Origin of the sequence: Lacrimispora amygdalina (assembly GCF_900205965.1) — a bacterium.
GTDB classification, from domain to species: domain Bacteria; phylum Bacillota; class Clostridia; order Lachnospirales; family Lachnospiraceae; genus Lacrimispora; species Lacrimispora amygdalina_A.
In genome coordinates, this window is sequence record NZ_OAOF01000005.1 from 115,343 (window position 1) to 170,753 (window position 55,411).

Annotated in this window: 74 protein-coding genes and 2 pseudogenes (1 of these 76 only partly in view); 67 read left to right on the forward strand and 9 right to left on the reverse strand. The window is 40.3% G+C overall.

Annotated elements, in window-relative coordinates; translation table 11 throughout:
- Window positions 1–14 carry the beginning of a DUF3298 and DUF4163 domain-containing protein gene (locus CRO04_RS08920; protein WP_097003896.1) on the reverse strand. It extends 649 nt beyond the left edge of the window, so 14 of the gene's 663 nt are visible here — the first part of the coding sequence; it begins with the start codon at window positions 12–14; the stop codon falls past the left edge of the window.
- A gap of 132 nt (window positions 15–146) precedes the next feature.
- Between CRO04_RS08920 and CRO04_RS26160 the strand changes: the two genes are divergently transcribed.
- Both CRO04_RS26160 and CRO04_RS27280 read left to right on the forward strand, forming a co-directional pair.
- A complete protein-coding gene (locus CRO04_RS26160) occupies window positions 147–308 on the forward strand; it encodes a hypothetical protein (protein ID WP_166432510.1) in 162 nt (53 codons plus the stop codon).
- 60 nt (window positions 309–368) lie between these two features.
- A pseudogene (locus tag CRO04_RS27280) lies at window positions 369–485 on the forward strand (manganese catalase family protein); the annotation flags it as partial.
- Window positions 486–509: 24 nt separating this feature from the next.
- Here CRO04_RS27280 and CRO04_RS08930 read toward each other — a convergent pair.
- The 3 genes from CRO04_RS08930 to CRO04_RS08940 all read right to left on the reverse strand — a co-directional run bounded on the left by CRO04_RS08930 (window position 510) and on the right by CRO04_RS08940 (window position 4,210).
- Window positions 510–2,102 carry a recombinase family protein gene (locus tag CRO04_RS08930; protein ID WP_097003897.1) on the reverse strand — a complete coding sequence of 531 codons (1,593 nt, stop codon included), beginning with the start codon at window positions 2,100–2,102 and terminating at the stop codon, window positions 510–512.
- A gap of 175 nt (window positions 2,103–2,277) precedes the next feature.
- Window positions 2,278–3,663 carry a DUF4041 domain-containing protein gene (locus CRO04_RS08935; protein ID WP_097003898.1) on the reverse strand — a complete coding sequence of 462 codons (1,386 nt, stop codon included), beginning with the start codon at window positions 3,661–3,663 and terminating at the stop codon, window positions 2,278–2,280.
- 70 nt (window positions 3,664–3,733) lie between these two features.
- The gene (locus CRO04_RS08940; RefSeq protein ID WP_097003899.1) at window positions 3,734–4,210 is read right to left on the reverse strand and encodes a helix-turn-helix domain-containing protein; all 477 of its coding nucleotides are present in this window, start codon (window positions 4,208–4,210) and stop codon (window positions 3,734–3,736) included.
- A 170-nt stretch (window positions 4,211–4,380) separates the two neighbouring features.
- Here CRO04_RS08940 and CRO04_RS08945 point away from each other — a divergent pair, with 170 nt between their 5' ends.
- The 18 genes from CRO04_RS08945 to CRO04_RS09015 all read left to right on the forward strand — a co-directional run bounded on the left by CRO04_RS08945 (window position 4,381) and on the right by CRO04_RS09015 (window position 15,000).
- On the forward strand, window positions 4,381–4,587 hold the full coding sequence (locus CRO04_RS08945) for a hypothetical protein (RefSeq protein WP_097003900.1): 207 nt from the start codon (window positions 4,381–4,383) through the stop codon (window positions 4,585–4,587).
- Between the two features lie 199 nt (window positions 4,588–4,786).
- Window positions 4,787–4,945: a hypothetical protein gene (locus tag CRO04_RS26165; RefSeq protein WP_166432511.1), complete on the forward strand. Its 159-nt coding sequence runs from the start codon at window positions 4,787–4,789 to the stop codon at window positions 4,943–4,945.
- A 209-nt stretch (window positions 4,946–5,154) separates the two neighbouring features.
- A complete protein-coding gene (locus CRO04_RS26170; RefSeq protein ID WP_166432512.1) occupies window positions 5,155–5,325 on the forward strand; it encodes a hypothetical protein in 171 nt (56 codons plus the stop codon).
- Window positions 5,326–5,377: 52 nt separating this feature from the next.
- Window positions 5,378–5,521 carry a hypothetical protein gene (locus CRO04_RS26175; protein WP_166432503.1) on the forward strand — a complete coding sequence of 48 codons (144 nt, stop codon included), beginning with the start codon at window positions 5,378–5,380 and terminating at the stop codon, window positions 5,519–5,521.
- Window positions 5,511–6,164 (forward strand): YqaJ viral recombinase family protein, encoded by a 654-nt coding sequence (locus tag CRO04_RS08950; RefSeq protein ID WP_097003901.1) that lies wholly within the window; start codon window positions 5,511–5,513, stop codon window positions 6,162–6,164. The genes CRO04_RS26175 and CRO04_RS08950 overlap by 11 nt, the downstream gene beginning before the upstream one ends.
- Window positions 6,165–6,174: 10 nt before the next feature.
- The gene (locus CRO04_RS08955; RefSeq protein ID WP_097003902.1) at window positions 6,175–7,080 is read left to right on the forward strand and encodes a DUF1351 domain-containing protein; all 906 of its coding nucleotides are present in this window, start codon (window positions 6,175–6,177) and stop codon (window positions 7,078–7,080) included.
- Between the two features lie 5 nt (window positions 7,081–7,085).
- Window positions 7,086–8,045, forward strand: coding sequence for a recombinase RecT (locus CRO04_RS08960; RefSeq protein ID WP_097003903.1), 960 nt, complete (start codon window positions 7,086–7,088; stop codon window positions 8,043–8,045).
- A gap of 26 nt (window positions 8,046–8,071) precedes the next feature.
- Window positions 8,072–8,503: a hypothetical protein gene (locus CRO04_RS08965; protein WP_097003904.1), complete on the forward strand. Its 432-nt coding sequence runs from the start codon at window positions 8,072–8,074 to the stop codon at window positions 8,501–8,503.
- A 17-nt stretch (window positions 8,504–8,520) separates the two neighbouring features.
- A complete protein-coding gene (locus CRO04_RS08970; protein ID WP_097003905.1) occupies window positions 8,521–9,264 on the forward strand; it encodes a hypothetical protein in 744 nt (247 codons plus the stop codon).
- A gap of 135 nt (window positions 9,265–9,399) precedes the next feature.
- A complete protein-coding gene (locus tag CRO04_RS08975; RefSeq protein WP_097003906.1) occupies window positions 9,400–10,146 on the forward strand; it encodes a hypothetical protein in 747 nt (248 codons plus the stop codon).
- Between the two features lie 13 nt (window positions 10,147–10,159).
- The gene (locus CRO04_RS26790) at window positions 10,160–12,187 is read left to right on the forward strand and encodes a hypothetical protein (RefSeq protein WP_242974404.1); all 2,028 of its coding nucleotides are present in this window, start codon (window positions 10,160–10,162) and stop codon (window positions 12,185–12,187) included.
- A 1-nt stretch (window position 12,188) separates the two neighbouring features.
- The gene (locus CRO04_RS08985) at window positions 12,189–12,464 is read left to right on the forward strand and encodes a hypothetical protein (protein WP_097003907.1); all 276 of its coding nucleotides are present in this window, start codon (window positions 12,189–12,191) and stop codon (window positions 12,462–12,464) included.
- A gap of 12 nt (window positions 12,465–12,476) precedes the next feature.
- On the forward strand, window positions 12,477–12,659 hold the full coding sequence (locus CRO04_RS08990) for a hypothetical protein (protein ID WP_097003908.1): 183 nt from the start codon (window positions 12,477–12,479) through the stop codon (window positions 12,657–12,659).
- 109 nt (window positions 12,660–12,768) lie between these two features.
- Window positions 12,769–13,452 carry a TRADD-N-associated membrane domain-containing protein gene (locus tag CRO04_RS08995; protein WP_097003909.1) on the forward strand — a complete coding sequence of 228 codons (684 nt, stop codon included), beginning with the start codon at window positions 12,769–12,771 and terminating at the stop codon, window positions 13,450–13,452.
- A 65-nt stretch (window positions 13,453–13,517) separates the two neighbouring features.
- A complete protein-coding gene (locus CRO04_RS09000; RefSeq protein ID WP_097003910.1) occupies window positions 13,518–13,718 on the forward strand; it encodes a hypothetical protein in 201 nt (66 codons plus the stop codon).
- A gap of 52 nt (window positions 13,719–13,770) precedes the next feature.
- A complete protein-coding gene (locus CRO04_RS27030; protein ID WP_278321361.1) occupies window positions 13,771–13,905 on the forward strand; it encodes a hypothetical protein in 135 nt (44 codons plus the stop codon).
- A gap of 128 nt (window positions 13,906–14,033) precedes the next feature.
- On the forward strand, window positions 14,034–14,498 hold the full coding sequence (locus CRO04_RS09010; RefSeq protein ID WP_097003912.1) for a hypothetical protein: 465 nt from the start codon (window positions 14,034–14,036) through the stop codon (window positions 14,496–14,498).
- A gap of 4 nt (window positions 14,499–14,502) precedes the next feature.
- The gene (locus CRO04_RS09015) at window positions 14,503–15,000 is read left to right on the forward strand and encodes a hypothetical protein (RefSeq protein ID WP_097003913.1); all 498 of its coding nucleotides are present in this window, start codon (window positions 14,503–14,505) and stop codon (window positions 14,998–15,000) included.
- Window positions 15,001–15,208: 208 nt separating this feature from the next.
- On the opposite strand, the gene CRO04_RS09020 is transcribed toward CRO04_RS09015, so the two are convergent.
- A complete protein-coding gene (locus CRO04_RS09020; protein WP_097003914.1) occupies window positions 15,209–15,424 on the reverse strand; it encodes a hypothetical protein in 216 nt (71 codons plus the stop codon).
- Window positions 15,425–15,428: 4 nt separating this feature from the next.
- Window positions 15,429–15,983 carry a hypothetical protein gene (locus CRO04_RS09025; RefSeq protein ID WP_097003915.1) on the reverse strand — a complete coding sequence of 185 codons (555 nt, stop codon included), beginning with the start codon at window positions 15,981–15,983 and terminating at the stop codon, window positions 15,429–15,431.
- A gap of 197 nt (window positions 15,984–16,180) precedes the next feature.
- Here CRO04_RS09025 and CRO04_RS09030 point away from each other — a divergent pair, with 197 nt between their 5' ends.
- The 45 genes and pseudogenes from CRO04_RS09030 to CRO04_RS09250 all read left to right on the forward strand — a co-directional run bounded on the left by CRO04_RS09030 (window position 16,181) and on the right by CRO04_RS09250 (window position 53,171).
- Window positions 16,181–16,477, forward strand: coding sequence for a hypothetical protein (locus tag CRO04_RS09030; RefSeq protein ID WP_097003916.1), 297 nt, complete (start codon window positions 16,181–16,183; stop codon window positions 16,475–16,477).
- A 67-nt stretch (window positions 16,478–16,544) separates the two neighbouring features.
- Window positions 16,545–16,943, forward strand: a complete 399-nt coding sequence (locus CRO04_RS09035; protein WP_097003917.1) for a YjcQ family protein — start codon at window positions 16,545–16,547, stop codon at window positions 16,941–16,943.
- 101 nt (window positions 16,944–17,044) lie between these two features.
- On the forward strand, window positions 17,045–17,572 hold the full coding sequence (locus tag CRO04_RS09040) for a terminase small subunit (RefSeq protein ID WP_097003918.1): 528 nt from the start codon (window positions 17,045–17,047) through the stop codon (window positions 17,570–17,572).
- On the forward strand, window positions 17,572–18,966 hold the full coding sequence (locus CRO04_RS09045) for a terminase (RefSeq protein WP_097003919.1): 1,395 nt from the start codon (window positions 17,572–17,574) through the stop codon (window positions 18,964–18,966). Before CRO04_RS09040 ends, CRO04_RS09045 begins: the two co-directional genes overlap by 1 nt.
- Window positions 18,967–20,523, forward strand: a complete 1,557-nt coding sequence (locus CRO04_RS09050; RefSeq protein WP_141400964.1) for a phage portal protein — start codon at window positions 18,967–18,969, stop codon at window positions 20,521–20,523.
- Window positions 20,513–20,668, forward strand: coding sequence for a hypothetical protein (locus CRO04_RS09055; RefSeq protein WP_242974405.1), 156 nt, complete (start codon window positions 20,513–20,515; stop codon window positions 20,666–20,668). The genes CRO04_RS09050 and CRO04_RS09055 overlap by 11 nt, the downstream gene beginning before the upstream one ends.
- A 4-nt stretch (window positions 20,669–20,672) precedes the next feature.
- Window positions 20,673–22,574, forward strand: coding sequence for a phage minor capsid protein (locus CRO04_RS09060; protein ID WP_097003921.1), 1,902 nt, complete (start codon window positions 20,673–20,675; stop codon window positions 22,572–22,574).
- Complete coding sequence (locus tag CRO04_RS09065) at window positions 22,574–22,780, forward strand: hypothetical protein (RefSeq protein ID WP_097003922.1); 207 nt, start codon at window positions 22,574–22,576, stop codon at window positions 22,778–22,780. Before CRO04_RS09060 ends, CRO04_RS09065 begins: the two co-directional genes overlap by 1 nt.
- 175 nt (window positions 22,781–22,955) lie before the next feature.
- On the forward strand, window positions 22,956–23,561 hold the full coding sequence (locus CRO04_RS09070) for a phage scaffolding protein (RefSeq protein WP_097003923.1): 606 nt from the start codon (window positions 22,956–22,958) through the stop codon (window positions 23,559–23,561).
- Window positions 23,562–23,581: 20 nt separating this feature from the next.
- Window positions 23,582–24,541 (forward strand): major capsid protein, encoded by a 960-nt coding sequence (locus tag CRO04_RS09075; protein ID WP_097003924.1) that lies wholly within the window; start codon window positions 23,582–23,584, stop codon window positions 24,539–24,541.
- A gap of 12 nt (window positions 24,542–24,553) precedes the next feature.
- Window positions 24,554–24,826, forward strand: a complete 273-nt coding sequence (locus CRO04_RS09080; protein WP_097003925.1) for a hypothetical protein — start codon at window positions 24,554–24,556, stop codon at window positions 24,824–24,826.
- A gap of 1 nt (window position 24,827) precedes the next feature.
- Window positions 24,828–25,214: a hypothetical protein gene (locus CRO04_RS09085; protein WP_097003926.1), complete on the forward strand. Its 387-nt coding sequence runs from the start codon at window positions 24,828–24,830 to the stop codon at window positions 25,212–25,214.
- A gap of 4 nt (window positions 25,215–25,218) precedes the next feature.
- Entirely contained in the window at window positions 25,219–25,557 is a 339-nt protein-coding gene (locus tag CRO04_RS09090; protein WP_097003927.1) for a hypothetical protein, read from the forward strand.
- Window positions 25,557–25,937, forward strand: a complete 381-nt coding sequence (locus tag CRO04_RS09095) for a hypothetical protein (protein ID WP_097003928.1) — start codon at window positions 25,557–25,559, stop codon at window positions 25,935–25,937. Before CRO04_RS09090 ends, CRO04_RS09095 begins: the two co-directional genes overlap by 1 nt.
- Window positions 25,937–26,344, forward strand: a complete 408-nt coding sequence (locus tag CRO04_RS09100) for a phage tail terminator protein (protein ID WP_097003929.1) — start codon at window positions 25,937–25,939, stop codon at window positions 26,342–26,344. Before CRO04_RS09095 ends, CRO04_RS09100 begins: the two co-directional genes overlap by 1 nt.
- A gap of 5 nt (window positions 26,345–26,349) precedes the next feature.
- Window positions 26,350–26,841 carry a phage tail tube protein gene (locus CRO04_RS09105; protein WP_097003930.1) on the forward strand — a complete coding sequence of 164 codons (492 nt, stop codon included), beginning with the start codon at window positions 26,350–26,352 and terminating at the stop codon, window positions 26,839–26,841.
- A 14-nt stretch (window positions 26,842–26,855) separates the two neighbouring features.
- On the forward strand, window positions 26,856–27,155 hold the full coding sequence (locus CRO04_RS09110; protein ID WP_097003931.1) for a hypothetical protein: 300 nt from the start codon (window positions 26,856–26,858) through the stop codon (window positions 27,153–27,155).
- Between the two features lie 31 nt (window positions 27,156–27,186).
- Entirely contained in the window at window positions 27,187–27,483 is a 297-nt protein-coding gene (locus tag CRO04_RS09115) for a Gp15 family bacteriophage protein (protein ID WP_242974406.1), read from the forward strand.
- A 12-nt stretch (window positions 27,484–27,495) separates the two neighbouring features.
- Window positions 27,496–30,696 carry a phage tail protein gene (locus CRO04_RS09120; protein WP_097003933.1) on the forward strand — a complete coding sequence of 1,067 codons (3,201 nt, stop codon included), beginning with the start codon at window positions 27,496–27,498 and terminating at the stop codon, window positions 30,694–30,696.
- Between the two features lie 15 nt (window positions 30,697–30,711).
- Window positions 30,712–31,089, forward strand: coding sequence for a hypothetical protein (locus CRO04_RS09125; RefSeq protein WP_097003934.1), 378 nt, complete (start codon window positions 30,712–30,714; stop codon window positions 31,087–31,089).
- Window positions 31,089–33,335, forward strand: coding sequence for a hypothetical protein (locus CRO04_RS09130; protein ID WP_097003935.1), 2,247 nt, complete (start codon window positions 31,089–31,091; stop codon window positions 33,333–33,335). Before CRO04_RS09125 ends, CRO04_RS09130 begins: the two co-directional genes overlap by 1 nt.
- The gene (locus CRO04_RS09135) at window positions 33,313–33,711 is read left to right on the forward strand and encodes a hypothetical protein (protein WP_097003936.1); all 399 of its coding nucleotides are present in this window, start codon (window positions 33,313–33,315) and stop codon (window positions 33,709–33,711) included. The genes CRO04_RS09130 and CRO04_RS09135 overlap by 23 nt, the downstream gene beginning before the upstream one ends.
- Window positions 33,711–34,154, forward strand: a complete 444-nt coding sequence (locus CRO04_RS09140) for a hypothetical protein (protein ID WP_097003937.1) — start codon at window positions 33,711–33,713, stop codon at window positions 34,152–34,154. Before CRO04_RS09135 ends, CRO04_RS09140 begins: the two co-directional genes overlap by 1 nt.
- A gap of 3 nt (window positions 34,155–34,157) precedes the next feature.
- Window positions 34,158–35,024, forward strand: coding sequence for a hypothetical protein (locus CRO04_RS09145; RefSeq protein WP_097003938.1), 867 nt, complete (start codon window positions 34,158–34,160; stop codon window positions 35,022–35,024).
- A gap of 48 nt (window positions 35,025–35,072) precedes the next feature.
- The gene (locus CRO04_RS09150) at window positions 35,073–35,477 is read left to right on the forward strand and encodes a hypothetical protein (protein ID WP_097003939.1); all 405 of its coding nucleotides are present in this window, start codon (window positions 35,073–35,075) and stop codon (window positions 35,475–35,477) included.
- 216 nt (window positions 35,478–35,693) lie between these two features.
- Entirely contained in the window at window positions 35,694–36,767 is a 1,074-nt protein-coding gene (locus CRO04_RS09155; RefSeq protein WP_097003940.1) for an acyltransferase family protein, read from the forward strand.
- A gap of 130 nt (window positions 36,768–36,897) precedes the next feature.
- Window positions 36,898–37,038, forward strand: coding sequence for an XkdX family protein (locus tag CRO04_RS09160; protein ID WP_097003941.1), 141 nt, complete (start codon window positions 36,898–36,900; stop codon window positions 37,036–37,038).
- 11 nt (window positions 37,039–37,049) lie between these two features.
- Window positions 37,050–37,469 carry a phage holin family protein gene (locus CRO04_RS09165; RefSeq protein ID WP_097004063.1) on the forward strand — a complete coding sequence of 140 codons (420 nt, stop codon included), beginning with the start codon at window positions 37,050–37,052 and terminating at the stop codon, window positions 37,467–37,469.
- A gap of 90 nt (window positions 37,470–37,559) precedes the next feature.
- Window positions 37,560–38,345: a M15 family metallopeptidase gene (locus CRO04_RS09170; protein WP_097003942.1), complete on the forward strand. Its 786-nt coding sequence runs from the start codon at window positions 37,560–37,562 to the stop codon at window positions 38,343–38,345.
- A 237-nt stretch (window positions 38,346–38,582) separates the two neighbouring features.
- On the forward strand, window positions 38,583–39,590 hold the full coding sequence (locus tag CRO04_RS09175; protein WP_097003943.1) for a LamG domain-containing protein: 1,008 nt from the start codon (window positions 38,583–38,585) through the stop codon (window positions 39,588–39,590).
- Between the two features lie 322 nt (window positions 39,591–39,912).
- The gene (locus CRO04_RS09180; RefSeq protein ID WP_097003944.1) at window positions 39,913–40,692 is read left to right on the forward strand and encodes a hypothetical protein; all 780 of its coding nucleotides are present in this window, start codon (window positions 39,913–39,915) and stop codon (window positions 40,690–40,692) included.
- Window positions 40,689–41,501, forward strand: a complete 813-nt coding sequence (locus tag CRO04_RS09185; protein WP_097003945.1) for a phosphoribosyltransferase — start codon at window positions 40,689–40,691, stop codon at window positions 41,499–41,501. Before CRO04_RS09180 ends, CRO04_RS09185 begins: the two co-directional genes overlap by 4 nt.
- A gap of 26 nt (window positions 41,502–41,527) precedes the next feature.
- Window positions 41,528–41,959, forward strand: a pseudogene (locus CRO04_RS09190) (manganese catalase family protein); the annotation flags it as partial.
- Window positions 41,960–42,108: 149 nt separating this feature from the next.
- Window positions 42,109–42,318 (forward strand): helix-turn-helix transcriptional regulator, encoded by a 210-nt coding sequence (locus CRO04_RS09195; protein ID WP_097003946.1) that lies wholly within the window; start codon window positions 42,109–42,111, stop codon window positions 42,316–42,318.
- Complete coding sequence (locus CRO04_RS09200; RefSeq protein WP_097003947.1) at window positions 42,311–42,802, forward strand: DUF6773 family protein; 492 nt, start codon at window positions 42,311–42,313, stop codon at window positions 42,800–42,802. The genes CRO04_RS09195 and CRO04_RS09200 overlap by 8 nt, the downstream gene beginning before the upstream one ends.
- A 224-nt stretch (window positions 42,803–43,026) precedes the next feature.
- Window positions 43,027–43,557 (forward strand): GNAT family N-acetyltransferase, encoded by a 531-nt coding sequence (locus CRO04_RS09205; RefSeq protein ID WP_097003948.1) that lies wholly within the window; start codon window positions 43,027–43,029, stop codon window positions 43,555–43,557.
- Between the two features lie 166 nt (window positions 43,558–43,723).
- On the forward strand, window positions 43,724–45,745 hold the full coding sequence (locus CRO04_RS09210; protein ID WP_097003949.1) for a cell division protein FtsA: 2,022 nt from the start codon (window positions 43,724–43,726) through the stop codon (window positions 45,743–45,745).
- A 16-nt stretch (window positions 45,746–45,761) separates the two neighbouring features.
- On the forward strand, window positions 45,762–47,831 hold the full coding sequence (locus CRO04_RS09215) for a ribonucleoside triphosphate reductase (RefSeq protein WP_097004064.1): 2,070 nt from the start codon (window positions 45,762–45,764) through the stop codon (window positions 47,829–47,831).
- A gap of 80 nt (window positions 47,832–47,911) precedes the next feature.
- Window positions 47,912–48,193, forward strand: coding sequence for a hypothetical protein (locus tag CRO04_RS09220; protein ID WP_097003950.1), 282 nt, complete (start codon window positions 47,912–47,914; stop codon window positions 48,191–48,193).
- A 257-nt stretch (window positions 48,194–48,450) separates the two neighbouring features.
- Entirely contained in the window at window positions 48,451–49,257 is an 807-nt protein-coding gene (locus CRO04_RS09225; protein WP_097003951.1) for a gluconate 5-dehydrogenase, read from the forward strand.
- A gap of 117 nt (window positions 49,258–49,374) precedes the next feature.
- Entirely contained in the window at window positions 49,375–50,079 is a 705-nt protein-coding gene (locus tag CRO04_RS09230) for a GntR family transcriptional regulator (protein WP_097004065.1), read from the forward strand.
- Window positions 50,079–50,873 carry a DUF7402 domain-containing protein gene (locus CRO04_RS09235; protein ID WP_097003952.1) on the forward strand — a complete coding sequence of 265 codons (795 nt, stop codon included), beginning with the start codon at window positions 50,079–50,081 and terminating at the stop codon, window positions 50,871–50,873. The genes CRO04_RS09230 and CRO04_RS09235 overlap by 1 nt, the downstream gene beginning before the upstream one ends.
- Before the next feature lie 83 nt (window positions 50,874–50,956).
- On the forward strand, window positions 50,957–51,892 hold the full coding sequence (locus CRO04_RS09240; RefSeq protein ID WP_097003953.1) for a type I phosphomannose isomerase catalytic subunit: 936 nt from the start codon (window positions 50,957–50,959) through the stop codon (window positions 51,890–51,892).
- 16 nt (window positions 51,893–51,908) lie between these two features.
- Entirely contained in the window at window positions 51,909–52,793 is an 885-nt protein-coding gene (locus CRO04_RS09245) for an ROK family protein (protein ID WP_097003954.1), read from the forward strand.
- A gap of 99 nt (window positions 52,794–52,892) precedes the next feature.
- Window positions 52,893–53,171: a hypothetical protein gene (locus CRO04_RS09250; protein WP_097003955.1), complete on the forward strand. Its 279-nt coding sequence runs from the start codon at window positions 52,893–52,895 to the stop codon at window positions 53,169–53,171.
- Window positions 53,172–53,284: 113 nt separating this feature from the next.
- On the opposite strand, the gene CRO04_RS26180 is transcribed toward CRO04_RS09250, so the two are convergent.
- A complete protein-coding gene (locus CRO04_RS26180) occupies window positions 53,285–53,431 on the reverse strand; it encodes a hypothetical protein (RefSeq protein WP_166432513.1) in 147 nt (48 codons plus the stop codon).
- Window positions 53,432–53,539: 108 nt separating this feature from the next.
- Between CRO04_RS26180 and CRO04_RS26185 the strand changes: the two genes are divergently transcribed.
- Together CRO04_RS26185 and CRO04_RS25985 are read left to right on the forward strand one after the other, a co-directional pair.
- The gene (locus CRO04_RS26185) at window positions 53,540–53,677 is read left to right on the forward strand and encodes a hypothetical protein (RefSeq protein WP_166432514.1); all 138 of its coding nucleotides are present in this window, start codon (window positions 53,540–53,542) and stop codon (window positions 53,675–53,677) included.
- Between the two features lie 329 nt (window positions 53,678–54,006).
- Window positions 54,007–54,225: a hypothetical protein gene (locus CRO04_RS25985; protein ID WP_141400965.1), complete on the forward strand. Its 219-nt coding sequence runs from the start codon at window positions 54,007–54,009 to the stop codon at window positions 54,223–54,225.
- 182 nt (window positions 54,226–54,407) lie between these two features.
- Here CRO04_RS25985 and CRO04_RS09255 read toward each other — a convergent pair whose 3' ends face one another.
- Together CRO04_RS09255 and CRO04_RS09260 are read right to left on the reverse strand one after the other, a co-directional pair.
- Window positions 54,408–54,608, reverse strand: a complete 201-nt coding sequence (locus CRO04_RS09255) for a cold-shock protein (protein WP_097003956.1) — start codon at window positions 54,606–54,608, stop codon at window positions 54,408–54,410.
- Window positions 54,609–54,782: 174 nt separating this feature from the next.
- Window positions 54,783–55,391: a TetR/AcrR family transcriptional regulator gene (locus CRO04_RS09260; RefSeq protein ID WP_097003957.1), complete on the reverse strand. Its 609-nt coding sequence runs from the start codon at window positions 55,389–55,391 to the stop codon at window positions 54,783–54,785.
- Window positions 55,392–55,411: the final 20 nt, after the last annotated feature.

A 55,411-nucleotide genomic window follows, 5' to 3' on the forward strand; every position in this document is an offset into this window, starting at 1 on the left:
GAAATTGTCTGCATGAGTGCCTCTGGATAGAAAGTTTTTTATATTATATGAATGCTCAGATAGTTTATTGCGCAAAAAAGCGGATTCAGAAATAAAAGGTGTATAATTGGCGTAGATTTCACCATACTATCTTTGAGGTGAACCAAATGAAAAATAGTGAAAAAAAGAATCAGAACTCCAGTCCAAAGGAAGAAAACAAAAAGCCCGAAACATTTCAAAATCACTGGGAAACAGGAAAATTCTTAGGTCCCAATACGTTGAGGCACGAAGAAAGCATTAAGGTGTACGAAGATAAGGAAGAGGAGTGATAACACGCTTCTCTTCCTTATTTTGTGATTGATGGTAAATTCTATTATCTGTTTTTGCACTTTGGCGGACCTGATGGAGAAATGGGTGCTTCCATGCGCTATTTATCCCAGAGGTATGCAATGCCTTATAAAGAAGGGAAGGCGGTTTTGACTGATATTGGTACGGAAGAACTGGCGCTTAATAGGTATCGGTAATTGGCGTTATAAGTCGCGAAACGGGAGTTTTAGGTATACGTCGAGGGTGAAGGAGTCAACTCCCTGCCCAAGGCGTGTGCCTTTTTTTGTTTTGGTGTAGTATACGTGATCCACTATTTGTTTTAACAGGGCGTTTTTGCGTAATGGGTCTTCTGTTTTTGAGTAGGATTTTAAGACGTTCTCAAAATAGGGGATGAACTGTTCTTTTCTGATGATGCGTTCTTTTATTTCTTCTAGTTCACGTTCTATGGTCTTTATGAGATTTTCGTTGTCTTCCAGTTTTTTGTTTAAGTCTCCGGATCGTTTGCGGAAAAGGTCCAGGGAGTAGACTTGCTGTTCAAAGTAATCGTATACGGATTCAAGCTGCTTGTTTAGGATGTCAGCTTCATTTTTGTATTCTGTTAGAACGGATTTTTTACGCTCAAGGACTTCGGTCCAGTCACCGGTGTTTTCGCCCTGGATCCGGATTTTGTATTCTTTTAATGTTTTTTCCAGGAACTGAATCAGGCGTTCTTCTACCAGATAGTAGAAGGAGCCAACGGTAGGGCAGCCGTGTGTTTTGCATAGTACGGTATCATTGGGGTTCCTTTTGCCTGCAGGGCGGCGGTACATGGCTTTCTGGCACTCGCTGCAGTATAAAAGTCCGGCAAGAGTGGATTTAATTGTGGAAAAATTGGTGGGACGAAAGTTTGCTTCCAGCTTTTTTCTGGCGGCGTAGAAAACGTGTTCGTCAATGATCGGAGGGTGAATAGCATCGAAGATCTCCGGGTTATTGTTAATGGGGCGGGAACGTTTAACTGTGCCGTTTTCTATGACTTTTAACTGCTTGCGCTTGCCAACCTCCAGTTTTCCGATATAGGCGTAATTTTTTAGAATTCCTTTTATGACTCCGGTTTCCCAGTGATCGGATCTGCGCGGGGATACTTTCATGTCGTCGAGCAGGTGGGCGATCTGAGTGGTGCCCAGGGGGAGTCCATCAGATTCCGGAGTTCCTTCGGTGAATAGCTGGAAGATGAACTGAACGATCTTTGCTTCTTCAGGAAGAGGAGAGAGGGTGTATCCTTTTTCGTGGGGAAGTTTCTCTCGTTCATATCCGTAAGGGGCAACGTTGGAGATCCATTTTCCTTCCTTGGTGGAAGCGCGCCGTCCGTTCTGTAAACGGCGGTTAATGATTTTGTATTCCCGTCTGCTCATGAATAGCCCGAATTCAGCGTATTCTTCGTCAAATTCATCGTTGGGGTCATAGGTCTTCATGGGGGTGATGATTTTTGTGTTTCCATATTTAAAGGTTTCCATGATTAGGCCCTGATCTCTGGTATCTCCACGGGCGAGACGCTCCAGCTCTACAACTAATACACCATCAGGCTGCTCGTTTTCGATGTCGGAAAGCATACTCATCATTTCTGGGCGGGCGGCGATGGTTTCTCCGGATACTACTTCACGGTAGATGTGGGAGACGGTGATCTTTAATTGATCGGCCAGCTCGTTAAGGCGCTTTTCGTGTCTGGCCAGAGTCTCACCTTCGCCATGGGCTTCGGCTTCCCGGTCCTCTCTGGATTTGCGTAAGTACATGTAATAGATTCCTGATGGGTCAAGCATTATATCATCTCCTTGTATAGTTTACTTAATTTTGGGTACAAAAATAACAGCTATTGCAAGCTGTTTCCGAAAATGATATAATTCCATTGATGAGATGGATATATCTTTCCGGGAATCCGGCAAGAGAATCTATGTTTTATGCTCTGGGAGTTCGCAGCTCCTGGGGCTTTTTGTTTTATGCTGTTTCTGACTCTAAAATTGATAGTGTCTGGCGATATTCTGTTGCAGTAGGTATTCTTATGAATTCTACAGTATTGTTATAGTTTTCTTTCACTACCTTTTCAATTTCATCAAGTGATACATGGAAAAATTCTTTACGAAGATTAATTCTATTTACACTTTTTTGCTCAAAATATTTATGAAGTGTATTCTCTAGTTCAGGGGCATTTTCTGAAAAAATCATGGCATGTACATCAAATTCGAAAGGTACTGATGCACTGCTCAGTTCTTTAACACGATCCATTGGTTCAAGACGACGTGTCATACCAATTTTGTATATGTCTTCCCCAAAAGAACCTATGTTTGATATTATATACACATAACCGGCCCTGGCATTTGCTTCTCTTTCAAGCACAGTTTCTTTCTCTTTTTCCAGTTCATTAAGTTTCGATTCTAATTCTTTTATCTTATCTATATATAACTGTTTTTCTATGTCATTTTGAGTTTTTTGCATATAGGCCATGAGCTTTGTAATTTCATTGGTGAATTGCATTTGATCCTTTTCTATTTTGGCTTTTTCCTTTTCTATTTCTCTACGAACTTTTTCTTCTTCAATCATCTGTTCCTTTATTGCCTTTTGTTGTTCACGCTCTTGTTCCTTTTTTAATTCATAAGTATAAATTAGGTTTAATTCTTCTAATTTATATTCCAAAATACGTTTTGACAATTGGATACCATCTACGGCGAAGATTTTATTTAAGGACTCAAAGCATTTAGATATTTTATTTCTCATGGAATCTATATTCTTAGTTGAGATGTTCATGAATATATTGTCACATTCTGCATTCAGACATCGTATGATCTGCTTAATATTATTATTAATTTCTTGCTTTGAGCCATAGGAAGTAACTATTACATATTCCTCCGATTTTAACATATCCTGTTCGTCAGACTTTAAAAGGGCTAATTTATTTTTACATTCTTCAGATGTTATTCCGTCATAATCGGAAATTTTATAGTGTTCTTCAATTAATGATTCATGCAGTGAAAAAAGTTCTTCTTTTAGAGCATCAAGTTCATTATTAATTGCTGTCTTTTGTCTGCTTATCTTTTCAGAATAATCATTAAAGTTATCTTGCATGGTCTTTTTCTTATTATCGTATTCTTCATTAATGTCACGACAAGCGATGTCATGCAATATTTCTTTTTGATGAAAATTTGAGTCTAAATCTTTTATTTTATTCTCTAATTGATCAATTGCCCCATAGTGCTTGTTTATTTTGTTATTTTCAATTATCTGTAGGATTAATAAAACCAAACCTATAATACCTGGAACAATAAAAACCCATAAAGCAAATAATAAGCAGATTAACCAAGTTTGCAAATACCATTTTTGTTTCATACTCATTCCCTCTTCCATTGTATTTTTATTAAAAAGCCATAGGCTATTTTAATCCTTATTTGTCTGTGCTTTATTCATCAAAGAAAGCATCATCATATTTTTTCATATCTTCGGTCACTTTGATATCTGTACGTTCGTGAGCAGCATTTGGCATAAGATGTGACTTATCTCCTTCTGACTTTTTCTTTATCAGTTTCGATATATTTGAAGTTTTACAGCGATTGTATTCCATTTCTAGGACCGTATCTACAGTATGTCTACCTTTATCATCTATGAAAATATATTTATCTAAAAGACTCTGCTCTGCTTCGGTAATAAACGATTGATTTTGAGGATCCTCTTTTTCATTCGTACCTAGTAGTTCGTCAGCGCTTACATTTAATACTTTCGCAATTTTTTTTATTATTGCAACTCCGGGTTCTCTATTACCACTTTCATATAAAGAATAAGTGGATTTAGCAACACCTATTTTTTCTGCAACATCCTTTTGAGTCATTTTTCTAGACGTGCGAGCTTCTTTTAAATTTCCGTGAAAATTATTTTCCATTAAGATACCTCCGTTAAATTGATTATAAAATTCCCAAAGATGTTTGTCAATAGAAAAGTTTGCATTATGAAAACATTTTAGGGGATAAGGGGTTGACAAGTTTGCTTAATGCAATTATAGTATAATTAAAGTTTGCAATTAGCAAACAATAACGGAAAAGAGGTGATTTAATGTTTAGAAACTTAGAGGCTGAACAGGCTAGGAACGCTTTTACAAATCAGGAAGTTGCAACTCATTTAGGAATTTCTAGAACATCTTATGAAAATAAGAAAAAAACTGGGAAATTTACTACATTTGAAATAAAGCTATTATGCAGACTCTTTGATAGTAAGTTCGATTATCTTTTTGAGAGTGAGCTGGATAAAAAAACAGGTTAATAACTGAGGATATAAGGGGAAGAGGAAGGAATGGTGAAATATATGGAAATTACATTATCGTGCAAGTCCTGTAGGCATCGTAGCCGTTGCCCGGATCGAAGTCGACGGTATCCCTGCAAAGATTATGAGAGAAGAGTTTTAAGTACGCAACAAGTACAACCAATATCGCATAGGCTTAAGAGAAAGAGAGGTGTTACATATGCAGATCATGGAAATGAAAATCGGTAATACACTTATTCGTGCTCACGATGATTGTTTTGTGAAAACAGAGGAAGAAAAGCAGGAGATCCTTGATAATGTTGGACGGATTGCGTCCAGTATTTACAGGGATAAAGAGAAGAAAGATGAAACCGGCTGATGCCGGTCGGAACAGACAAGCAGTAAGGGAAGGAGGTTTTTCATGCAGATGTATTTCACAAACTTGGAGGATTATAAAGGCGTAAGCAAACACCCTCTAAGGGATAAGATAGTTTGTTATGTACGCATGACACTGATTTTTGTTGTAAGTATATCTTTGATGCTTGCGGTATGTGGAGCACTGGAAGTGTTGTAAGAGGAGGTGAGGAAATGAACTCATTAAATTGGACACAGGAAGAGATCGAGAGCCTGACCATAAACACTTTGGAAAGAGCGATCGATGCAGGGAATTTGGATCCCCTGATAATAAACGATGGTCATATTATTGGCTGTGAAAATGCAGAAACCCCAGGAGCGGCAACTCCCAGGGATTCAATGTAACTCGTAATTATTTTACACCCTTATTATAAGGGATTTATAGGAGGAATGCAAGATGGCTTATTGCAATAAATGTCCTTACTGCGGTGCTAATCTGGACCCGGGAGAACATTGTAACTGTAAAGAAGAAGCCGCGGAGGAGCAATCTTCTGTAGTGAAGATTGAGTATCAGTTCCAGGAGAAACAGAATGTCGGTTGATAAGTTGGTGCTCGGTAGCCGGGAAGAATGGCTTCAGGCAAGAAAAAATCATATTGGTGGTTCTGATGCCAGTGCCTGTGTGGGAGTAAATTCTTATAAGTCTAATGTAGAACTTTGGGAAGAGAAGACTGGATTGCGTCAGCCGGAGGATATTTCTGGAAAGGATTATGTGATTTATGGAACTAAGGCAGAGGAATATCTGAGAGAATTGTTTATCTTGGATTTTCCGGAGTATCAGGTTTTCTATGATGATAATAATATGTTTCTTAATTCTGTTTATCCGTGGATGCACGCTTCTCTTGATGGAGAGCTTGTGGATCAGGGCGGGCGGAAAGGAATATTAGAAATTAAGACAACCAACATCCTGCAATCTATGCAGAAAGAAAAATGGCAGGATCGGATCCCGGACAACTATTTTTGTCAGGTGCTTCATTATCTGGCTGTAACCGGTTATGAATTTGCAGTATTAAAGGCCCAGCTAAAAAGCGAATGGGGCGGAGAACTGAGAATTACAACTAAACATTATTTTATTGAAAGAAAGGACGTAGAGGAAGATATCAAGTATCTGATTGATGCCGAAAAGCGGTTCTGGAGTTATGTGCAATCGGGCAAACGACCGGATCTGATACTTCCTGCCATATAAGGAGGTAGTTATGGAGTTAAAAATCTATAAACCGCAGGACAACGGCTTCCTGCAGAAGATTGATTGGAATTTTGAGGATTTAAAAACAGAGATCACCGCATCTGCCTTGGAATATGAAACATCGGTCTATACAGATGACACGATCAAGGCCGCCAAAGCAGACAGGGCGAAACTGAATAAGTTTGTTGATGCTCTAAACGGGAAACGGACAGAGATACGCAAGGTTCTCCTAAAACCAGATGAACAGTTTGGGAAGGAAATCAAAGAACTGACAGGGATTGTCCAGAAAGCAATTGATAACATTGATACCCAGGTGAAAGGGTATGAGCAACGCCAGAGGGATGAGAAAACAGCAAAGGTCCGGGAGTTTTACGAAGAGAATATCCATGATCTTTCTTCTATTCTTCCATTTGACCGTGTTTTTAAGTCAGAGTATGCCAATGCTTCTACCACGATGAAATCTATTAAAGAGGATATACTGGCTCTGATTCAGAAGGTCGATGAAGGTCTGGCTATTATCAATGAGGTTGATAGTAAGTTCGCGGGAGATATGAAGGAAGTGTTTCTTCGTACTTATGACATAGGATCAGCAATGGCAGAGAGAAACCGCCTGGAAGCTGCAGAAGAAAAGCGCAAAGCTTATGAGGAAGAACAGGCTCGTAAAAAGGCAGAACGGGAAGCTGCTATTCAGGCACAGACAAGCAGGGTAATTAATGCAGGGAAGGCGCCGGTAACTTCTACGCCTCCAACACAGACTCAGCATGTAGCTCAGACTACTCCTGTTGTGGAAACTGTAGAGGATCCTGTACATATTCTGGATTTCCGTGTCCATGCAACGAAAGGACAGTTGGACAAGTTAAAGGAGTTCTTAAAAGCAAATAGTATCCGGTTTGAGCCGGTACCGAAAGGAGTGTAACGATCATGGGAGTAAATAACAGCCTTGCTAAGAGGCCAAATAAGACAAGCCTTACCGCTTATCTTACTCAGGATGCAGTGAAAAACCAGATCAGCAGCGTGGTAGGTGGGAAAAATGGAACCAGATTTATTTCCAGCATCGTGTCTGCAGTTCAGGCAACACCAGCGCTGCAGGAATGCAGCAATCCAAGTATTTTAAGTGCTGCACTATTGGGAGAAGCACTTAACCTTTCCCCCTCCCCCCAACTGGGACAAGTTTATCTGGTCCCTTATGATAACAAAAATAAGGGAGTAAAAGAAGCTCAGTTTCAGCTGGGGTATAAAGGTTATATTCAGCTGGCGATCCGAAGTGGTCAGTATAAAAAGTTAAATGTTTTAGCAATCAAGGAAGGGGAGCTCATTCGCTTTGATCCTCTCAATGAGGAAATAGAAGTAAATTTGATGTTGGACGAATGGAAAAGAGAGAATACCCCAACTATCGGCTATTATGCAATGTTTGAATATACCAACGGTTTTAAAAAGGCAATGTACTGGAGCCGGGAGAAGATGCTGGCACATGCAGATAAATACAGCAAGGCATTTCATGTGGATGCTGTAGTAAGCAGGAATCCAAAGTATAACAGGGTATCTTATGAAGATTTTTTAGCAGGAAAGTATCCAGAAGAAGACTCCTGGAAATATTCCAGCTTCTGGTATAAGGACTTTGATGGAATGGCATATAAGACAATGCTCCGGCAGCTGATTAGTAAATGGGGAATTATGAGCATTGATCTGATTCAGGCTATCGATGCAGATATGGCTGTGATCAGGGAGGACGGTACTGCAGATTATGTGGAAATGGAAGAAGTCTCTGAGGATAATGTGGTTGCAGAGCAGGAGGCAGAACCTGCAAAACAGGAGCAGCCGGTTCAGGAATCAGTAGAAAGCCCGGAAACGAGTGTGGAAGATGATTTCTTTAATAAATAAATTCCAGTAGAAAGGAGGAAGAGAAAATGAAAATTAGCCTTGACAGTTTGGGCAATGGAGTCTTGTTGGAAAGAGTAAATCTGGCATTGGATCAGATTGCGAGAAATATCATGGATCCCAATACAGATCCAGAAAAGGCACGCAAGATTACAATCACTATGAAATTCAAACCGGATAAGAACAGGAGGCATGTGAAAACCACACTTGAAACTAATATCGCTCTGGCTCCACCTCTGGCAGATGAAACAATGCTGATGGTGGGACAGGATTTGAAAACAGGACGTATTGAGATGAATGAGTTTGGTAATAATCAGCAGCCTGCACGAGTTGTAGGAGAAGCCTATGTGGTAGCTACTGAGGAAATTCCGCCTAAGTCCAAAAACTTTGATCCAGAGACCGGAGAAATCATTGAACCGAACCAGTATCAGAAACCTATTAATTTAAGAGAAGCAAATTAGAGAAGGAGATCCTAAACATGGAAAATTTGAAAGAAGCTTTACAGTACATTGCAGGACTTGGAGTTGATGCAGAGAAAACGGAAGTACTTGATATCAACGGTAAGACCTATGCCAATAAGAATCTTACCCGTTATGACAAGATGCCAAAGGCAGATAGGATCAAAGCCTCCACCCTTACATCTATGGTGGATTACATTTATCAGTGTAACAAGGAATTTCCTGGCAGCATGATTATACATATTGTAAGCCCCACCAGAGTATTGCTGATGTCAGCACTCGATAAAGAACGGGAAAGAGAAGTACTGTTTGAGGTCAATGCAGAAACATCTGAATTCCGTTTCGATCAGTGGTATGAGCAGGAACGCATGATGATTGAAATGCAAGCTAATTTTCAGAAGAATGAGGACCTTGAACTGGTATTAAAAGCAGTTGGAAATATTGTGAAGAAGAATGGGGAGACCTATTCTGATGATGGTTGTTCCCAGGTTGCAACCATGACCACAGGAATTGCAACAAAAGCAGATGTAATTGTGCCTAATCCAGTAGAGCTGATCCCATATCGCACATTCCAGGAAGTGGGACAGCCGGCAAGTAAATTTGTATTCCGGATCGCAGACAAAGAGGTTCCAGCCTTTAAGATCGTAGAAGCAGAGGGCGGAATCTGGAAGAACGAAGCCATTTCAAATATTAAGACTTTTCTTATGGAACACCTTTCAAATATGGATACGGAAATAAGAAGTAACATTACAGTAATCGGTTAATTGAGTTTACCTATGTGGTTTTATATGTCACGATCTAAAACCAGTGAAGCCCCCTCGCTGTTCGTCAATGAGCAGCGAGGGATTTCCAAAAGGAGAGAATGTGAATAGCTAAAAATAGAGGAGGCGGTGGCCTGCATGAATTATATAGCCGAAATCAATTCTTTCTGGGATTCGATCATCCTAAATCCGTTGTCTACAGGGCAAGTTGCTTTATGGTTTGGATTAATGCACATAAACAACAAATGCAACTGGACAGAGTGGTTTACAGTGTCGAATCAGGTGCTTTCTATACACACAGGGCTATCGCGGAGTGGGATATTGAAAGCGAGAAATGAATTGAAGCAAAGAGGGCTGATTGATTTTAGAGAGAGGGGAACAAAAGCAACCTCTTATAAAATGGTTACTATATCAAATAGTACGCAAGATGGTACGCAAAACAGTGTTGAAGTTAGTACGCAAAATGGTAAGCAAGATAGTACGCAAAACAGTACCACATTAGATAAACAGAAATTTAAACAGAAACTCAAACAAAAACAAAAGGGTGCAACTAAAGTCTCAACAAGAAAATATTCGGAAGATGTTGAGCTCAATGATGCGATACTTGCATTTATCGCTTTCAGGTTAGATATAAAGTCTGCCATGACGGACCACGCCATTGACTTAATGCTAAAAAAGCTGGAGGAGATGGCGCCAGGGGATTCCCCTGCTAAGATAGCAATTTTAAACCAGTCAATCATGAATGGCTGGAAAGGAGTTTTTCCATTGGGTGACAAGTCTGTAAAAAAATCTGGCTCCACTGGAAAGCAAAATCAGTTTCAGGACTTCCCCCAGAGAAATATTGATTATGATGCAATTGTAAATGCTCAGCTTCAGGAAATGTAAAGGAGGATTGACCATGAAAGAGATGGATCCTGTTGTCAGGCAGGAAATTGATGGAGAAGCAAAAATAGAACCTTCTCACTGGTATGAAGGACATATCAGCCTGGAAGATGCAAAGACGTTTATTAAAAGTAATATAACAACGGCAGCCCGTTCCTTTATTGCCATTGGATTTTATTTGAAATGTGTTAGAGATCGGGGATTATTTGAAGAAGATAATTATCAGGATGTCTGGGATTTTGCTAAATCAGAATATGGGATAAGCAAAAGCACAGCCAGCCGTTATATGTCCATGAATGATCGTTTTTCTGAGAACGGAAATAGTCCCAATATAAAAACAGAATACAAAGCATTTGGGAAAAGTCAGTTGCAGGAAATGCTATATCTGGAAAACGAACAGTTGGATCAAGTAAAGCCTGGGGATAGAGTGGAAGATATCCGGAATTTACGAAAACCAAAGGAGATCCCATACATAGAGCTACCAGGGCAGATGGATTTTGAAATAGATTTTCCTGACATTCTGCCTCCGGGTCAGATAGAGCAGCCCATAACCAATCAGAAACAGACCTTTGAAATGAATGTGGTGGATCTGCTGTCTGGTGAGAAACAGGATGCTATTGCGATATCGCAACAGGATGCAGATGCGAATAGTAAGGACTTTGAGGATAAACGAAAAGAGGAATGGCTGATCCGCTGTGAAGTTCTTAGACAGATGTGCAATACTCTTTGCCATATGCATTCCAATGGTCTGGAAAAAGATAATTATAGTATGACAGCAATTCAAAGAATATCAAACGGATCCTATAGTTTTGGATTTGGTGATGATGGATCTGGACATTCCAAATATAACGTTGAATATAAGAAATCCAGGTATCACGTAGAGGAATTTGATGGAATTAGAAGTTGGGTATTTGAATCAGGGGAGATTGATCAGGATATCTGGAATTATAATGGACGTGATTGGCACAATGCGCATCCGGTTCAGCAGAAACAGGAAACCTCTCAGATCGAGGATATAGGATATTATGACCCAGATGATGAAAAAGAAGTAGATGAATCCTATAGCTACGCAGGAATTCCAAAAGCTTCTGACCGGCACGTAACAATGTTTGCCCGGTTATTTGTCCAGGATAATGCAAAAAGATTGATTTATGGAGGTATGGCCATTGGGATCACTGATGAAAGAATCATCGAAATGCTTAAACTTAGGTATTCTGGTCGCAAGGAAGATCCTATCATCATTAACAATGATGTGGAAGTTTCAGTAGCTGAAGAAATTATTGAGTTTTACCGTGGTGACGAAGATCTGGGTATCTGTCTTTTCCAGAAGTTTTGTAATTATGCCAGGAGGCAGATTGATGAATATGTAGAAAAGCAGATGTCAGAAGAGAATACGGAGGGAAATCAAGAAAACGTTATTGAACAACCAGGAAGCATACCGGAATCCTCTGAAAGCGTAATTGATGGAGAATATGAGGAAGTTCCGTCAGATCAGAAAACTCCTGATTATTCACCACGGTATTTTCTGGAGGAGCAGAAGGATAAGCTTGATAATTACCTGAGGATCTCAAAGGGAAAGGAGTTACTTCCTGCAGATATTAAGACTATCGAATGCCAAAAGACAATAGTTGCAGCACTGGCCTGTATGGTGGCGGAATTGGATAAGCCAGAACCGGATCCGGAATCGGAACCCGAAAAACAGGAACAGCCGGAGTTGCCTATACTAAAAAATAATGATCAGCGTGCTGCCTTTGTGGATGCCTATGAGACATGGCCTTTGTGGATTGAAACAAAAGAGACCGGAGAGAGGTATTACAGGTACGATCTTCCAAACGGGACCAGTATGGTGGTCAAGGTGTACCATGCTCAGCTGTTTGATTACAAAGCCACTGGAAAGAAATATGAGGACCGATATTATAAAGGGTATGGCAAACATGAGTATTATTACCTGAAGGAAGGAGAGTTCTTCCGAGATTGTGAGACGAACCGGTCCTATCTGATTGAGAGATTGAAAGAGCTGCAAAAGAAAGTGAAGGGGGATTAAGATGGCAGAACAAAATGAAATGTTAGAAATTGTAACTCCAATGGTGGAACATGTATGTGATCACCTGTGCAGGTTCCCTGGGGAGATCAGTGATCAGGAGGAGTTGGACAAGATCTGCGGAGGTTGTCAGATGGGAGATCATATCTGCAGTATCCTGAATACATACAACTGGGTGAACAGTTCTGGGATAGAAATATTACAAGGACAGGCTGTGCATGAGAATATGGTGGCTTACTGGAAGTGGCATTTAACGGAACGGTTTAGCCGAGTAGTTTGAGGAGGCGGTAATATGCAAACTAAAGAAGCTATGAATGTATTAATTGCATTTGCTTTGTGTCATTTAGATGATGATGGATGTCCATGTGGCAGATGTCCGGCATCCGGTAGTAATTGCTCCGGATGCGATAATGAGTACACCAATAAAGAAAGGTTGCGAGAAGCAGTAGAAATTGTAGATTGCTTGAATAATTGAATTAGGATTTAAATGATTTATTGTTCTTTGATAATTGAATATTGATAGTTGAGCAGTTTCTTAGTATAATCAGAGTATAGTCAGCAGGGGGGGAGGGAAAATAAAAAGTATGTTACTTCTAAGTGTAATGCCTAATCTACTATTTTTACCTTTAATAATTGTTTCAATTTTGTTAGTCACAATTACTTTTATCTCTGTTACAATATATGAAAAACAAACTAGAAGTAGTGAAAAAATATTAAAAGAAATGTTTTTGAATAATGAAATCTCTGATAAAGAGGATTCTATCAAACATATAATGACAAATATTCCAGCTGGACTTAGTGAAGAGGATTTTTTTAATAGACTAAAAAAGGAATTGTTAGAAATTAGTTATCTTCAGATAAAAAGTCCAGATAAAGCAGGCAACGAAAAATCAGTTTATTTACTATTAGAAAAGCATCATCAGCAAGCATTACAACAATCTAATGTTCAATTTTGGTTTAGTATTTTAGCAGCCATTGTAGGCTTTATTACAATAATCTTTTCTGTGTTTGTCTTCTCAAATATTAATTGGTATGATTACGTCTTGAAGACAATACCTAGTATTGTAATGGAAGCAGTATCATTTTTGTTTTTTAATCAAGCAAGAGAGACGAGAGATAGAGCAACTAAGTTCTTTAAAGAATTGAATTACGAGAAACAGATTGCGAAGAGTGTTGCTATAGCAGATACGATTGAAAGTGAGGAGATAAAGTCAAAGGTAAAATCACAAATAGCTCTGCGCATAATTGGAATTAACGAAACAGAATAGCATTACTTAAAGCCAACTATCAATATTCGGTAGTTGGTTTTTTATTGCCCAAAAGGAGGGATACATTGAGAAAATCATCAAAAGACTGCAGAGCAGATAGAGCCAGCGTAAACAGCCGTATACAGGCCGAGGCGGATGCAGCTATAAAGGCGCCGCCGGTTATGAGTTTCAGTGCGCAGATGCCAGCTTATACATATACAAGCCTGTGTCCGGATTCGAAGCTGAGGAAACCGCCTGCAAGGAAGAAGGTCCAGCATGAAGCTTAAAGAAAAACAGATAATCACCGTTCAGGTTTATCCTAGGAGGAAGTTTTGGACCATGATCGGCAGTAATGATGGTCTGATCGGGATCCTGCTGGACGATGGTGAATACATAGACATTCCCCAGGAGCGGGTGAGAATTGTATCGATGGAGGTGGAGAGAGATGGGAAAGACAAAAATAATGTACAGTAACAAGAAATGTCAATGCTGCGGAAAGTTGTATCCTCCGAAGACAGATCAAAAAAGGTGCACTTGTGAGCGAGCTGGGTTATTGGTTGAAACGGGAACATGGCACCAGCCAAAGATGGGAGGCGGTGTAGGTGGCATTTAAAACCTTATATGCTGTGTACTATAAGGGGAAGCCTTTAGGAGAGCATACCACTAAGGAGTGGGAGAGTCTGCTGTCCATTCCAAGGCAAGCCATAAGAGATTACGCCCGCGAGGGGAGAACCTACGGGAAACGGTATAAATTCAAGATGGTGGGAACGGTTTCTTCTGAGGGAGTAGAGTCCGAACCGGAGGAACCAGGTATTACAATGAGTGATCTGGCAGAGTTTAAGCGGTCTGTAAAAGTCGGGGACAAGTTTACTTACAAGAGTTACCGGAAAGACTTTGTCCGTGGAGTACAGATTGAGTTGGAAAAGATGATTGTGGTCAGGAAGTTTCCTCACCTTGTACAGGTGGCAAGTGTTAAGGATCCGAAGCGGATCGCAACCATGAGCTATGCAGAGTTGTATAAGCAGAAGAAGAACAAAGCTAAAAAGAAATTGACAACAGGGAGGTGATTGTTTGGAAAAAGAAGCGGCGGAGTTATTAGTAAGAACAGCAGCATTGGAGGCTGTAAGGGAGTTTGAAAAATTCCAGAAGAAAAACCGTAAGGTCAAAGTATTCCAGAATGCCAAGAAGCTCATGGAGAATTATAACCGGATATGCAAAAGTGTTCAGGAAGGTGTTTCCGAGTTGTCGGACGTGGACGACGGGGAAAAACTGGAGGAATTATCAGCAGAGGATATTTACATAAACAGCATTATAAAAAGTAAGCTGCGGAGTATCGTAATGATAGCACACATAGATAAGTGTTTGGGGCTTCTGGAAGAGGAGATGATCAGGAAGCAGACTCCTGAAAAGTATAAGGCTTTTAAATACTTCTATCTGGAGGCTATGGCTCCAGAGGATATCGCAGAAGAATTAAATTGTGCTGATAGAACTGTATGGCGTTGGGTTTCGGAACTTACGAATATTCTATGCGTATACTTGTTTGGTGCAGATGCAATCATACTTGATTAAGGGCTTGACAAGGAGTGTCAGAATGCTGTCATTGTCAAGTCAATATAGCAGAGTTATAATTGTAATATCCAAAATTGTATAAATTTCGTAATCTCTAATGGATATTACTGTAATAGGTACTTAAACACAAAAATATTTATAAGGGAGGAATTACTTTTCTGGCATATTAAAGGCATCAAGTTATTACTTCTTGATGCCTTTAGAGATACTAATTGTTTTCGTCCAAATTTCCAAGATCAGGTATAATTATTGTGCCTTCAGTTACAGATTGAAGTCCAAATGTTTTCCTTTCCAATCCCCAGCTTGGATTGTCGATACGTGAAGATGTACTTAGTCCTGATGTGCTTGCTGAATTACCGATAGAAGTATCTGGTTTTTGATTATTTTGTAAGGCCTTTAGGGCTGCTAACAAATCCTCATTCACATTATCACCCCCTTAAAATATTTAATATAAAAATATATACAACAAATGATATCAACGACAACTCTGAGAATTTAAGTGATTTTTTATACAAGCTTGTCCTTTTATCATTTATTAACTTATTCATTTTTGTTGCCTTTATGTAAAATGTGCAGATGGAAGAGGCAAAATCGCTAACTTGTAAAACTAGATATTCTGTTTTGTAAAAATCATCAACATTAATAATGGTGTAATCTTGTACTTGTATGCTTTTTATAAGAAAATTAAAGGATATAAAAGACAAAAAAATGGCTATTACATAAAGAGTAATCAGAAGTAAGGATAATACTATTTCTCTCATAGAAATAGTTTCTAATGTCAATAATTTATGAAGATCTATCATTTGCGCTAAAAGAAAAAAATATGCAGCAATAATTGGTAAGGCTATATTAGCTTTCGTATCAATAATTGAATTCCTGTTTAATTCATTGAAATATTCATCTTTCGCAATGCTTAAGAATAGTTCGCCGGATTTAAAATCCATGGTAGAGTCACTGCTTTCTGTTGAGTTAGTATTTTCCATATTGTACCTCCTATGTTTAATTTATAATATCATCTTTTGTTTATATTTGCTACATATATAAATAAATTATTTATATGTGGGATTTAATGAAACTAAATCTAAGTAATTTAAATAATTCCTTAGATATAGCAACTCCTTTCTCTTTTCTTTTGATTAATTTTGATGTATGATGTAAGAAAAAATTAGGAGGGGTGTAAATGGATTTTTTGGAAATGTTAGAACAAAAGAAAAGCGTTGTAAAGTTGGTAGACCATTACTTATATGATTTGCAAGACTTAAGAGAGCGAATGGGGCTTAAGATGATGTTTGGAGTAGATACATTTAGATTTGAAGAAGTAACATATGAAACAACGATAAAATTTGAAGTTGATATAAATGAACTTTATACAATATGTGCTGATTTAAAAAATGAAGTAGAAATTAAAGATAAAGTCAACGAATATTTAGCACAACTCTATTTTAAAAATTATATTATTCAAAAAAAAGATAGATAAAAGTGAAGACGAAATCAGGGTGTCTATTCTTTTGGTGCATGATGGAAGAAAAAAGGGGGATTTTCTGATGGATTTTGATTCTAAACAAAAAGTATTGGTTGCAATATATATGGAGTATCAAAAAGATATTCCTGAGATGGGATTTATACATTCTCAATCTGTAGGATTAGAATGGGAAACTTTTGTAATTGCATTATCAAAGTTAGAAAATGAAGGTTTAATCAGAGGCGTTAATTTTGTTAAAGGTGGGGGTAAAATACTTTCAGCTTTTATGGACAATGTTATGATGACCCCATATGGTTTGCACTATGTAGAAACCAAACTGAATATTCAACCAGAAAAAACAGGATTGGAAAAGATGAAAGGCATAAGCCAAAATGTAGCAGCATGGGGGTGGAGTGAAGCAAAGGATTTTGCAGCAAAAGTACTATCCGAAATCATTCAGAGCCAAGCGGGTATAAAGTGATTAAGTTACCTAAATTTAAGTATTATAGCATTCCAGAGGCGGCCAACCCCGTCTCTTTTTTAATATAAAAATTAGCCAAAATGGAAGGTGAGGTGAGACTGATGGCATTAACAGCCAAACAAAAAATATTTGCAGATGAATACTTGATTGATCTTAATGCTACCAGAGCTTACAAGGTAGCTTACCCCAAGGTCAAGAACGATGAAACAGCCTCAGCTGCAGGAGCCAGATTGTTAAGAAATGTTAAGGTTGAGGATTATATCCAGAAACGCATGAAAGACCGGGAAAAGCGTACTGAGATCACTCAGGACATGGTTTTGAAGGAGCTTGCAAAGATTGGATTTGCGGATGTCACTGATTTCGTCTCGATTGAAGATAAAGGAACCTATAAGGCTGTGCAGGTTAAGACCACAGATGAAATGCCGGGGGATAAGCTGGGAGCTATTGCTGGGATCAAGGAAGGGGCAAACGGCATTGAGATTAAGCTGAACGATAAAGGGAAGGCCTTGGAGCTGATTGGTAGGCATTTGGGTATGTTTAAAGATAAGCTGGAAGTATCCGGCACCCTGGAAACAGAGAAAACCAAGCTTGATGATCTTATCAATCAAATGCGTGGTGGTGATGGATAATGAGCAATGAGCGCCTGCTTTTGTCAGAGAAGTACAAAGCCTTTCTTAAACATGATGCTCCGGTTGAGTTCCTGGAAGGGACAACGGCCGCGGGGAAAACGACAGTCGGCCTTTTTAAGTTCATGCTTAAGGTTGCGGAGAGCCCCAAGAAGCTGCACATCATAGCAGCAAAGGATACCGGTACCGCTGAGAAGAATATTATCAACAAGGATCTGGGTATTATAGACGACTTTGGGATCCTGACTGAGTACAACGGAAACGGAACTAAAGATGATAAGATCCCGCACATTCTCTTTCATACTTCAGGAGGGGATAAGGTTATTTACGTTCTGGGTTATGGCGATAAAAAGAAGTGGCAGAAAGCCCTGGGCGGTCAGTACGGCTGCCTTTACATAGATGAGATAAACACTGCCGATATTGAGTTTGTAAGAGAGTCAGCCATGCGGTGCGATTACCTGATGGGAACGCTCAATCCTGATGATCCGAATCTCCCTGTCTACAAAGAGTATATTAACTGCTCCCGTCCGATTCCTGAGTGGCAGGAGGAGACACCAAAAGAAATACTGGAAGAATTACGAGAGGAACCAAAGCCCGGTTGGGTGCATTGGTTCTTTTCTTTTACCCATAATTTGGGTCTGTCAAAGGAGAAGCTGGAAAACATTATCCGGAACACTCCAAAAGGTACGAAGATCTGGAAGAACAAGATCCAGGGCCTAAGAGGTAAAGCAACCGGCCTGATCTTCCCGAACTTTGACCGGAAAAAGCATGTGGTTACTAAGGCTCATGCAAAGCAGTTTATACGCAACCAAAACGATCGCCATCAAACAGAGTGGTTTGTACACTTTTCTGCAGGTCTGGATACGTCCTATTCCCAGAAGTCACCGGATACCATTTCCATGAGCTTTATCGGGATCACGAACAGGGGAAACTGCTATGTGCTTGATGAAAAGGTGTACAACAACGCAGACCTGGGAACGCCTCTGGCCCCTACTGATACGGTCCATAACTTTATTGACTTCCTTGATCGCAACCGGAACGAATGGGGATTTGCCAGAGATACCTTTATCGATTCAGCGGATCAGGCAACCATAACGGAGTTTTTAAAATACAAGCGCCTGAATGGCTGCGTTTACAATTTCAATGATGCCTGGAAGAAAGAGCAGATCATTGACCGTATCATCAATCAGTTAAACTGGTTTGCCGATGCAGGCGCAAAACCATGTTTCTATATCGTGGATACCTGCTCAAATTATATTCGGGAGCTTGAAGTATACAGCTGGTTGGAAGATAAGGACAATACACCAGAAGATAAAAACGATCACATGGTAAACAGCGTGCAGTATGCATGGCTGCCATATGAAGTAAAAATCGGAACAGGAAGGAGGGCTTCATAAGTGGGTTGGTTTAAGGATATGTATTTTAAATTGCTTAAGATTGTAGGAGCAAAAGAGAGGAAGGTGGTCATAAAGGAACCCCTTTCCTTTCAGGGCAATGTTCTGAAAAATAAGATCTGGTACCGTGGAGATCCGTCAGAGCTGGAACAGTTTTTTAAACAGACTGCCTACTGTGATGTGTTTAAGGCAAGGTTCTGGGCTTCCGTTCCATTCCGGAAAGTAAGGAAAATCCATTCTGGCATTGTGGGAATCGTGGTGGATCGGTTTAAGGATATCATAACCGCAGATTTAAACGATATCAGCTTTGGAGAAAAAGGGGATAATCAGCCTTTAAAGGAATTATGGGATAAGATTGCAGAGGATAATGACTTTGAAGGACTCCTGGGCGAAGCAGTGGCCGGTGCTTTGTCAGCCGGTGATGGTGCCTTTAAAATAAGTCTTGACCAGGTCAGTAAATATCCGATCATAGAATTTTACGAAGCAGATCATGTGGAATACAAATACCTGCGGGGCAGGTTGACTGAGATTGTCTTCTCAACAAACTACTCATATCCGGATAACAAGGAAAAGGAATATCGCTTAGAGGAGACTTACGGGAAAGGGTATGTTCTTTATAAACTCTTCGATGATGCTGGTGGAGAAGTTCCCCTTAATACTCTTACTGAAACGGCGATCTATGAAGATACTGCCTATGACGGGGATTACATCATGGGAGTACCCCTTATCTTCTTCACATCAAGTAAGTGGAAGGGACGAGGCAAGGCGCTGTTTGAGGGCAAGACGGACGATCTGGACGCGTTGGACGAAGTGATCAGCCAGTGGCTTGATGCAGTGAGAAAAGGAAGAGTCAACCGGTATATTCCGGAGGATATGGTTCCCAGGGATCCCAATACAGGGCAGCTGATAGAGCCGAATGAGTTTGACAATGATTACATAGCCATAGGTGCAGTAAAGAAAGAAGGTTACAGCGATAAAATTGAGGTAGTTCAGCCCCAGATATCCTACGAAGCGTATTTAAACAGCTATACTTCCTTTCTGGATCTGGTTCTGCAGGGGATTATTTCCCCGGCTACTCTTGGTATTGATTTGAAAAAGACGGACAATGCAGAGAGCCAAAGGGAAAAGGAAAAGATCACCACTCATACCAGAGGGACGCTGGTTAAGGTGTTGTGTAAGGTTCTTCCTGAGTTGGTAAGTAAAATCATGATGACTTATGACCAGATGCAGAAAAAGGCTCCTGGGGAGTATAAAGTTTCCGTCAAGTTTGGAGAGTATGCAGCCCCAGGCTTTGATGCTGTTGTGGAGACGGTTGGCAAGGCTAGAACCAGCGGAGTCATGAGTATAGAGAAGTCCATTGATGAAATGTATGGCGATACTCTGACAGAAGATGAAAAAGCAGAGGAAGTCAAGCGGATCAAGATTGAGCAGGGGATCTTTGAAACGGAAGAACCTGGACTAAGTACGGAAGGGGTGAAGATGGATGAAAGTCAAGGTGATGAACCGCCAGTACCAAATGAGCCAGTTGGAGTACCAGGGGCTCCTGAAAGTGGCAAGTGAGCAGGTTCCGTTTGGCATTTACGCCGTTGAAAAAAAGGATTATGCAGAGCTCCGGTGTGATAAGTGCAAAAGCATTACCCAGCTGAAAGATCTTACCCGGAAGTTTAAGGCACAGGGATTAAAAGTTTTAGCAAATGGCAGGTGATCATATGAATGAGTATGATATCTCTGCCTCTTTTGAAGCGATTGAACAGGAACTTATTGCCTCCATGATCCGTAATATGAACCGACATAGGGCTGAGGAACTGAAAGAGGGATATGACTGGTCTATGTGGCAGGTAGAGCAGCTTAAGGCTCTGGAGAAATATAAGCTGGAAAATCAGAAGAAGTACAGCAAGCAGTTTAAAAGCATAAACGCCCAGATCGGAGAACTTATCTGGCAGGCCAGACAGCAGGGAGGCATGAAGCAGGAGGCGCAGATCCTCCGGGCTATTAAGAACGGCTTTAAAAGCTATAAGCCTGCTTCGGCAGCTACGCAGGCAGAGTTTTTCAAACTGAATACCCGGAAGTTGGAAGCTCTGATCAAAGCAACCAGCAATGATATGAAGAAAGCAGAGACGGCAGTCTTACGAATGGCAAATGACCAGTATCGTAAGGCTATTTTTACTGCTCAGGTGTATGCTAACTCCGGAGCCGGTACCTATGAAAAAGCAGTGGATATGGCTACCAAGGATATGCTTTCCCGTGGGCTTAACTGTGTGGAGTATAAGAATGGTGCGCGCCATGCTCTGTCAGATTACGCAGACATGGCAATTCGGACAGCCAGTAAACGGGCATATTTGCAGGGAGAAGGGGAGAAACGTCAGGAATGGGGAATCAGTACCGTTATTGTAAACAAGCGTGGAAACCCCTGTCCTAAGTGCCTTCCGTTTGTAGGAAAAGTTCTGATCGATGATGTGTGGAGCGGCGGAAAGGCGTCAGATGGTCCATATCCTCTTATGAGTGCAGCCATAGCAAGAGGACTCTATCACCCAAGGTGCAAGGATAGTCACAGTACATATTTCCCTGGGATATCTACTGCAGAAGATACCTGGACGAAAAGAGAATTGAGAGGCATTGATCAAAAGTATAAACAGGAACAGAACCATCAATACAACAAAAGGCAGGCGGATAAGTATGGTCAGTTGTCTCAGTATTCTCTTGATAAAGAAGACAAAGAAAAATACAAAAATAAAGCAGATGAATGGTCAAAAGCTTCGCAAGCTGATATAATACAGGAAGGAGCCTTTAAAAACCTTGTTATTGATCAGCTTCCTACCATGGACAGTATCAATTCGACTCAGGACAGAAAAGTATTTGCAGAGCATCTAATAGACCGGTTAGGAATTGAACGTAATAACATACCGGTGAAACTTCGGAAGATGGACGCCAGGGGTGGGTGCAGTTATTATCCTAAGGCTGATAAAGGTATCTGTGAATATATAGAATACGCTCTCCAATCTGATGATGAACGCTCCATGCCGTATCAAATAAAAACAGCATTTCATGAATCCTACCACTTGTCTTTACATGGACGAAAATGGGATGCAGTAAAGAATGGTCGACCAAGTGAAAAGTGGCGTATTATGGAGGAGACTTTTGCGGAGGTGGCGGCCCACCATGCTGCAGCACTATATGGCATTGAAGAGAAGCTTGCCCCAGCTTACGGTGATATTCTTGCAAAGACGCTACCCAGGCTTAAAAGGCTGCCTAAGTTTAAAAATTGTAATACTGCGATGGACTTTGGAAAGATAGCATGGAGAGATCGTCTTCTTGGGAATAGCGGTGTCTGGGAACAATTGTATGACGATACTTTCTCATTGAGGTTTGATGAACGTAGCTATTATAAGCAATATTATAAAAGTATTGAACTAAATAAAAAGGAGTTACTTAATAAGTTTTTTGAGAATAATCCTAAACTGCGGCAGTATGAAGACATGATGGGAGAAGATTTGAAAAACGCATTATCAAAAGTTGACCATGGAATATCGCTGGATAATTTAAGCACAAATGAGCGTGTGATATTTTCAAACGTTATAGTAAATGCTATGTGGAAGGAGGGAATAAAATAATGGTTTACATTCCGAAACAGTGGCTTCATAATCCAGAAAATGAAGTTAAAGTACATCAATTAATTGAAGAGTATTTTCCAAACACTTGTGTTTTGTCTATGGAAGATTTGGAAAAGCAGAAAGAATTTCCTGCCAGGTTGAAAGATCTGGGAGAGTTGGAGATCCTTAAGCATTATGAAAAAGGGGATATTGTAATGAATGGCTGATACCACTGATCTATTAAGGATTGGTGGTATTTTTATATTCTGCGTTGCGACCGTCGCAACAGATCGGAGGCAGTATGCACCGGATAAGAGAGGATCCGATATAATTAAAAATCATTACAGATAAAGCGCGCGGGATATCCTGGGCGTTATTTTATTGCTTAGAAAGGATGAGATCATGAAAAAAGAAGATTTTATTGCACTGGGAATTAGTGAGGAACAGGCAGCCAAAGCGGCAGAGGCTTCAAAAAAAGAGCTGGAATCCTATGTATCTAAAACTGATTACGATACAGCCAATCAGGCAAAGGGACAGCTTGAAAAGGATATCAAGGACAGGGATAAGCAGCTGGAAGATTTAAAGAAGAACAGCGGGGATAATGCGGAGCTAAAAAAGCAGATCGAAACCCTACAGGCTGAGAACAAAGCGGCCGTGGAGAAAAACGAAGCAGACATGAAGGAACTGAAGCTTTCCACTGCTATTAAGCTGGCCATTGCCGAGTCTGCACAGGACGCAGATCTGGTAACCGGTCTGTTTGATAAATCCAAACTGATTCTTTCTGATGATGGGAATGTTACCGGTTTGGAGGAGCAGTTAAAGTCCATAAAGGAATCGAAACCATTTCTGTTTAAGGAAGTAAAGACAGAACCAGCAAAAAATACTGGTTTCCGTCCTCTTGGTGCACCCGGTCAGCAGACTCAGACAACAACTACAACCGATGGCAGCAAGGTGAACATGAAATCCGCTATTGAAGCAGCGCTTCAGGCACAGATGCCGTCTAAATAAAATTAAGGAGATGAAAAACTATGGCTATTACGTTAGAAGAAGCAAGAAATAATGTGCAGGACGACCTGCAGATGGGGGTAATTGATGAATTCAGAAAGTCCAACTGGATCCTGGATCATATCACGTTTGATGATGCCGTTTCCCCGACCGGAGGCGGAGCAACCCCTACTTATTCCTACACCAGATTAAAAACACAGCCCACGGCGCAGTTCCGTGAAATCAATAAGGAATATACGCCCCATGAGGTGACCAAGGAACGCCACTCCGTAGACATTAAGGTATTTGGTGGATCCTATCAGATTGACCGTGTTATCGCCAATATGGGCGGTATCATTTCTGAAGTAGAGCTTCAACAGTCCCAGAAGATTAAGGCAGCGCAGGCGTTGTTTAATGATACATTTATTAATGGAGACATTGCTATAAATGGCAATGCTTTTGATGGTCTGGAAAAAGCTCTGACTGGCAGTTCGACAGAGTTTAACGCTGGAGAATCAGTCATTGATTTGTCTACCTCCCAGCTGGTAACGGAAAATTTCCAGTACTTCCTGGATATGCTCGATGAATTCCTCCGCGGCCTTGATGGAGAACCTTCATTCATTGCTGGTAATACCAAATTGATCTCTAAACTAAGAGCCTGTGCAAGGCGTGCTTCAATGTACAATGTAACAAAGACCGACTGGGGATCCAATGTGGAAGCCTATGGTAATATTCCGTTTGTGGATCTTGGGGCGAAACCGGGAACTAATGAGGAAGTGGTGGACATTGATGCAACCAAAGGAACCACATCACTCTTTGCGGCAAGGCTTGCGCTTGATGGACTTCACGGTGTATCCTACGCAGGAGTAGCGCCGGTGCAGACCTGGCTTCCTGACTTTACAACGGCAGGAGCAGTAAAGACTGGTGAAGTAGAAATGAATGCGGCAATCGCCTTAAAGGCCTCCAAGGCTGCTGGAACATTTCGTAATATCAAAATAAAATAAGGAGGAGTTTTCATGAAAGTATTTGCACCTAATAAACAATATACAGGTACGTCTGCAAGCGTATCTTTTTGCAATGGCGTGGGGGAGACAGAGGATCTGCGCCTATTACATTGGTTCAAAAGCCATGGGTATAAAGTTGAGGATCTGCCGGAATCAGAAGATCCTGCGGAAGATCCGGGAAAAGCCCAACAGGAGAATCCTGAAGCCCCAGAAGAAAATGTAGAGAAAGAACTGGATAAGGAGATAAAGAAAGGAAAATCTTCGAACCAGAAGGCCGGTGAGTAAGATGGCTTACGTCCCCTATGTGACACCGGAATATTACAAAGAAACCTATAAAGGTAGCACGGTGCCAGAAAATGAGCTGGAAAGAGCGCTCCGACAAGCCAGCCGCCATATTGATTCCCTGACTTACAATCGAATTGTTGGTCGGGGATTTTCCAATTTGACAGAGTTTCAACAGGAAGTCATTCAGGAAGTGGTATGTCTGCAGGCAGATTTTGAGCATGAAAACGCTGACGAGATCAACACGATCCTGTCCAGTTACAGCATAAATGGAGTGTCGGCACAGTTTGGAAGCTCCTGGAATGTGTTCATGGATAAAGGAGTGGCTATGAAGCGTGATGTATATGCACAGCTGTCCCAGACGGGTCTGTGTTGCCGGTTAGCGAGGTGAGCCTATGAAATACCCATGTTTAGTACCGAAAAGCCTGTGTAAGACAAATATAAAGGCCCACCTTGAAAGTGAAGAAACTAACAACCTGGGAGAGCCAAAATACAAGGCTGACTTAGATTTAAAGTGTAATTTTCAGGACAAGGCAAAGACGATCCTTACAGCAGAAAAGAAGCTGGTCCAGATAACCGGTACGGCTATGTTTCCTGGTGATATCGCTCCAGACTTCCCAACCTTAAGCGGAGGGACCGTTACTATATTTGGGGAAGAGAGACGGATCGAGCAGGGAAGCAAGAACCGGAATCCGGACGGGACAGTGAATTTTTGCACCCTGGAGGTGATCTGATGCAGGTCAAATCTACAGTGAAAATGAATATGCCACGGATCCGGCAGCTGACACAGGCTGCGGTAACTGCTCTTGAAATGACTGCGGATGCATTGCAAGGGGAAATAAGGGATTCTCAAGTCATGCCGTTCGATACAGGCAATCTTCAAGGGGAAAGTTTCTTCGCTGATTATTCTGATTCTTCCAAAGGAAAGGTTCAACTTGTGACCAGTACGCCTTATGCAAGGCGTTTGTATTTTCACCCGGAATATAATTTCCAAACCCATGAGAACCCCAATGCAAAAGGTCATTGGTATGAAGACTGGGAACCAGGGGGAGGCAAAGCAGATTTTGCTCCCGATGCATTTGAGAAATTTTACAAGAAAGTAGGTGGTGTATAATGCTGTCTTTAAAAGATGTACGCCAATATATATCCAGCTTGAATATTGCCGTAGATGATAATGTCTATATTGGAAAGATGGATAATAAAAAGCAGAAGTCTGTCGGAGTTTATAGCCGGTCAACGTCCGGACCTGCCAATATTGCCATTGGTGGATTGGAATGCACCACCTACGATACGAAGCTGGTTTCTCTTCTGGTCCACTGGAATAAAAGCAAGGACGAGACAGAGAGAACGGCTTTTGAGCTGTTTGAGAAACTAAGAGGTGTAACCAGCTTTACCATAGGAGATACCCCTATCAATTATCTGCGTCTGATGGTTCCTGAACCTCAGGACGTTGGGACAGATGATAGCGGAGTGTATGAATATGTGATATGGCTGGATTTTATTTATGAAAGGAACAGGTGAGATTAATGGGAGATGCTAAGGTATATCCTGTAAGCAATAACAAGTTTGAAATAGGCCTGAACGGCACTGAAGCAACAATGGTAGTTGTTGCCAACCTTACGAACTTTGCCCCTAGTATTGAAGGTGGCGTAGAAGAATGGAATGCCATGGAGCATGAAGGCTGGGGCAATGCGATGATGACCAGTAAGAAGCTATCCTTCAGCTTCCAGGGAAAGCGTACTTATGGTGACCCTGGAAATGACTACGTTGCGGGTCTTGCATTTAAAAGTGGAAACGATGTTGTAACCCCGTTTCGTTGGACAATGCCTTCTGGGGCAAAGGTTGAATGCGCCTCCATCATCAATGTGACCACTCCAGCCGGTGGAGATAGCACGGCGGTGGACGCTCTGGAATTTGAAGTAAAGTGCAAGGGTAAGCCAACATTCACAGAAGCGGAAACTACAAACACAACAGCAGCTAAAACAACAACAACTAAAACATCAGCTGCAAAAGCATAAGGAGGGAATTACAGATGGCAAGAGTAATTGATATTACAGATAAACTAACGTTTGAAGGAAATCCTATGCTTTTGATAAAAGGAAAGAAACTAGAAGTAAATGCAGACGCTCCCACCATGTTAAAAGTCATGGGACTTATGGGTTCTGATGATCCAGGAGTAAGTGAGATTTTAAAAACCTATGACATGATGTTCCCAGAGAAATCAAAAAAGGAAATCGAAAAGCTGGCACTAAATTTTAGTGATCTGATCGTGGTGGTTCAGGAAGCGGTAGGGTTAATTACGGGGGAGAATAACAGCCAGGGAGAGCAGTGACCCGTACTACGATCTTTTTGAAGACTGGGACTTGATTGTATCCAGTTTTCTTACGCAGTACGGGTTGAGAATACGAACAAAAGAATTTGAATCGGTTAGTTGGGATGAGTTTAAATCTCTGCTTTCCGGAATCGATCCGGAAACTCCCCTGGGGCGGATTGTGGCGATTCGATCAGAGACAGATAAGAATGTAATTAAAAACTTTAACAAAGATCAGAAACGCATATATGATACATGGAGAAACCGAAAGGCAGAAACAATGTCTCCGGCTACTTATGATCAGGAAATGAAAGCACTGGAAAAGATGTTTGCAGACTTGTGCAGATAGGAGGTGGTATAGTTGGATGACAGTGTAGGGCAGATCGGGCTTGATCTTGTCGTTAATCAAAATAATTTCAATAGGCAGATGGCCGGTATCCAGGGGTTGGCTAAAAAAGCAGGAGCGGCACTGGCGGCCGCTTTTGCTGTTAAGAAGATTGTTGATTTTGGTAAGAGTGCTATTGAACTGGGATCCGATCTTACAGAGGTCCAGAACGTTGTTGATGTAACATTTCCTAATATGTCGAAACAGATTGATGCCTTTGCCAAAAATGCAGCGCTTTCTTTTGGTCTTTCTGAAACAATGGCCAAGAAATTTACGGGTACATTTGGAGCTATGGCGAAAGCGTTTGGATTTTCAGAAAGTGCTGCCTATGATATGTCAACCACTCTGACCGGTCTGGCCGGTGATGTGGCATCTTTTTACAACCTCTCCCAGGACGAGGCATACACAAAGTTGAAATCTGTATTTACTGGCGAAACTGAGACATTAAAAGATCTGGGTATTGTTATGACCCAGAACGCCCTTGATGCCTACGCCATGGCGAACGGATATGGTAAGGTTACTGCAAAAATGTCCGAAGCTGAAAAGGTGGCTCTACGATATCAGTTTGTACAGGACCAGTTGGCGCTTGCCACCGGAGATTTTACCCGTACAAGTGATAGCTGGGCCAATCAGGTTCGTATTTTAAAGCTACAGTTTGATTCCCTGAAAGCTACTATAGGTCAGGGGCTTATTAATGTACTTACCCCGGTTATCCACGTAATAAATACCATAATTGGAAAACTGATGAGTCTGGCCAACGCCTTTAAATCATTTACGGAGCTGATATCCGGAAAGAAAGGGTCTGGAGGTGCATCAGCTGCAGCTGTTTCTGGCATGGAAGATGTTACCAATGCAGCAGACAACGCTTCCGGAGCAGTGAGCGGAACAGGAGCGGCTGCCAAGAAAGCGGCAAAAGATATTAAAGGTATGTCCACCGGTATTGATGAATTGAATGTCATTAGTCCGGATACTGGTTCTGACAGCTCTGGTGGTGCTGGAGGGGCTGGCGGTTATGCTGCGGATGAGTTCAACATGGGGGAAGTGAATACCACTGGTGTTGAGGAAGCCAGTAACAAGTACCAGGCTTTAATTGATAGAGCGCGAGAACTGAAAGATCTATTTAAGACTGGTTTTAGTATCGGTTTTGGAGACACATCGGTCATTGACAGCATTCAGAATTCCATACAAGGTATTGGACAGAGCCTCAAAGGGATCTTTACGGATCCGGCGGTTTTTGCTTCGGCTGAGGAATTGGGAAACCGGATAGCCGTAAATATGGGAAAAGCTGCAGGCAGCATGGCTTCTATAGGGACTACCCTTGCAGATAATCTGCTAGGCGGAATTAATAAGTTTTTAGAGCAGAACAGCCAGCGGATTAAGAATTATCTGATTTCCATGTTTGATATCGGTGCGAATATCACTGACATTGCCGGTAATATCAATGTTGCATTTGCAACGATTTTCTCAGCTTTTCGCAGTGATAGTGCAAAGCAGATCACAGCGGATATTATAGGCATTTTTTCAAGTGCCTTTTTGGGGGTAACAGAATTAGCTGCTAAGTATGGCAGAGATATTTTAGATGTACTTACGGCTCCATTTATACAAAACAGGGATTTGATAAAGACCTCCCTAGAAAATACGTTTTCAGCAGTAGAGCCTATTTTTCCTGAAATTAAGTCCATTGTTGATGAAGTGGCAACAAAGGTTAATGAAACTTACGATGTAGCTTTTAAACCTTATTTTGAAAATCTGAAACAGGGATTAGTTGAAATAGGCGCTAGGTTCCTTGAACTCTACAATCAGTATATGCTGCCAGTTATAACCTACCTCGCAGAAAAATTTGAAGATTTTCATACACGGGTATTAACTCCGCTTATTGATAAATTTATGGAGTTCTTCTCAAAAATGGCAGAGGCAACCAGCGTTCTATGGGAGACTATTCTAAAACCGTTTATCCTATGGTTTATGGAGATTGCCTTCCCCATTATAGCAACATTTGTGAAAAACTGTATAGATGCTTTCGCCGCCTTTTTTGAAAGCGTAGCAGGGGTCATAGGAGATATTATAGATATATTCATAGGGCTATTAGATTTCATAATAGGGACACTGACTGGAGACTGGGATAGGGCATGGCAGGGAATTAAAGAAATTTTCGGCGGTATATGGAACGGGATTAAAGATTTGCTTGGAGCCGCATTAAACTGGATATACGTCCAGATACAATTGGAATTTGGTTTAGTAAAAGCCGCAATAGAATTTGTATGGAATGCCATTGTAGCATACTTAAGTGGGGTTTGGGATTCTATAAAAATTAAGGCAGCGGAAATATTTGAAGCTCTTCGAGAAAAATTGTCAGAAATCTGGGACAGCATAAAGGCAACTATTGAAGAAAAATGGAATGCCATCAAAGAGTGGTTTGATCAGATCTGGCAGAAAATCAAAAATGTGTTTAAGCTTGATGAAATGACACAGATCGGTAAAGATATGATGAATAATTTTTTTAGCGGTATGCAGGAAGTGTGGAAAGACATTACCAGCTGGTTAGGTGATATTGCTGGTGAGGTAGGAAAAGCATTTAATACGGTTATTGATGGAGCTAAGAATTTAATCAGTAAAGCCAAAGATGATGCAGAAGAAAAGGAAGAGAAGGACTCATCTGGTCCCGGAAGTAGCAAAGGCTATGTAAGTAGCGGACCAGGAGTGAAAGGTCACGCAACAGGAGGATTCCCCACTTCCGGCAGTCTGTTTGTTGCCAATGAAAACGGCAATCCTGAAATGGTTGGTAACTGGGGCGGTAAAGCAGCCGTTGCCAATAACATGCAGATCACAGAAGGTATTACAAGAGCGGTTCAGTACGGTATGAGATCTGCCATTGCTCCATTAACCTCCAGTATAAGTGCCATGGTTAGTAATGCCACACCGCAGCTATCCCTGATCGGTACCACAGGACGCAGTACAGGAGCAGCAGATCAGGTTCAAAACATGGCAAATCAGGTTATGACCATGCCGACAGAATCCATGTCCGATCATTATCTGTCCCTTATGGTGGAATTACTGCGCAAGATCATAGAGCTGATCGAAGCAATGGATCTGACCGTAAATATAGATATTCGAGAAATTAAAAAGAAACTATCCGATCTGGACAAGAGAAGCGGTTTTTCAATGAGAACAACGTAAAGGAGGCGGTGCTATATGGCAGTAATAACAATCAATGGCCGGGAGTTCCCGTCTCCCGACATTGGCGGAAATTTGATTGTCGCAACAAATGTAAGTGACGGGAAAAATGCGAAAGGTGAATTTATTGGTCAGAGAGTGGGAAGGGATCAGCATAAATTTGAGGGATTACAGTGGAAGTTTTTAGATGCTGCCACCTGGGCTGCCATGCTGCAGGAGTTTGATAAATTTGTAGTAACAGCCCGGATTCCAGACATGGTAAATAACCGTATGATGACAATCCGAATGTATCCAGGAAACCGGACGGCCACACCCGTTGAGTTTGATAAGGAAGGACTTCCCACCATGTATCAGGATTGCAAAGTAAATATTATTGACTGCGGGGTGATTGAGTAATGCAGGCAGCGAGTACCCAATACAAGGATCACATGAAGTCAAAAGATCGCCTGCGCAACCAGACCTATATCCGGGTTACCATTGGTCTGATCAACCAGGAGGCGCAAGCCAGTGCATATATACCCGATCATGGGAATTATGCTTATTATTCCAGTTTCAAGCAACCGTTAGATAATTATGAGGTCCAGGAGCTTTATGCCACCTGCGATCAGGACTACACACCAGTAGATGGTAGCATGTACTTTCTTCCAAGGACCAGGGCGGATGTGGTTTTAAATCAAGGAATTGTGTCAAAGGAACTTGTGGGACCGGTAGAAATCCAGTTCCCGGTTCAATATGATATTAAAGGGTTGACCATAGAATTTGGGAAAGCCTTTCCTGTGGATTTTATAATAGAATCTGATAACAACACAGTGGAGATCACCGGGAATAAATCTGGGCATTTTGTAACAGAGGAGATATTTGCAGGAGCAACATTCCTGCGCTTTACACCGTCCAGCATGGTAAACGGTCAGAGCCGATTCCGGATTCATAAGATCACCATGGGTATCGGGATCTATTTTGATAATCAGCGGATCCTGTCTGCTACCAAAAAGGAACATATCAGTCCGATCATGGAGGAGCTGCCGACCATTGACTTTAATCTATCCGTGAATAATAAAGACAGAGCCTTTGATATTGAGAATGAGGAAAGCTCCGTAAACTTTCTGGAAATAGGTCAGGATATAACTGTTCTTTATGGTCAGAAACTTGATGACGGATCCGTGGAGTGGCTGCCAGGAGCAAAGGTGCGATTAAAGGAATGGTCTGCAGACGATGAAGAAATGTCTTTTTCTGCCTCAGATCGGTTCGACTACATGGACGGGACTTATCATAGAGGTTTGTTTCGCCAGGAAGGGATCAGTCTGTATGATCTTGCACTTGACGTGCTTTCCGATGCGGGAATTGATAGCCGGACTTACTGGATAGACAGTTATTTAAAGTCTGTAAAAGTGGTAAATCCGATGCCGGTTGTCGCGCACAAGGAAGCCCTGCAGCTGATTGCCAATGCCGGCCGGTGTATTCTCTACCAGGACCGTGGAGGGAATATCTTTCTGAAATCCAGCTTCATTCCGGCTATGGAAGCCATTTCAGATAACGAGACTTATTTCAGTCAAGCAGGATCCATCCTGGATAAATCGCCTAAGAAGCCTTATGCTATGTCCGCACAGAACTATATAAACGTAACCCCTACACAGTATTTTCTTCCAAGGCAGGAAGAAGGTGCGATCTATCTAAATGCCGGATATATCTCAGAGGCAGTGGCGGAAAGTAATGGATCCTTTGCAGTCAATCCGACCGTAGAAATTAACCTGGAAGCCTCATTCAAATGCTTCGGATTGACGTTAGAGTTTGGAAGTAATAATCCGTTGGAAATGGTCTTTCACGCCTACCGTGATGGGGAACTGGTGGAAGATTACATTGTATCAGGACTGACTGCAACAACGGTCATTAGCCACGAATTCGAGGAGTTTGACAGGCTGATCTTGGAATTTACCAAAGGCTGTCCGAATAACCGGATCGTCTTAAATAATATTACTTTTGGGGACAGAACCGATTATGTTTTTGAATACGGTCATGAGTTGACCAAAACACCAAAGGGGACACAGCTTGCCAAGGTTAGGGAGCTGCAGGTAATCAGAACGCTTTACAATCGGGCAGGGGAGATAAAGGAATTGGCGAAAGAAATGATTGTGGTAACGGCTGCAGATAACCGGTATACCTTTTACTTTACCAATCCATCGTATGACCTATCCTGCGCGATTACAGTACCAGGGGAGGGGCAGACAGCAACTATTCTAGATAGCAGCAATTATTTTGCCACGGTGGAACTTACAGGGGTTACGGGGACCGTTGAGGTATCCGTATCGGGCAGAGAGTACACAACTGTTAAAACTAAAGTAAGCAGGCAGCTAAATCCAACCGGCAGTATGGAAACATGGGAAAATCCTCTGGTATCTGATGCAGTTCACGCCGTCAATATTGCGGATTGGATCGGTGATTACCTAAAAGCAGATCGGCAGTATGATCTTCAGTATCGAGGAGAACCCCGAATTGATGCAAGCGACATTACATTTCTGGAAAATAAGTACGTTCCGGATCTGCTCCTGAGAGTGTATGAGCATACATTAAAATTCAATGGAGCTTTATCCGGATCGGTAAAGGCAAGGAGGGACATGAGCAATGTGGCAACCGTCAAAGACTAACTGGAAAGAGGGAGACTTCTTTAACATTGAAGACTACAATCGAATAAAGGGAAATTTAAACGAGATCCGGTCACAGGCACTTCTGCTCTGGCCGGATTTTGAGTTTGAGAAAATGGGGGCTGATAAGACCTATCAGGACTATGGATTCTACGCAGATGAAATCAACCGGTTTGAGGCTAATGTGGCTCATATTTGTAATGGCACCTATCCATTTAAAGTGGGGAATCGTCAAACCTTTTATGTTAATCAGCCCTTTATTGACTGGAAGGAACTAAACCGAATTGAAGAAGCCTGCCGGTTGATCTATAGCAACATACAAAGCCGTTATGACGGCAGAAAAACATTATCTTTTACACTAAATGGAGGTGCTTTTTAATGGAACTGAAAACAGATTATATGGATGCCATGTTTGATGGCCAGCGCCGGTACCGCTTAATACCCAATGAGGATGGAACTTACAGCCTTCCGGACGAAACGACTTACACCCAGAAGGGTGATAAATTTGGAGCTAATGATATAAACCAGACCAACGAAGAGATCAATAAACTGGAGGCTGTTAAGATAGTAACCTTGCCTATCGCAGGTTGGAGTAACTCCGCTCCATATACACAAACAGTGGAGGTTCTTGGCATTGCTGAGAATGACAGGCCCATAGTGAGCCTATATTTGCCAGACGACATAACAGCGGCGGATGTGAAACTGCAAAGTAAATCTTATGGCTGCATGGATCGGGCGCTTACTGGTGCTGAAAACATAACGGTCTATTGTTATAGTAAGAAACCAGCAGTAGATTTTCAGATTCAGATAAAGGGGGTATAAGGTATGGCAGAATGTATTATTTTAAAAGGCGGAGGAGGGGCAGATCTTGATGTGGTGACAGCTGGGAAGCCTGATGTGCTGACCGGTAAAGTAATTGTAGATAAAGATGGGGAGCCATTAACTGGATCCATGCCAAACCGCGGAGCTATTTCCTCTACCCTTAATGCCGGTGGGAGTTATACAATTCCTGAAGGATACCACAATGGGTCTGGAAAGGTGACGGCAAACAGTCTGGCAAGCCAAACATCGGCAACAGCTTCTGCAGGTCATATATTAAATGGGCAGACTGCATGGGTGAATGGAAACAGAATTACAGGTAATATTGCTTCAATGGGAGGTCAGACGATAACACCTAACACATCTTCTCACACTTTATCATGTAGTGGTAAATATATGACAGGTAATGTCTATGTTCCTGCTGTGTCTAATTTATCAGCAGGAAATATTAAAAAAGGTGTAAATGTTGGAGGGGTTACGGGTACTTTTGAGGGTTATGTACCGACAGCAACGGATTTATATTTGAGAGGTAATAATATTAATGGTTGGCATTCTACAGGAGGAGATACCAATCTTTTAAGATACGATTCTCAGGCAATTACACTTCTTGGTCCCAGTAGAGTAAACATTGATGCTAGAAAATCCTTCTCAACAATAGGACATAGCTGGTTGTGCTTTGAAATGAGCATTACCAATGGCGGAACAATTGAACTTTATGCTCCAGACGGAGCGACGGTTCTTAGTAGAGTGGCCATGAGTCAAACTGGGAATGTTACCGTAAAATTAAACATTTCTTCTGTGTCATTTGCATCCTTAATAGCACTTCGATTATATAGATTTTATGGGTCCTTATTCAGGATTTATTTAAGTTAATAAACCAAGAAAATGAATTGAAAAAGGTATATTGAAAGGAGAAGTTAAATGAACGTATACACAAATAATAGTTATGAAATAATAGCAATAGATGCAGAACCTCAGCATTATGAGTACGTATTCAAATGTGATCATACCAGGACAGAGATATTTGGAGATTTATGTGATATCTGTATTCAAGGTTATAAATATGAACCACAATACGAACTGATTTTCAATGAAGATGGAAGTAATAAAATAGATGAAAAAACAGGAGAATTGCTCTATAAATTAGACATAGATGGAAATAAGATTCTAAATGGTTATGCTTGTTATCCGTTTATAGATTGTCAAATGCTTATGTTAATTCAGAAGCAATATGGAGAGTACAAGAAGAGAGAAATCGCACTTACAGCAAAAATAGATTATATATCTATGATGGCAGGAATTAAAACAGATGTAGACCAAGATTAAATAATTTTAAAAGTATTTTACAATGAAAAAATAGGGTCTTTTCTATTCTGAAAAACAAAGCAGACCTTTGGATATCAGAAGAAGGTTTATAAATTTATTGGATTGTAATATATGAATAGCCACTAATAGTAGGAAACTAATTAAATATTGTGCTTAATTAATGTTGATGATATAATCTGGTTTAACACTATGAATTATAAGGGGTAAATAAAGTATATGTATTACATTGATAAACAACAATCTGAGAGAATTCAGATTATAAAAGTTATTTGCACAATTATGGTGATATTCATTCATTCTAATTCATCGACAGCATCTTTTGGTAATACTAGCATTACAAGCGATTTTTCATATTGGCAACAGATTATACGTTATATAATATCAGAATGTTTTTCGCGAATTGCTGTACCCTGTTTCTTTATTGTATCAAGTATTTTATTACATTCAAAAACATTTACATGGGCAAGTAATATAAATAAAAAAGTTAAAACTTTATTATTACCATATTTTATTTTTATTTCATTATACATAGTTATATTTTACATAGCGCAAAGCATACCATTTACGTCGAAATACTTTTCAAATGGAGATAATGTTATAAGTGCCTGGGGTGTTATTGACTGGATTGATGCTTATGTTGGAAAAATTAATAGAGATATGCCTTTTAATGTGGCACTATGGTTTGTAAGAGATTTATTTATTTTAAATTTTTTGTCAATACCAATTCAGAAAGTTGTAAATAAGTTTCCAAAGCTTTTTTTCCTTTTCGTGGCATTAATTTGGATATATAACTGGTCTACACCTATTGTCAGTAATCAAGCAATTGTTTTTTGGGTATTAGGAATATTGATTGTAAAATATAATTATAAAATTGATAAATTTGATAATTATAATTGGCTTGTGATTATTACTCTTACCTTATTTTTTTTAGTAATGGATTGTGTATATAGATCAACAATGATACATCAAATTTCTATCATTCTTTACATGATTATAGTTGTTAAAATATCAAAAAAATTAGCCATTGGGAAATTAAATAAAAAAATCTTAATTATGTCCCAATATAATTTTTTTATATATGCATTTCATTTCGTTGTTTTGTTGACTATTGTAAAATTCTGTGGACATTATTTACCACAATATCCTTTAGTAGTCTTATTAGAATATGTTATATCACCTATTGTTACATTACTATTATGCGTTATCATAGCAAAAATTCTTATACACTTCACACCCAGGTTATATAGTATAATTACTGGTAGTAGATTGATATGGAGCAGCTCGATTTGAGTATGCTCCGTTTTTATAATTTCAAATATTTTTATAATTAATAGAGAAGTTATGTCTGACAAAAAAATAACTCCTAGTGCCTAATTAAAATATGTATTAATGATTGCAGGAGTAGAAACGGAGGTAGACAATGAGTAAAAACTTTGAAAAAGTAAAGCGGTTTTATGATGCAGGTCTGTGGCCAGAAAAATGGGTAATAAATGCAGTGAACCGCTGGATCACAGCGGCTGAGTACCAGGAGATCACCGGAAAAGAATATGAGAAAGAGTGAGGATAATGAAAATGAAAAATACAATATGTACAGTAGCTGGAGTAGTGGGAAGTTTTATAGCGTCTTTGTTTGGGGGCTGGGATACCGGAATAGGTACCCTGGTCCTTTTTATGTCGATTGATTTTCTTTCAGGACTGGCAGTTGCCGGGATATTTAAAAAGAGCACCAAAACGGAAACCGGGGCGTTGGAATCAAAAGCTGGTTTTAAAGGCCTGTGCCGTAAGTGCATGACACTCCTGTTTGTTCTGATCGCTTATCGCCTGGATCTGGCCATTGGAACCAGCTACATAAGGGACGCTGTAATTATCGGCTTCATGGCAAATGAGCTAATTTCCATCGTGGAGAATGCCGGGCTTATGGGTCTGCCGCTTCCTGCAGTTCTGTCCAAAGCCATTGACATTCTGACAAAGAAAGCAGAAGTAACTGAATAATTCTTGTTGCGACGTCGCAACTTTTGGGCCTGGGACAATCCTGGGCCTTAATTTATGATAAAATAAAGAAACGAAAGGACAAGTAAAATCATGAGAGATATAACATTGTGTCACCCACGCCTGCAGGCTCTGGCCGCGAAGCTGGTGGAAGAATGTAGCAAGCAGGGATTAAAGATTGCTATTGGACAGACTTACCGGACGGTAGCTGAGCAGGATGCTTTATACGCCCAGGGCAGAACAAAGCCGGGGAATAAAGTAACCAATGCACCAGGAAGTACATACAGTTCCTATCATCAGTGGGGGACTGCCTTTGATATTTACCGGAATGACGGCCAGGGAGCTTATAACGAAGCCGGGAACTTTTTCGGTAGAGTTGGAGAAATCGGTGTAAGTATTGGTCTGGAATGGGGCGGTAATTGGAAGTCACCGGTTGACAAGCCTCACTTCCAGCTTCCAGACTGGGGCAGTTCTACCAAGGGAATAAAAAAGGTATATGCAAATCCAGAGGAGTTTAAGAAGACATGGAATGCTGAAACTCCAGAAGAAAAGAAATCTGGCTGGAAAGAAGAGGACGGCGGATGGCGATTCTATAATGGCGATACAGGGGAGTGTGTGCGGAATGATTGGCACCATGATGAAAAAAAGGATATCTGGTACTGGTTTAATGGAGCCGGAATGATGATTACTAATACCTGGTATAAATACAAAGGGGACTGGTACTATCTCAATGCTGATGGTGTTATGTGTCGGTCACAGCTGGTTGATGATTCTGGAAAGATCTATGCTGTGGACGCTGACGGAAAGATGGTAACGGAGCCAGTGAAGCTCACACCGGATCAGGACGGGGCGCTGCAATATCCAGGATTAGTGAAATAGTGCTAAATTTGTTTGGTAAGGTTACCGATTGTACAGATTGAAACAAGGTGATAATATACAAGCATTCTAAATCATAAATGAAAAAGCTGAAATCCCAGAATACTATAATCGATTATATTAAAAATTTACAAGTCATTTGTTGTTATCAGATGGCTTTCTTTTCTGCAATTTTATTTACTGATTTAGAATATTTATAACAACAATAATTACAAAAGATAAATTACGGAGGTACATAGTATGAGTAAGAGAGCAGTGCTAAGATTTGCAACGAGTATTTGTTTATCAGTTAGTTTGTTGCTTTTAGGACAGATTAATGTTTTTGCTGACACAATAGATGGAGACATTAAACCTATTCATGAATATACATTCGATAATGATGATACCAAGACGGTATATGATTCAGGTACAGGCATTGTCATTAATTTTGATAGTTCAGGTTATAGCAAATTTATTTCTGGATATAACGGGATCGGACAAGCAAGACTCTTTGAAGGTAATATGGCGTTACTTTGTAGATCGAACAGCATGGTACCAAAAGGGCAAAAATCAATTAGATTTAAAATAAAAAAAGATGCTTTAACAGTATCAAGCAGTAAAACAGAACCGATTTTTACAACTCTGAATTCCCAGGGTGGATTATATATAGGTATTGGAAAATATGATAATATTACAACACCTGGCAGTCTTTATATTCGACATCAAAATAATACAGGTTCTGAAGGAAATTCAATAAATTTTGAAATGCAAACCTCAAATAGCATATGTGATGGGCAATGGCATGATATTTTATTTACTTGGGATGGCACAACAAATACAAATTCCGTCAAACTATATATAGACGATATGACAATTCCAATTGCACAAACAACAGCTAATGCGCCTGATGTCTACTCGGGCAATATTTATATCGGAGGTTATACAGATACTGTCAAAACTACATCTTTCATTGGCTGTTTAGACAATCTTCAGATTTATGATTCTGCTATAACAATAAAATCAAATACAACACAACCAACCGGTAATAAAGCCCTTCTTGTGATCACCATGGTAACTGGTGAACGGAAAGAATATGAAATGACTACAGATAAAATAAATGACTTTATTGCTTGGTATAAAAGTAAAGCAGCTTCTAGCCCCACTTATATGATTGAGAAGGATTATAATAAAGCATCGTTCACAGCTCGAAAAGATTATATTGCTTACGAACAGATTTCAAACTTTGAAGTGAACGAATACAATGAGTGATGAAATAACCCTGGGGAACCGGGGTTTTTTCTTTGTGAATTTTACTTTGCTAATTTTGTATGAACTTTATTATTGATGGAAAAGATTAATTCTTTAAACAAAGAGCCAGTCATAACTAGAGTGTGCACTGCATGTGTCTGATAAGGTTGGGGCGTAGTATATAGGTGTTTTTAAATATAGTGTAATTGTAAGTTAATAATGTTGTAAAGCAAGAATTTGTTTGATAGAATGAAGATATAAGTTTTTTATACAAAAGAAGTTACTAAATCAAAGTAATAAGTATTTTGGAAAAGGTAATTGATAATTTGATGGGGGAATACAGATGAATGATGTTAATAACATAGTATATGGCGATGAAAAACGCATTTTTATTAACACAGCGCTTGGCTGTAATTCAGGGTGTAAATATTGTTATCTTTCTAATTTAGGAGTAGGTAAGGATATTACATATTATACTGCTGAAATAGCTATAAAAAAAGTAATTAATATGTCTTGTTTTTTACAAGGTAAAGAAGGAACCATTATTTCTATAGGCTGTTATTCTGAATGCTGGGACAAAACAAACAAAACCAATACCATTAAAATTATAGAGTTCTTTGCTCGAATGGGAAATTATGTACAGTTAGCTACTAAGAAGAAAATAGAATTAAAGGATCTACTCTATATAGATTCTTTGCTTTTATTTAAGAATCAGTTGAGTATTAATATAAGCGTCCCTACCATTTCAAATGCCTTAATATTAGAACCGAATGCAGATACAATTAGTGAGCGGTTAAGTTTATTAGAATATAAAAGTAAGTTAAATAAAATATATATATCCTTATATATAAAACCTGTATTAAAAGATATAACTATAAAAGATATAACTCAATATATTGACCTAATGGAAAAATACAAAATTAGTGCTGTTATTGGAGAATTATTAGTTACAAACATGGATGAAAATAAGATAAATGAATTGGTAGGAGAAAATAGATTGAAAGAACTGCCGTGTTCAGACACTAATATTATTATGGAAAAACTGAGAGGGATAGGTAAAATATATTTTCATAGCACAGATTTTATAAATGAACAGCGGTTTTTGAAAGAGGAAAGAGTATGAATATAACAGAATTTTTAGATTTGCTTAATCAAATAGTTCTTTTAATCTTAGGTCTATCAACTATTGCAGGTATACTTGATTATGTGGGTTTTTTACCTAAATGGTTACGTGGAAAACTTAGGCTGAATCGTAATGATGATACTTTGTCTCTTCTTAGAGAGTTAGGAGTTAATATAGATCAACAAAAGAGAATGAATCAATTTATAAGTTTTCCAAGGGATTTACATCAACAATCATTAGAAGAGACCACAAATGAAGCTTTAAAAAGATATACAATTAAAAAGAACATAGCTATTGGACATAATAGATTTACAGAAGTAGACTATTATATCGATTTGATTGGGGCGACATGTGATTCAGAAATAGCAATTTATTTTGCACGCTTGTTAAGTACTTACTGGAGCATTACCTCATTTAATGGTAATGATATTAAAAACAGTGAATTTGATTTTGTGGTTTCGCCAAAAGGAGGTAGTCCAATTTTAGGCTATGAATTTGCTAAACTAATAGGAAAACAATTTATTATACATGAGGAAAAAGAAAGGTTTAGGAATCATACAGATGATTTTAGATCAAAATTTAATTGTAAATCTATTCCTGAGAAGGGTAAAGTAGCATTAATAGTAGATGATAGTACAACTGGAGGAATGATGGTTATTGAGACAATTAAGGATCTAAAAAAGTTTGGTTATAACATATATTCATGCTTTGTTGTGTTTGAGCCACAACACAAGGATGCTAGGCAAAAATTAGCGCAACAAGGAGTTCAATTAGTATCAATAGTTAAAACTCATTCTAAACGATCTTGAAATAATTATTCTATTACCGATACCTACTAAGTCCAGACGAACTGGCTCACCTAGAAATTGTAGCAACCATAATTCATCAGCTGACCAGAAACTTAACCCCAGAGCAGGTGGTTGAATCTGGTTTTGGTCCATACTACATTGACCATACCACTGGTATCTGGCCTCAGTCAGCGGGCGGAATTCCATTTAATGCATGTGAATTTCAGTCCAAAGGGGATCCGATCACTGACTTGGTAGAAGATATGGCAGCGGAACAAAAGGCCAGGAGTACTTACGACAATATTTTGCGTGTGATTACTGATCCTGAGATTTGTGATCCTATCCGGTTCTTAAGGATGCGTGAAGTTGTTCATTTCCAGAGATTCGGGGAAGCTCTTAGAATCACCCAGGATAATCTGGACAGCAAAAACTTTTATGCATTTAATCCCAGCTTTGATATCAAAACAAAATGTAAATAGGGGTAATTATTACCCAGACATAATGAAAGAGAGCACCGATTCACTATTTGTGGATCGGTGCTTTTAAAAGTGATTTAATAACATTAATGTAATATATACTTGACATTATGAAAATTATATATTAATATATGTCAGTGGAGGTGATTGCGATGGGTCGAAATATTCCAATAAAAGTTGCCCGTGCCCAACTGGATCTGACACAAAAACAGTTGGCAGAAAAAGTAGGCATCTCTCGGCAGACTATGAATGCCATAGAGCAGGGTGAATACAATCCGACGATTAAATTATGCCGGGCAATTTGCCGGGTATTGGGAAAGAGTCTTGATGAGTTGTTTTGGGAGGAGGAAAATAATGAATAAAAAAAAGAATAATTTAGATGAGATGCAGGAACAAAAATTATTAAAAATTGAACACTATGGATTCTGGCTTGCATTCTGGGGTCTGGCGGCAGTCATTATGCTGCAGGTTATCATGACCAAAGATATAAGTAAAATATCTACTGAACTAGCTGGTGAGATGCTGGTATTTTTACTCATTTCCATTTATACACTGGTGGCATGCCTGGCCAATGGAATATGGGATAGAAGGCTGAAACCAAATTCAAAAACCAATTTCTTACTCAGTCTGTTAACTGGTACCATATGCGGAATTATATATTTTGTCTCATCCTTCTATAAGTATGGAAAATTAGGCGGTGCAATTGCCACTGGAGTCTTCATGTTTGTAGAAATCTTTCTATTGTCCTTCGCAGCATTAACGTTTTGCGTCTTCATTTATAAAAAGAGAGTAAAAAAAATTGAAGCAGATGTGGATGAAACGTCTGATGATAATGAGATTAAATAAGCACGACGGCATTCAAAATTGTATTCCAATAAAATGGAGGAAGCCGGCAAGATGGGGGATCCTGCCGACTGTATGAAAAAAAGTTTTATTTAAAAGGTTAACCTCTTTACATTTACTACTATACTGTCAAAATGTGACGGGATTTTGATAGATTTGTGAAGAGTCTGTGAAACGGGACAAGGTCTGAGATTAAATACATCACTTACTTGTAGAGGAGACGAAAGATGCGGGAATATTTTATCAAAACAAAAAGAATTGGATTTTCTGTCTGGGATGCAAAAGATCTGGATCTGGCAACTGAGCTATGGGGACATAGTGAAGTCACAAAGTACATTTGTTCCAGTGGAAAGTTTTCAAAGCAGGATATTATAGACCGTCTCAATACGGAGGTCCATAATCACGTAATATATCATATCCAGTACTGGCCGGTATTTGAATTGTCAACGGGTGAACTTATTGGCTGCTGCGGAATACGCCCTTATAAAACCGAATCTCATTCCTTTGAGCTGGGATTTCATCTGCGAGAAAAATACTGGGGACAGGGGTATGCTTCAGAGGCAGCAAAAGCCGCTGTTGACTACAGCTTCCGTGTTTTAAAAGCTGAAAAGCTGTATTCAGGTCATCACCCGCAAAATAAGGCATCTGAAAAGCTGATTTCAAAATTAGGCTTTCAATTGACCGGCACGGTGTTTTATGAACCCACAGGACTGTATCATCCATTTTATGAATTGGTAAATCAGACCATTGATACCTGAAAATGTGCTTGTTTTTGGTAACAAAATAAAATTTTTACATACATAGGCCAGCAGTCATGTATCAAAAATCTATCTTTTTCAACAAAAGTTTCCTTTATTCGATTGACGGAGCCCTCTTATACTAGTAAAATAAAAGACAAATAGGAAAGAGGATGGGGCGTTATTTATGGATAACAGAAATAGCATTTTGACAGATACACTTCCGGATCAGGCTATTTTCGCTCTGGATATTGGAACCAGAAGCATCATTGGTATGGTAGGAATTCCGGATGGAGACAGAATACATATCGTTGCCATAGAGAGGGCCGAGCATACCAAGCGGGCAATGATTGACGGGCAGATTGAGGATATTGATCAGGTTGCAAAAATTGCCGGACAGGTCAAGGAAAGATTGGAAAAAAAGCTGGGCTGCAAACTGGTAAAGGTTTGTGTGGCAGCAGCAGGAAGAGCACTGAGAACAGAAAGTGTAACCTTTGAGATGGAGCTTGCCAGAGCACAAAAAATCGATGCAGAATCCGTCAGCAGACTGGAAGCAGGAGCAATCAGCGAGGCGGAAAAGCAGTTCATGAACCGGGAAGGGCGGGATAATGAACGTCAGTTTTATCTGGTTGGCTATACTGTAAGCAGATATTTTTTGGATAATTACATGATTTCCAATTTACTTGAACACCACGGAAGGGTCTTGAAGGCAGATATAATTGCAACTTTTCTTCCCACTGAGGTTGTTGAAAGCCTTTATGCAGCCATGCATAAGATCGGTCTGGAAGTGGCAAGCCTTACTTTGGAGCCAATTGCAGCTATTAATGCGGCGATACCGCAAAACATCCGCCTGTTAAATCTTGCTATGGTAGATATCGGTGCAGGTACCTCAGATATTGCTGTTTGCCGGGATGGAAGCGTAACCGGTTATACCATGGCGATACTTGCAGGAGATGAGATTACGGAATCCATTATGAAAGAATACCTGGTGGATTTTTCAACTGCGGAAAAAATCAAGTCCCAGATTGATGAAGCAGAAGAACTGAAATTTACGGATATTCTCGGATTTGAGCAGACGATTACCAGGGAAGCGGTTTTTGGCAGCATCAAAGAGGCTTCTTCCAGGCTTTGTCAGGAGATTTCTGAAAAGATTCTGGAGGTTAACGGCGGTATGCCGTCGGCAGTTTTCCTCGCAGGAGGCGGCAGCAGGCTGGCCGGACTGAAAGAAGGAATCGTGGAACATTTAAAAATTGATTCCAAGCGTGTGGCAATTGCAGGCAATAATTTTAAAATTAACGCTTATTCTGATGAATATGATCTGGAGAATCCGGAGTATGCGACCCCTTTGGGGATTGTTATTTCTGCTGGATTTAATATTGTCAATGACGGTTTTCGGGTTATTTTAAATGACCGCCCTGCAAAGCTTTTCCGCGGCGGGACCTTTACAGTTATGGATGTTTTAATGATGAACGGTTATAACTACCAGGATATGATCGGTCGTTCCGGTCAGAATCTTGTAATCAGTGTAAATGGAAAACGAACTGTTTTTTACGGAGAGAAGGCGGAACCATCTGTGCTTACACTAAATGGAGAGGAAGCACAGCTTTCTGATCAGGTAAGTGCGGAGGATTGGATTGTGTTTGTCCCTGCAAGTCACGGAAAGAGCGCCTCTGCCATGCTTTCTGATATCGAAAAACCAGGATCAGGCAAGAGGATTCTGGTTAATGGAATCGAGGCAAAGGAGGATGTTTCGTTAAAAACAGGTGATAGTATCATAATAGAAACGGTTCAGACAAAAGAAGATCTGGCAGATCAGGCTTTATTTGATAGCGCGGATGAAGAGCAGGAACTGTTAGATGAGTCCGTTTCTGTACCTCAGAATGTACCTGGAATTCTAATTCCTCCGGCTCAGATGGTATCCACAGACATAAAGCTTGATCAGCGGCATCCACAAGACTTAGTTCAATCGGAAACTGCCTTTCATAAAAGCGATGGGAAAATCACATTTTTCCTGAATGACAAGCCAATTACTCTTCCGGTGAAAGCCGACCAGCGTCCCTATTATCTGATGGATATGCTGGAATATTCCGGTCTTGATTTTAAGAATCTTACGGGACGGGTAGTATTGGAAGTAAATGGAGAAAGCGGATATTTCCAGCAGGAATTAAAAAGCAGAGACCGTATCCTGATTTATCAGGTAAACGAATAAAGGGGTGTGTATGGGCGTGTTAAATGTAGTAAAAAGGGATGGAACGGTCACTGGATTTGAATTATCAAAGATCGAGGCAGCAATTAAAAAAGCCTTTGAAGCCACCGGCAAGTATTATACTGACAGCATCGTAGAGCTTCTGGCTTTAAGAGTTGCTTCAGATTTTAAAAATAAGGTCAAAACAGAGAGCATCCCAGTGGAAGATATCCAGGACAGTGTGGAAAATGTTCTGGAGGAAACAGGTTATATAGAAGTGGCAAAGGCTTACATCCTTTACCGGAAACAAAGGGAAAAGATCAGAAACTTAGGCAGTACCACACTGGATTATAAGGACGTGGTAGACCAGTATGTGAAAGTCGAGGACTGGCATGTGAAAGAAAACTCCACGGTTACCTATTCTGTAGGCGGTCTTATCCTGAACAATTCCGGAGCAGTCACCACAAATTACTGGCTTTCGGAAATCTACGACAAGGAGATTGCAGACGCGCATAATCATGGAGAGATACATATCCATGATCTTTCCATGCTGACCGGTTATAGCTGTGGATGGTCATTAAAAAGGCTTCTTCTTGAGGGGCTGGGAGGAATCAGCGGAAAGATTACAGCTTCACCAGCGAAGCATCTGGCGACGCTGTGTAATCAGATGGTAAATTTTCTAGGTATTATGCAGAATGAATGGGCGGCATCCCAGTCATTTTCTTCTTTTGATACATATCTGGCACCCTTTGTGAGAACAGATGGATTGACCTATGATAAAGTGAAAAAATGCATGGAGGCCTTTGTATTTGGAGTCAATACTCCGAGCCGCTGGGGAACGCAGGCCCCATTTTCCCATATTTCCCTGGATTTAACAGTGCCGGAGGATATGAAATCCCAAAAGGCCATTGCAGGCGGTAAATATTTGGACTTTACCTATGGAGACTGCCAGGCGGAGATGGATATGATAAACCGTGCTTTTTTAGAGACGATGCTGGAGGGAGATGCCGGAGGAATGGGATTTCAGTATCCGATTCCCGTTTTCTCAATAACAGAAGCGTTTGACTGGTCTGATTCGGAAAGAAACCGTCTTTTATTTACACTGGCATCCCATTATGGTACTCCCTACTTTTCCAATTATGTGAATGGAAACCTCTTCCAGGGAGATGTACGGGCTTATACTTCAGACAATACCCCGGATTTAAAAAAACTGCGCAATAAGGCAGGTGGCTTTTTCGGATATGGGGAGCATACCGGTTCCATTGGAGTGGTTACTCTTAATCTCCCCAGAATTGCATATTCAGCTTCTGATGAAACAGATTTTTACCGACGCCTGGACCGGGTGGCAGATCTTGCAGCAAGGTCTCTTGATATTAAGCGGAAGGTTATTTCCAGACTCCTGGATAACGGTCTTTACCCTTATACCGTATGCTATCTGGAAAACTTCACCAATCATTTCTCATCAATTGGTATTGTAGGCATGAATGAGGCAGGTCATAATGCGTGCTGGCTGGGCGCGGGTATGGAATCGGAGAAGACCCAGGTCTTTGCAGTACAGATAATGGAACATTTAAAGGAAAAACTGGTTGGGTACCAGATGCAGTATAAAAGCCTGTTCAGTCTTGAAGCAACGCCGGCGGAATCGGCAGCATACCGGCTTGCTTTGATTGACCGGGAAGAGTTTCCGGAAATCATCACTGCAAGTAAAAATTCCACAACCCCTTATTACACCAACAGTACCAAGCTTGCGGCGGACTGGGGCGGAGGTCTTTGGGAGGCTTTGAATAATCAGAATAAGGTACAGCCGCTCTATACGGCGGGTACAGTATTTTCTGTCTATATGGAAAAGGAGGAAGATGATTACAGGAATGTCAGAGATGCATTAAAGAATATGACAGACCAGTATAAAATTCCTTATTTTACATTTACTCCAGTTTATTCTGTCTGCCAGAACTGCGGTTATCTGCCAGGAAAGCATGAGATCTGTTCCAACTGCGGGAGTCATACAGATGTTTACAGCAGAATTGCCGGTTACTACCGCCCGGTAAGTGACTGGAATGTAGGCAGGGCTGAGGAGTTTAAGAACAGAAAAATGATGACTCTGGAATAAGGATTTTTTTATTTTAACTCACAAATGAAAGCTTAGGGCATAAAATATACTACGAACTGATTAATTAGGAGTATATAAAAATGAGTTGGAATAATGGATGTAATTGCAATTGTAATTGCCCGAGCGGAAATAGTAATGCGAATAATTGTAATACCAGCTGCAACAACAAATGCAGCGATGTGAGCGATGCAACAACCGGAAACGGCAGCATGAATATGTGCTATCGTCAGGGATATGCATGTGGTTTTAAAGATGGTTATGAGACCGGTTTTCGTGATGGATTCTGGAGTGCAAACGGCTGTGGAAGAACCTATGGCGGATCCGTCATGGGAACTACAGATTCCGGATGTGGATGCAAATAATGCAGTGAACGAAAAGTTCCGATTTTCATTTAATGAAGACCGGAACTTTTTTATTTTGGGTAAATTCAGGATTTGGAAAAATATAACTAAATAAAAATAGTCTACTTTGTCTAATATGTATATTGAAAAAATATTTGCACTGTGTTAGCATAAATACAAGTCATTGGATTTGTATACAAACTTTTGCACTTGAATACAAACCAATTATCTAATGACGAAATAACTGACCAAAATAAAAGCAAAGGAGAATCAATAATATGGATAACTTTACAAAACAGTTTTCTCTTGAAGGAAAAGTTGCACTTGTAACAGGCGCTTCTTATGGCATTGGATTTGCTATTGCAAAGTCTCTTGCAGCAGCTGGCGCTACCATTGTTTTTAATGATATTAAGCAGGAATTAGTAGACAAAGGAATTGCAGCTTATAAAGAAGAGGGCATTACTGCTCATGGATATGTTTGTGATGTAACCAGTGAAGAAGGCGTGAATGCCATGGTTGCACAGATTGAAAAAGAAGTAGGCGTGATCGATATTCTGGTAAATAACGCAGGTATCATTAAGCGTATTCCAATGTGTGATATGACAGCAGAACAGTTCAGACAGGTAATTGATGTTGATTTAAATGCACCGTTTATCGTAGCAAAAGCAGTGATTCCGTCAATGATTAAAAAAGGACATGGAAAGATCATTAACATCTGTTCCATGATGTCTGAACTTGGTCGTGAGACCGTATCTGCATATGCAGCTGCAAAGGGTGGTTTAAAGATGCTGACAAAGAACATTGCTTCTGAGTACGGCGAATTCAACATCCAGTGCAATGGTATCGGACCAGGATATATTGCAACACCACAGACCGCACCTCTGCGTGAGGTTCAGGCAGACGGTTCCAGACATCCGTTTGACCAGTTCATTATTGCTAAGACACCGGCAGGACGCTGGGGCGAGGCTGAGGATCTTGCAGGTCCTGCAGTATTCCTTTCTTCTGACGCTTCCAACTTTGTCAATGGACATATTCTTTATGTTGACGGCGGTATTTTAGCATACATTGGTAAACAGCCACAGTAATTGATGCCCTTACAGGGAAGTCCCGGATGGGATAAACATGGCCATGATGCCCGCCCTTAGAAGGCGGGAGTCATGGCATCTTTTATATTTGTAAATTTAAAGGACGGAGAGGGTTCTATGGAAGGAAAGACCAAGACCTATAAAAACCGTGGCGAACTGGTATTTGAAACGTTAAAACAGGAAATTCTGGATCTGGAATTAAAGCCCGGTCAGATCATAAGCGAGAATGAGATCTGCGAGCGGTTTGGTGTATCGCGCACCCCGGTCAGAGAAGCAGTAAGAAAGCTGCAGGAACAGGGGTTTGTCATATCCGTACCTTATTCCGGTACGCAGGTCACGCTTCTTAATCTGGACACCATTAAACAGATGATTTATATGCGTGTTGCTGTGGAAACCATGGTTATGCGTGATTTTGCCAATATGGCCACTCCATTATGGATGGAAGAAGTCCGGTATTTGATTCGAAAGCAGCAGGCACTGATCCTGGAGAAAGGATTTGAACCAGAGCAGTTTTACCGCATGGATGCACAGATGCATGCTATTTGGTACCGGGCGACGGGAAAAAGAAAGCTTTGGGATATGATACAGGCACAGCAGCTGCATTATACCAGATTCCGTATGCTGGATTTTGTGACGGAAACAGATTTTACAAGAATCATAAGAGAACACACGGAGCTTTTTGAATTACTGGAAAAAAAGGATATTGAAGGTCTGGAACAATCCCTCAGAGAGCACTTGACTTACAGTATGAAGCGCATGAAGCACCAGATTGAAGTAGAGTATAAAGACTATTTTGAACAGGAAGAGCAGGAGGACGAATGATGACAAATGTATCCATAACTGTAAAGGGATACGGTGATACCATAAAGGCTTTTGCATCAGGAGAAGATCAGGCGGTTCTGGTGTATGAAGGCATCTACGAGGAAGGCGATCTTATTGTCTGCAGAACAGATCAGCCAGGTGGCCACTACGTAATCAGGATCGATGACTGTATGGATGAATCCTTTGTATATCTGACAAAGCAGGAGGTGGTTTTTGACATACCTTTTGGTGATAAAAAGGTTTCTTACAATCCCAGGGCATTTACCGGTACCAGGCATTATCTGACCATTCGAAAAGCGGAAGAGTGGGAGACATTTAAATACCGTAACCTGGCTGTTAATGTGATGGACCAGCATGGTGATACCGGCTGTTATCCACATGCATATGCAAATGTGGAAACAAGAGGTGAGGCTGTATTTGCGGCACGTAATGCCATAGACGGAGTTATTGCCAATGAATCCCATGGAGAGTGGCCATACGAGTCCTGGGGAATCAACCGTCAGGATGACGCGGAAATCACCCTGGATTTTGGACGTAGTGTGGAATTTGACCGGATCGTATTATATACACGGGCTGATTTTCCTCATGATAACTGGTGGGTGGAGGCAACTATCACATTCTCAGACGGGACGAAAGAGATTGTGAAAATGGAAAAGAGCGTAAAACCACATGTATTTGCATTGGAAAAGAAAAATATTACCTGGCTGAAACTGAGTCATTTAATAAAAGCAGATGATCCATCCCCATTCCCAGCTCTTACCCAGATCCAGGTATATGGAAAAGATTCTCTGTAACTTCAATTACCTCTTTTCCTTTTCATGATATTCATGTAAAATATAGGAAGTAAGCATACAGGGTTGACACATAAGGAGGAAGAGTGATGGAGTTTTTATTTCTGGAACCGGTTTTTAAAGAAGCCATCTGGGGCGGTAATAAGCTTCGGGAGGTATTTGGGTATGATATACCTAGCGAGACCACAGGGGAATGCTGGGCAGTTAGTGCTCATAAAAATGGGGAATGCCGGATTGCCGGCGGTATTTATGACGGAAAGCTTTTAAGCAGTTTATGGAAGGATAAACCGGAACTCTTCGGCTTATATCCGGGGGACGAATTTCCTCTTCTGGTTAAGGTCATTGATGCTAAGAATGATTTAAGCATTCAGGTACACCCCGATGACAGCTATGCGAAAATTCACGAGAAGGGTTCTCTGGGAAAGACGGAATGCTGGTATATTCTTGACTGTGAACCGGATACTGAAATCGTCATCGGTCATCATGCCAAAGACCGGGATGAGATGGAATCCATGATAAGAAACCATCAGTGGTCGGAATTTATCCGAACAATCCCCATAAAGAAGGGGGATTTCTTTCAGATTAACCCCGGCTGTGTTCACGCAATCAAAGGGGGAACTTTAATCCTTGAGACGCAACAGAGCAGTGATATCACGTATCGTGTTTATGATTATGACCGCCTGTCAGGCGGAAAACCAAGGCAGCTTCATGTGGAACAGAGTATTGCTACGATCAGAGCTCCGTTTAAGGATACTGATGTAGCGGTTGTTACAGAGAAACTATCCGGAGCTGTGCATACGCATTTAATAACCTGTAAGTACTATTCAGTTGATAAGTACGAGATTGAAGGGGTGTTTACGAAAGAATTTTCCAGATATTTTACCAATGTCAGTGTAATAAGCGGTAAAGGCTGCATCAATGGAATTCCATTGGAAGCTGGTCAGAATTTTATTATACCGGCTAAGAGCGGAGAGTGCAGATTTGAGGGAACGATGTCCGTTATTTGTTCCAATCCGGAATAAAGCAGGAGGAGAAGTTATGAGACTGGGTGCATTAGAAGCAGGAGGCACAAAGATGGTTTGTGCTATTGGCAATGAGAACGGCGAGATATTTGAACGTATTTCCATACCAACGGAAACACCTGAGATTACCATGCCCAAGCTGATTGCCTATTTTTTGGATAAGGAAATTGAAGCACTGGGAATTGGCTGCTTCGGTCCTGTTGATCTTAACAGAAATTCAGAAACGTATGGCTATATCACCACAACGCCAAAACTTGCGTGGCTGAATTACAATATTGTGGGTGCGTTTAAAGAGGCTTTGAAGGTGCCGGTGGGATTTGATACCGATGTCAATGGTTCTGCCCTCGGTGAAGCTACCTGGGGGAGCACAAAGGGACTTGAGAACAGTATGTATATCACCATCGGAACAGGAGTGGGAGCAGGTATTATAAGCAATGGAAAGCTGCTTCACGGTATGCTTCACCCGGAAGGCGGACATCTTCTTCTTTCCAGGCACCCGGAGGATGCCTTTGAGGGGACATGTCCATATCACAAAAACTGTCTGGAAGGAATGGCAGCAGGACCTGCCATTGAGGCAAGATGGGGAATGAAGGGAGCACAGCTGGCAGACAGAAAAGAAGTATGGGAGCTGGAGGCTTACTATATCGCTCAGGCACTTGTGGATTATATCATGGTATTGTCTCCCCAGCGTATTATTCTTGGAGGCGGTGTCATGCACCAGGAGCATTTGATGCCTTTGGTAAGAGAAGAAGTAGCACGTCAGCTGGGCGGTTATATCAAGACGAAAGAACTTGAAGATATGGAGCATTATATTGTTTTACCGAGCCTGAATGACTACCAGGGAATTATGGGCGCACTGAAACTTGCAGACGAAGAATACAAACTGGAAAACATAGGGTAATTGCCAATTTTCTCCTAGTGTAATTCCAATTTATGTATGTTATGATACATTTTGTAAAAGAAATGTAACAATTATGTAACATATAAGGAGGATATTACCATGAGAAAATTACCAGCATTTGTTTTAGCAGCAGCAACTGTATTGACCGTAGCAGGTGTCCCAATGACAGCACAGGCAGCAACCTGTTCCAGATCATTACCGAACTCTTATTCATCTAACTGCTATGGTCAGTCTTTAAACAGTCTGTTAAGCCAGTATGGATGCAACAGCAAAAACAGGTCTAACTGCAGCAATAGCGGTCAGAAAGGCGCAACTTACAATTCCAGAAGCAACTGTAATTTCGGTCAGTTTTCTTCTTATTTCAGAAACTGCAGATAATTGAAATTAATTTTTTTATGGGTCGTACCTCAGGGTGCGGCCCTTAATTTTTGTTTCTCTCTTATACTGTAACAACCACAGGTCTATGCGGCCTGTGGCTGTCAGTGAAGGGATCAGCTCCCTTCATCTACGATTTCCTCCAGAACGCGGATGAGATCGTAAATGGTATTAATCTGCACATTTCGTTCCAGGATCTGATTTTTTAAATCAATGGAGAGCGTTTCAAATTTTGCCTGGACTGCAGGAGCTATATATGACATTTTTATCACCTCATAATTAGAATGTACCAGGTAGAATTAATTATGCATTTTAATCAAAACTGTATAAAAAACAAACGCTGCAGACATATTAAAGGTGAGGTGATATAAATGTCAAAGGATAATACAAGGAAAACCAGTTCTGTAAATCATAAACCGGAAGAAAAAGGGAAAATTGAGAATCAGAATCAGACCCATAATTCCCGCAGGGAAGGTATGGGACCGAATACCAAAAGAAGACCAGAATAATAAAAAGGGCGAAAACCAGGATGCGTTGGTCTTCGCCCTGCTGAGGTTTCATACTTATGATCGGGCAGTTTACAGAACTCATTATCAACAGGAAATACAATATCTGACAGCGCGAAAAAATGAGTTGTTTTACATTGGTAAGGCGGTTATGCGGCAGCTTGCGCTCGTATTTGATATCTCCATTATTGATTTGATATCTTGTTCTGTAATAGTAATATATGCATGTTCTTATATTGTGTGAACAAGCTGGACATGTCTCATCTACTTCATTCACATCTTGTCTTTACCCACCATATAATACATTATAATTTGAAAAGGGGGTAGTAACTATGGGATGCTTTTGGGGTTGTGGAAATGGCTGCAACAGCAATTGTAATAATAACTGTAATTGCAACGGCAACGGCAATGATGATGACTGCTCAGAGGAAGTAAGGAGAGCTTACTGGGCTGGATACAGAGCAGGATGTAATGATCCTCGGTGCCATCATCATCATCATGACTGTGATTATGATGGTTATGATGGTTATGATGATTGTGGTTGTGACTAATGCATTTTGGCGGGTATCCGATTTGTTTCGGGCCCGCCATTTTTAATAATCTGTATAATTAATTTACGAATAAATAGTTTGAGCCAGCAGAGAATATGAAATAAACCCTGCTGGCTTAGCTGTAACAAATAAAAATATCTCTGACTTTTTAAAATACAGATGGTTGTTATATCTGTATGAAATTAAGCGACGTGAACATTAACAGCCTGAAGGCCGCGGTTGCCATCGATTGTTTCGAAAACAACAGACTGTCCGTCCTCTAAAGACTTAAAACCTTCCATAGCAAGACCGGAGAAATGAACGAAAATATCGTTGCCTTCTTCATCACAGATGAAACCAAAACCCTTTTGTGCGTTAAACCATTTTACTGTACCTTTTTTCATGAAAAGATACCTCCTTAAATAATTATTCTGTATTTTGCTTAAAACTAAAAATCGCATATACTTGTAAATCATCAATAGAATAATGACTTACAAATATATGCGAAATCAAAACTTTATTAAAATACTTACTTAGTATAGCACACAATATATGAATAGTCAATAAAAAATTTGTGATTACTTTGGAGTCAGTCCATGCCGCATAAATAATACATATTTTTCAAGTATATCTGTAATATCCTGTAAATCGTGATCCATGTCCTGAAAAAATATAGATTCAAATTCCAAAAATAAGTGATGCATTAATTTGACTGTAAAATTAATAGGATATTGGTTGTTGATTTCTCCTTTTTGGTAAGCGTTTTTTATCATCTCATCCAGGACATCCGGATCAGACGATTTAATATGCTTTAATGCCGTCCCAAAAATGGGGGTCCCTTTTTCTTTCAGAAACATCCGCCCTAATTTATAATACTGTGGATACTCTTTGGCGAATCTCACGCTTGCTTTTGCCTGAGAGATAAATCTGTCAAAAATATCCTGAGTATGATAGTCCACGTTATCTGTATGTGACTTTATATACTGCCACTTTTTTATAAAAGCATCCTCTAGAAGAGCGAGATAAAGCGATTCCTTGTTTGGATAATGATAGTAGAATACACCTTTACTGAGATTTGCATGTTTAATAATAGTATTTAAAGAAGCTTTTTCATAATCTTTATCTGTAAACTCTTCAAGTGCAGCAGACATCAGCTGATCTTTGCGTTCAAATGTCTTCGGATTCATTGCTACCTCCAATAATATAA

Coding starts and splice junctions, on each gene's coding strand:
- CRO04_RS09080 (WP_097003925.1), top strand. CDS start 24,554: ATGAAAGTATTTGCACCTAATAAACAATATACAGGTACGTCTGCAAGC.
- CRO04_RS09250 (WP_097003955.1), top strand. CDS start 52,893: ATGAGAAAATTACCAGCATTTGTTTTAGCAGCAGCAACTGTATTGACC.
- CRO04_RS09145 (WP_097003938.1), top strand. CDS start 34,158: ATGGCAGAATGTATTATTTTAAAAGGCGGAGGAGGGGCAGATCTTGAT.
- CRO04_RS08955 (WP_097003902.1), top strand. CDS start 6,175: ATGGAGTTAAAAATCTATAAACCGCAGGACAACGGCTTCCTGCAGAAG.
- CRO04_RS26790 (WP_242974404.1), top strand. CDS start 10,160: ATGAAAGAGATGGATCCTGTTGTCAGGCAGGAAATTGATGGAGAAGCA.
- CRO04_RS26185 (WP_166432514.1), top strand. CDS start 53,540: ATGTCAAAGGATAATACAAGGAAAACCAGTTCTGTAAATCATAAACCG.
- CRO04_RS09185 (WP_097003945.1), top strand. CDS start 40,689: ATGAATATAACAGAATTTTTAGATTTGCTTAATCAAATAGTTCTTTTA.
- CRO04_RS09245 (WP_097003954.1), top strand. CDS start 51,909: ATGAGACTGGGTGCATTAGAAGCAGGAGGCACAAAGATGGTTTGTGCT.
- CRO04_RS26170 (WP_166432512.1), top strand. CDS start 5,155: ATGAACTCATTAAATTGGACACAGGAAGAGATCGAGAGCCTGACCATA.
- CRO04_RS08975 (WP_097003906.1), top strand. CDS start 9,400: ATGAATTATATAGCCGAAATCAATTCTTTCTGGGATTCGATCATCCTA.
- CRO04_RS09220 (WP_097003950.1), top strand. CDS start 47,912: ATGAGTTGGAATAATGGATGTAATTGCAATTGTAATTGCCCGAGCGGA.
- CRO04_RS27030 (WP_278321361.1), top strand. CDS start 13,771: ATGATCGGCAGTAATGATGGTCTGATCGGGATCCTGCTGGACGATGGT.
- CRO04_RS09260 (WP_097003957.1), bottom strand. CDS start 55,391: ATGAATCCGAAGACATTTGAACGCAAAGATCAGCTGATGTCTGCTGCA.
- CRO04_RS26160 (WP_166432510.1), top strand. CDS start 147: ATGAAAAATAGTGAAAAAAAGAATCAGAACTCCAGTCCAAAGGAAGAA.
- CRO04_RS09110 (WP_097003931.1), top strand. CDS start 26,856: ATGGCAAGAGTAATTGATATTACAGATAAACTAACGTTTGAAGGAAAT.
- CRO04_RS09085 (WP_097003926.1), top strand. CDS start 24,828: ATGGCTTACGTCCCCTATGTGACACCGGAATATTACAAAGAAACCTAT.
- CRO04_RS09235 (WP_097003952.1), top strand. CDS start 50,079: ATGACAAATGTATCCATAACTGTAAAGGGATACGGTGATACCATAAAG.
- CRO04_RS09175 (WP_097003943.1), top strand. CDS start 38,583: ATGAGTAAGAGAGCAGTGCTAAGATTTGCAACGAGTATTTGTTTATCA.
- CRO04_RS08990 (WP_097003908.1), top strand. CDS start 12,477: ATGCAAACTAAAGAAGCTATGAATGTATTAATTGCATTTGCTTTGTGT.
- CRO04_RS09165 (WP_097004063.1), top strand. CDS start 37,050: ATGAAAAATACAATATGTACAGTAGCTGGAGTAGTGGGAAGTTTTATA.
- CRO04_RS08965 (WP_097003904.1), top strand. CDS start 8,072: ATGAAAATTAGCCTTGACAGTTTGGGCAATGGAGTCTTGTTGGAAAGA.
- CRO04_RS08970 (WP_097003905.1), top strand. CDS start 8,521: ATGGAAAATTTGAAAGAAGCTTTACAGTACATTGCAGGACTTGGAGTT.
- CRO04_RS09090 (WP_097003927.1), top strand. CDS start 25,219: ATGAAATACCCATGTTTAGTACCGAAAAGCCTGTGTAAGACAAATATA.
- CRO04_RS09155 (WP_097003940.1), top strand. CDS start 35,694: ATGTATTACATTGATAAACAACAATCTGAGAGAATTCAGATTATAAAA.
- CRO04_RS08985 (WP_097003907.1), top strand. CDS start 12,189: ATGGCAGAACAAAATGAAATGTTAGAAATTGTAACTCCAATGGTGGAA.
- CRO04_RS25985 (WP_141400965.1), top strand. CDS start 54,007: ATGGGATGCTTTTGGGGTTGTGGAAATGGCTGCAACAGCAATTGTAAT.
- CRO04_RS09060 (WP_097003921.1), top strand. CDS start 20,673: ATGAATGAGTATGATATCTCTGCCTCTTTTGAAGCGATTGAACAGGAA.
- CRO04_RS09105 (WP_097003930.1), top strand. CDS start 26,350: ATGGGAGATGCTAAGGTATATCCTGTAAGCAATAACAAGTTTGAAATA.
- CRO04_RS09065 (WP_097003922.1), top strand. CDS start 22,574: ATGGTTTACATTCCGAAACAGTGGCTTCATAATCCAGAAAATGAAGTT.
- CRO04_RS09230 (WP_097004065.1), top strand. CDS start 49,375: ATGGAAGGAAAGACCAAGACCTATAAAAACCGTGGCGAACTGGTATTT.
- CRO04_RS09030 (WP_097003916.1), top strand. CDS start 16,181: ATGGATTTTTTGGAAATGTTAGAACAAAAGAAAAGCGTTGTAAAGTTG.
- CRO04_RS09180 (WP_097003944.1), top strand. CDS start 39,913: ATGAATGATGTTAATAACATAGTATATGGCGATGAAAAACGCATTTTT.
- CRO04_RS09140 (WP_097003937.1), top strand. CDS start 33,711: ATGGAACTGAAAACAGATTATATGGATGCCATGTTTGATGGCCAGCGC.
- CRO04_RS08950 (WP_097003901.1), top strand. CDS start 5,511: ATGTCGGTTGATAAGTTGGTGCTCGGTAGCCGGGAAGAATGGCTTCAG.
- CRO04_RS09130 (WP_097003935.1), top strand. CDS start 31,089: ATGCAGGCAGCGAGTACCCAATACAAGGATCACATGAAGTCAAAAGAT.
- CRO04_RS08945 (WP_097003900.1), top strand. CDS start 4,381: ATGTTTAGAAACTTAGAGGCTGAACAGGCTAGGAACGCTTTTACAAAT.
- CRO04_RS09075 (WP_097003924.1), top strand. CDS start 23,582: ATGGCTATTACGTTAGAAGAAGCAAGAAATAATGTGCAGGACGACCTG.
- CRO04_RS09070 (WP_097003923.1), top strand. CDS start 22,956: ATGAAAAAAGAAGATTTTATTGCACTGGGAATTAGTGAGGAACAGGCA.
- CRO04_RS08995 (WP_097003909.1), top strand. CDS start 12,769: ATGTTACTTCTAAGTGTAATGCCTAATCTACTATTTTTACCTTTAATA.
- CRO04_RS09195 (WP_097003946.1), top strand. CDS start 42,109: ATGGGTCGAAATATTCCAATAAAAGTTGCCCGTGCCCAACTGGATCTG.
- CRO04_RS09170 (WP_097003942.1), top strand. CDS start 37,560: ATGAGAGATATAACATTGTGTCACCCACGCCTGCAGGCTCTGGCCGCG.
- CRO04_RS09040 (WP_097003918.1), top strand. CDS start 17,045: ATGGCATTAACAGCCAAACAAAAAATATTTGCAGATGAATACTTGATT.
- CRO04_RS26180 (WP_166432513.1), bottom strand. CDS start 53,431: ATGTCATATATAGCTCCTGCAGTCCAGGCAAAATTTGAAACGCTCTCC.
- CRO04_RS09135 (WP_097003936.1), top strand. CDS start 33,313: ATGTGGCAACCGTCAAAGACTAACTGGAAAGAGGGAGACTTCTTTAAC.
- CRO04_RS09255 (WP_097003956.1), bottom strand. CDS start 54,608: ATGAAAAAAGGTACAGTAAAATGGTTTAACGCACAAAAGGGTTTTGGT.
- CRO04_RS09045 (WP_097003919.1), top strand. CDS start 17,572: ATGAGCAATGAGCGCCTGCTTTTGTCAGAGAAGTACAAAGCCTTTCTT.
- CRO04_RS09160 (WP_097003941.1), top strand. CDS start 36,898: ATGAGTAAAAACTTTGAAAAAGTAAAGCGGTTTTATGATGCAGGTCTG.
- CRO04_RS09025 (WP_097003915.1), bottom strand. CDS start 15,983: ATGGAAAATACTAACTCAACAGAAAGCAGTGACTCTACCATGGATTTT.
- CRO04_RS09125 (WP_097003934.1), top strand. CDS start 30,712: ATGGCAGTAATAACAATCAATGGCCGGGAGTTCCCGTCTCCCGACATT.
- CRO04_RS09225 (WP_097003951.1), top strand. CDS start 48,451: ATGGATAACTTTACAAAACAGTTTTCTCTTGAAGGAAAAGTTGCACTT.
- CRO04_RS09205 (WP_097003948.1), top strand. CDS start 43,027: ATGCGGGAATATTTTATCAAAACAAAAAGAATTGGATTTTCTGTCTGG.
- CRO04_RS09210 (WP_097003949.1), top strand. CDS start 43,724: ATGGATAACAGAAATAGCATTTTGACAGATACACTTCCGGATCAGGCT.
- CRO04_RS26165 (WP_166432511.1), top strand. CDS start 4,787: ATGCAGATCATGGAAATGAAAATCGGTAATACACTTATTCGTGCTCAC.
- CRO04_RS08940 (WP_097003899.1), bottom strand. CDS start 4,210: ATGGAAAATAATTTTCACGGAAATTTAAAAGAAGCTCGCACGTCTAGA.
- CRO04_RS09100 (WP_097003929.1), top strand. CDS start 25,937: ATGCTGTCTTTAAAAGATGTACGCCAATATATATCCAGCTTGAATATT.
- CRO04_RS09095 (WP_097003928.1), top strand. CDS start 25,557: ATGCAGGTCAAATCTACAGTGAAAATGAATATGCCACGGATCCGGCAG.
- CRO04_RS26175 (WP_166432503.1), top strand. CDS start 5,378: ATGGCTTATTGCAATAAATGTCCTTACTGCGGTGCTAATCTGGACCCG.
- CRO04_RS08935 (WP_097003898.1), bottom strand. CDS start 3,663: ATGAAACAAAAATGGTATTTGCAAACTTGGTTAATCTGCTTATTATTT.
- CRO04_RS09035 (WP_097003917.1), top strand. CDS start 16,545: ATGGATTTTGATTCTAAACAAAAAGTATTGGTTGCAATATATATGGAG.
- CRO04_RS09150 (WP_097003939.1), top strand. CDS start 35,073: ATGAACGTATACACAAATAATAGTTATGAAATAATAGCAATAGATGCA.
- CRO04_RS09200 (WP_097003947.1), top strand. CDS start 42,311: ATGAATAAAAAAAAGAATAATTTAGATGAGATGCAGGAACAAAAATTA.
- CRO04_RS08930 (WP_097003897.1), bottom strand. CDS start 2,102: ATGCTTGACCCATCAGGAATCTATTACATGTACTTACGCAAATCCAGA.
- CRO04_RS08960 (WP_097003903.1), top strand. CDS start 7,086: ATGGGAGTAAATAACAGCCTTGCTAAGAGGCCAAATAAGACAAGCCTT.